At 38.6% G+C, this 48,908-nt stretch carries 39 protein-coding genes; 5 read left to right on the top strand and 34 right to left on the bottom strand.

The features are described 5' to 3' along the window. Positions 1-100 precede the first annotated feature (100 nt). The 7 genes from proS to EUBHAL_RS16895 all read right to left on the bottom strand — a co-directional run bounded on the left by proS (position 101) and on the right by EUBHAL_RS16895 (position 6,824). Complete coding sequence (gene proS, locus EUBHAL_RS10255) at positions 101-1,537, bottom strand: proline--tRNA ligase (protein ID WP_044923006.1); 1,437 nt, start codon at positions 1,535-1,537, stop codon at positions 101-103. 226 nt (positions 1,538-1,763) lie between these two features. Continuing rightward, positions 1,764-2,477 (bottom strand): RluA family pseudouridine synthase, encoded by a 714-nt coding sequence (locus tag EUBHAL_RS10250; RefSeq protein ID WP_005348991.1) that lies wholly within the window; start codon positions 2,475-2,477, stop codon positions 1,764-1,766. Between the two features lie 70 nt (positions 2,478-2,547). Next, on the bottom strand, positions 2,548-3,285 hold the full coding sequence (locus tag EUBHAL_RS10245; RefSeq protein ID WP_005348987.1) for a response regulator transcription factor: 738 nt from the start codon (positions 3,283-3,285) through the stop codon (positions 2,548-2,550). A 784-nt stretch (positions 3,286-4,069) separates the two neighbouring features. Further along, positions 4,070-5,260 carry a bifunctional phosphopantothenoylcysteine decarboxylase/phosphopantothenate--cysteine ligase CoaBC gene (gene coaBC / locus EUBHAL_RS10240; protein ID WP_005348983.1) on the bottom strand — a complete coding sequence of 397 codons (1,191 nt, stop codon included), beginning with the start codon at positions 5,258-5,260 and terminating at the stop codon, positions 4,070-4,072. A gap of 3 nt (positions 5,261-5,263) precedes the next feature. Next, on the bottom strand, positions 5,264-5,665 hold the full coding sequence (gene panD / locus EUBHAL_RS10235; protein ID WP_005348980.1) for an aspartate 1-decarboxylase: 402 nt from the start codon (positions 5,663-5,665) through the stop codon (positions 5,264-5,266). A gap of 162 nt (positions 5,666-5,827) precedes the next feature. Further along, positions 5,828-6,670, bottom strand: coding sequence for a pantoate--beta-alanine ligase (panC, locus tag EUBHAL_RS10230; protein ID WP_005348974.1), 843 nt, complete (start codon positions 6,668-6,670; stop codon positions 5,828-5,830). Positions 6,671-6,677: 7 nt separating this feature from the next. After that, positions 6,678-6,824 (bottom strand): DUF6783 domain-containing protein, encoded by a 147-nt coding sequence (locus EUBHAL_RS16895; RefSeq protein WP_334290894.1) that lies wholly within the window; start codon positions 6,822-6,824, stop codon positions 6,678-6,680. On the opposite strand from EUBHAL_RS16895, the gene EUBHAL_RS16890 reads away from it, so the two are divergent. After that, entirely contained in the window at positions 6,774-6,890 is a 117-nt protein-coding gene (locus tag EUBHAL_RS16890; RefSeq protein ID WP_330068481.1) for a DUF6783 domain-containing protein, read from the top strand. The genes EUBHAL_RS16895 and EUBHAL_RS16890 overlap by 51 nt on opposite strands. Positions 6,891-6,932: 42 nt before the next feature. On the opposite strand, the gene panB is transcribed toward EUBHAL_RS16890, so the two are convergent. The 13 genes from panB to EUBHAL_RS10165 form a co-directional block, all read right to left on the bottom strand. Beyond that, positions 6,933-7,760: a 3-methyl-2-oxobutanoate hydroxymethyltransferase gene (gene panB / locus EUBHAL_RS10225; protein ID WP_005348970.1), complete on the bottom strand. Its 828-nt coding sequence runs from the start codon at positions 7,758-7,760 to the stop codon at positions 6,933-6,935. Positions 7,761-7,877: 117 nt separating this feature from the next. Beyond that, on the bottom strand, positions 7,878-8,726 hold the full coding sequence (locus EUBHAL_RS10220; protein ID WP_005348968.1) for a Rossmann-like and DUF2520 domain-containing protein: 849 nt from the start codon (positions 8,724-8,726) through the stop codon (positions 7,878-7,880). A 630-nt stretch (positions 8,727-9,356) separates the two neighbouring features. Then, positions 9,357-10,544, bottom strand: coding sequence for a methionine adenosyltransferase (gene metK / locus EUBHAL_RS10215; RefSeq protein ID WP_044922995.1), 1,188 nt, complete (start codon positions 10,542-10,544; stop codon positions 9,357-9,359). A gap of 21 nt (positions 10,545-10,565) precedes the next feature. Continuing rightward, positions 10,566-11,879, bottom strand: a complete 1,314-nt coding sequence (locus EUBHAL_RS10210; RefSeq protein ID WP_005348964.1) for a UDP-N-acetylglucosamine 1-carboxyvinyltransferase — start codon at positions 11,877-11,879, stop codon at positions 10,566-10,568. Positions 11,880-12,539: 660 nt separating this feature from the next. After that, positions 12,540-13,124, bottom strand: coding sequence for a flavin reductase family protein (locus EUBHAL_RS10205; RefSeq protein WP_005348963.1), 585 nt, complete (start codon positions 13,122-13,124; stop codon positions 12,540-12,542). A 191-nt stretch (positions 13,125-13,315) separates the two neighbouring features. Further along, positions 13,316-13,732, bottom strand: a complete 417-nt coding sequence (locus EUBHAL_RS10200; RefSeq protein WP_044923003.1) for an HIT family protein — start codon at positions 13,730-13,732, stop codon at positions 13,316-13,318. 155 nt (positions 13,733-13,887) lie between these two features. Further along, on the bottom strand, positions 13,888-15,792 hold the full coding sequence (locus EUBHAL_RS10195; RefSeq protein ID WP_005348959.1) for a GlgB N-terminal domain-containing protein: 1,905 nt from the start codon (positions 15,790-15,792) through the stop codon (positions 13,888-13,890). Between the two features lie 499 nt (positions 15,793-16,291). Further along, the gene (locus EUBHAL_RS10190; protein WP_005348953.1) at positions 16,292-18,238 is read right to left on the bottom strand and encodes a PTS fructose transporter subunit IIABC; all 1,947 of its coding nucleotides are present in this window, start codon (positions 18,236-18,238) and stop codon (positions 16,292-16,294) included. A 163-nt stretch (positions 18,239-18,401) separates the two neighbouring features. Then, positions 18,402-19,310, bottom strand: a complete 909-nt coding sequence (pfkB, locus tag EUBHAL_RS10185; RefSeq protein WP_005348952.1) for a 1-phosphofructokinase — start codon at positions 19,308-19,310, stop codon at positions 18,402-18,404. Between the two features lie 208 nt (positions 19,311-19,518). Next, positions 19,519-20,832 (bottom strand): ABC transporter substrate-binding protein, encoded by a 1,314-nt coding sequence (locus EUBHAL_RS10180; RefSeq protein WP_005348950.1) that lies wholly within the window; start codon positions 20,830-20,832, stop codon positions 19,519-19,521. A gap of 54 nt (positions 20,833-20,886) precedes the next feature. Beyond that, positions 20,887-21,558 carry a response regulator transcription factor gene (locus EUBHAL_RS10175; RefSeq protein ID WP_005348948.1) on the bottom strand — a complete coding sequence of 224 codons (672 nt, stop codon included), beginning with the start codon at positions 21,556-21,558 and terminating at the stop codon, positions 20,887-20,889. A 125-nt stretch (positions 21,559-21,683) separates the two neighbouring features. Then, a complete protein-coding gene (locus EUBHAL_RS10170) occupies positions 21,684-23,060 on the bottom strand; it encodes a sensor histidine kinase (protein WP_005348946.1) in 1,377 nt (458 codons plus the stop codon). A gap of 18 nt (positions 23,061-23,078) precedes the next feature. Further along, the gene (locus tag EUBHAL_RS10165) at positions 23,079-24,047 is read right to left on the bottom strand and encodes a sugar ABC transporter substrate-binding protein (RefSeq protein ID WP_022169845.1); all 969 of its coding nucleotides are present in this window, start codon (positions 24,045-24,047) and stop codon (positions 23,079-23,081) included. 325 nt (positions 24,048-24,372) lie between these two features. On the opposite strand from EUBHAL_RS10165, the gene EUBHAL_RS10160 reads away from it, so the two are divergent. Continuing rightward, positions 24,373-25,206, top strand: coding sequence for a zinc ribbon domain-containing protein (locus EUBHAL_RS10160; protein ID WP_005348942.1), 834 nt, complete (start codon positions 24,373-24,375; stop codon positions 25,204-25,206). A 343-nt stretch (positions 25,207-25,549) separates the two neighbouring features. Here the strand turns inward: EUBHAL_RS10160 and EUBHAL_RS10155 are convergent, their stop codons facing one another. From EUBHAL_RS10155 to rpe, 9 genes are all read right to left on the bottom strand, one after another. Next, positions 25,550-25,813: an HPr family phosphocarrier protein gene (locus tag EUBHAL_RS10155; RefSeq protein ID WP_005348940.1), complete on the bottom strand. Its 264-nt coding sequence runs from the start codon at positions 25,811-25,813 to the stop codon at positions 25,550-25,552. 80 nt (positions 25,814-25,893) lie between these two features. Then, positions 25,894-26,847 (bottom strand): DNA-binding protein WhiA, encoded by a 954-nt coding sequence (whiA, locus tag EUBHAL_RS10150; RefSeq protein ID WP_005348938.1) that lies wholly within the window; start codon positions 26,845-26,847, stop codon positions 25,894-25,896. Positions 26,848-26,875: 28 nt separating this feature from the next. After that, positions 26,876-27,751: an RNase adapter RapZ gene (rapZ, locus tag EUBHAL_RS10145; RefSeq protein WP_005348936.1), complete on the bottom strand. Its 876-nt coding sequence runs from the start codon at positions 27,749-27,751 to the stop codon at positions 26,876-26,878. Beyond that, positions 27,748-28,677, bottom strand: a complete 930-nt coding sequence (gene murB / locus EUBHAL_RS10140; protein ID WP_022169843.1) for a UDP-N-acetylmuramate dehydrogenase — start codon at positions 28,675-28,677, stop codon at positions 27,748-27,750. Before murB ends, rapZ begins: the two co-directional genes overlap by 4 nt. Before the next feature lie 425 nt (positions 28,678-29,102). Continuing rightward, positions 29,103-30,047 carry an HPr(Ser) kinase/phosphatase gene (hprK, locus tag EUBHAL_RS10135; protein ID WP_044922993.1) on the bottom strand — a complete coding sequence of 315 codons (945 nt, stop codon included), beginning with the start codon at positions 30,045-30,047 and terminating at the stop codon, positions 29,103-29,105. 449 nt (positions 30,048-30,496) lie between these two features. Beyond that, entirely contained in the window at positions 30,497-32,386 is a 1,890-nt protein-coding gene (gene uvrC / locus EUBHAL_RS10130) for an excinuclease ABC subunit UvrC (protein WP_005348929.1), read from the bottom strand. Between the two features lie 3 nt (positions 32,387-32,389). Beyond that, positions 32,390-34,423 carry an ATP-dependent zinc metalloprotease FtsH gene (gene ftsH, locus EUBHAL_RS10125; protein ID WP_005348926.1) on the bottom strand — a complete coding sequence of 678 codons (2,034 nt, stop codon included), beginning with the start codon at positions 34,421-34,423 and terminating at the stop codon, positions 32,390-32,392. Between the two features lie 23 nt (positions 34,424-34,446). Continuing rightward, positions 34,447-35,277 (bottom strand): Mrp/NBP35 family ATP-binding protein, encoded by an 831-nt coding sequence (locus tag EUBHAL_RS10120; protein ID WP_005348925.1) that lies wholly within the window; start codon positions 35,275-35,277, stop codon positions 34,447-34,449. 298 nt (positions 35,278-35,575) lie between these two features. Next, positions 35,576-36,232 carry a ribulose-phosphate 3-epimerase gene (gene rpe / locus EUBHAL_RS10115; protein WP_044922992.1) on the bottom strand — a complete coding sequence of 219 codons (657 nt, stop codon included), beginning with the start codon at positions 36,230-36,232 and terminating at the stop codon, positions 35,576-35,578. A gap of 333 nt (positions 36,233-36,565) precedes the next feature. Here rpe and EUBHAL_RS10110 point away from each other — a divergent pair, with 333 nt between their 5' ends. Next, positions 36,566-37,666, top strand: a complete 1,101-nt coding sequence (locus EUBHAL_RS10110; RefSeq protein WP_005348922.1) for an iron-containing alcohol dehydrogenase family protein — start codon at positions 36,566-36,568, stop codon at positions 37,664-37,666. 200 nt (positions 37,667-37,866) lie between these two features. On the opposite strand, the gene pfkA is transcribed toward EUBHAL_RS10110, so the two are convergent. Genes pfkA through EUBHAL_RS10095 form a run of 3 tightly spaced genes read right to left on the bottom strand, consistent with a single transcriptional unit; the run spans position 37,867 to position 43,565 of the window. After that, positions 37,867-38,859: a 6-phosphofructokinase gene (gene pfkA / locus EUBHAL_RS10105; RefSeq protein ID WP_005348921.1), complete on the bottom strand. Its 993-nt coding sequence runs from the start codon at positions 38,857-38,859 to the stop codon at positions 37,867-37,869. Between the two features lie 56 nt (positions 38,860-38,915). Next, a complete protein-coding gene (locus tag EUBHAL_RS10100) occupies positions 38,916-42,398 on the bottom strand; it encodes a DNA polymerase III subunit alpha (protein WP_005348919.1) in 3,483 nt (1,160 codons plus the stop codon). Between the two features lie 18 nt (positions 42,399-42,416). Continuing rightward, the gene (locus tag EUBHAL_RS10095) at positions 42,417-43,565 is read right to left on the bottom strand and encodes a double-cubane-cluster-containing anaerobic reductase (RefSeq protein ID WP_022169836.1); all 1,149 of its coding nucleotides are present in this window, start codon (positions 43,563-43,565) and stop codon (positions 42,417-42,419) included. Positions 43,566-43,894: 329 nt separating this feature from the next. Here EUBHAL_RS10095 and EUBHAL_RS10090 point away from each other — a divergent pair, with 329 nt between their 5' ends. Together EUBHAL_RS10090 and EUBHAL_RS10085 are read left to right on the top strand one after the other, a co-directional pair. Continuing rightward, the gene (locus EUBHAL_RS10090) at positions 43,895-44,644 is read left to right on the top strand and encodes a DeoR/GlpR family DNA-binding transcription regulator (protein ID WP_005348916.1); all 750 of its coding nucleotides are present in this window, start codon (positions 43,895-43,897) and stop codon (positions 44,642-44,644) included. Positions 44,645-44,927: 283 nt separating this feature from the next. Then, the gene (locus EUBHAL_RS10085) at positions 44,928-45,320 is read left to right on the top strand and encodes an alpha/beta hydrolase family protein (RefSeq protein WP_005348915.1); all 393 of its coding nucleotides are present in this window, start codon (positions 44,928-44,930) and stop codon (positions 45,318-45,320) included. Positions 45,321-45,625: 305 nt separating this feature from the next. Here EUBHAL_RS10085 and EUBHAL_RS10080 read toward each other — a convergent pair whose 3' ends face one another. After that, positions 45,626-47,710: an LTA synthase family protein gene (locus EUBHAL_RS10080; RefSeq protein ID WP_005348913.1), complete on the bottom strand. Its 2,085-nt coding sequence runs from the start codon at positions 47,708-47,710 to the stop codon at positions 45,626-45,628. Between the two features lie 300 nt (positions 47,711-48,010). Further along, the gene (locus EUBHAL_RS10075) at positions 48,011-48,532 is read right to left on the bottom strand and encodes a peptidylprolyl isomerase (protein ID WP_005348912.1); all 522 of its coding nucleotides are present in this window, start codon (positions 48,530-48,532) and stop codon (positions 48,011-48,013) included. Positions 48,533-48,908 lie beyond the last annotated feature (376 nt).

Genomic DNA, 48,908 nt, shown 5'->3' with positions numbered 1-48,908 from the left:
CGAGCGGGTGAGCGAACATTCAACCTGCAGCGACTAAAGTCACAAATATAGGGTATCGGCTCTCTTTGGGAGCGTCTCCTTGCCTGCGGCAAATCAGGACTTAATAAGCTTTTCCGAAGTAAACCTCACATTTTGCTGGTTTTCCACAGTGAACACATACATCGGAATGTTTTGCCTGTACAAATGGAATACAACGTGTTGTTGCACCATTCTCATCTTTGATGGCTTCTTCACATTCTTTTTCTCCACACCACATTGCGCGGATGAATCCCTGCTGGTTTTCAAGAATGTCATTGAATTCTTCCCAGTTATGAGCGATATGTGTATTTTTCTCAAGATGTGCTTTTGCTTTATTGTACATATCGTTCTGCATTGTCTCAAGAACTTCTGTTAATGTTTCTGGAATCTTATCAATAGGTGTGACAATCTTTTCTCTTGTGTCACGACGAACGATAACTGCCTGACCTTTTTCGATATCCTTTGGTCCGATTTCGATACGGGTAGGAATTCCCTGAATTTCCTGTTCGCTGAACTTCCATCCTGGGGATTTATCGGAATCATCTACTTTTACAGAGAAGTTGGACTTCAGAGTATCACGAATCTCAAATGCTTTATCTAAAACACCGTCTTTCTTCTGCTGGATTGGGATGATCATTGTCTGTACTGGAGCGATTCTTGGAGGTAATACAAGTCCGCTGTCATCACCGTGTACCATGATGATCGCACCGATGATACGAGTGGACATTCCCCATGAAGTCTCGTATACAGGAGAAAGTTTATTATCTTTATTTGTATACTCAATACCAAAAGCCTTTGCAAATCCGTTACCAAAGTTGTGGCTTGTACCGGACTGTAATGCCTTACAGTCATGCATTAATGCCTCAATTGTGTAAGTAGCTTCTGCACCGGCAAATTTTTCTTTTTCTGTCTTTCTTCCTTTTACTAATGGAATCGCTAAAACCTGCTCACAGAAATCTGCGTATACGTTGAGCATCTGCTCTGTTCTTTCTTTTGCTTCCTCTGCTGTTGCGTGGAAAGTATGTCCTTCCTGCCATAAGAACTCAGAAGAACGAAGGAATGGACGAGTTGTCTTTTCCCAGCGAAGTACGGAGCACCACTGATTGTATACAACTGGAAGGTCACGATAAGAATGTACGATGTCCTTTACATGGTCGCAGAATAAGGTCTCTGATGTAGGACGTACACAAAGTCTTTCTGCAAGTTTCTCTTCTCCACCATGAGTTACCCATGCTACTTCTGGTGCAAAACCTTCTACATGATCTTTTTCTTTCTGTAAAAGACTCTCAGGAATTAACATTGGAAGATATACGTTCTCTACCCCTGTCTCTTTAAATCTTGCATCTAACTGCTTCTGGATATTCTCCCAGATTGCATATCCTCTTGGGCGGATGATCATGCATCCTCTTACGTTAGAATAAGAAATTAACTCTGCCTTTGTTACTACATCTGTATACCACTGGGTAAAATCTTTATCCATTGGAGTGATTGCTTCTACAAGCTTCTTTTCCTTAGCCATAATATTTCCTTTCTTCTTATATAACATGATATCTAACATATTTTTTATGATACAAAGATAAAGGATTGCTGCTTCAATTCCCGCAACAATCCGCACTGTCAGTCTGTTTTTTATTGTAAAATAACTCCCTTGATTTGTCAAGAATATGACTATATAAAGCGAGAAAATATACATAAATATGTATACAAAAATAGCACCACCAATAAATAGCTGGCAGTGCTATTTTTTAAAATGCTTCTACATCCATCTTCTCAAATGCTTCTCCTGATGGTTCTATCTTAAATGTCATTCTCTCCCCAGTTACCGGATGATTAAAGGATATCCTTGTAGAATATAATCCAATCTCTGTATATTTCTTTTTCGTTTTCTGGAACTTTGGATTATATTTTGTATCGCCGTAAAGTCCAAGTCCACGAGAAGCAAACTGTACTCGAATCTGGTGATGACGGCCTGTATGAAGAATGACAAGGATCCATGTAAGCACTCCTTCTTTTGTCTCAATACAGTCAATCAATTCATAATCCAGTTCTGCTTTCCTGGCTCCCGGTGTTCCTGCTTTCACTACTTCTGTTTTATTTGTCTTTCCATTTTTCAGGAGATAATCTTCAAAAGTTCCAAAGTCCTCTCTAAGATTTCCACACACAACTGCCTGGTAGTTTTTTTCAAATTCAAAATTTTGAATCTGTTCGCTAAGATTTGCAGCAGCCTCTTTTGTCTTAGCAAGAACCATCAATCCACCTACTGGTCTGTCCAGACGGTGAACAACGGCAAGATATGGTTCTTCCTCACTATTTTGCTCCTCAAAAATATGATGCTTTAGTATTGTAAGCACATCCATATCTCTTGTATGATCGCTCTGTACCGGCATACCTGCAGGTTTTTCACATACAATTACTGCATCGTCTTCAAATACAATCGGAACTCTCTTTTTCTTTAGCATATATTCTTTACTACTCCTCTATTACTTCAGTCTTTTATCTCCTCTATTATACTTATTCAGATTCTTAAAATCAAATGGCATCTACAATACTTTCTCTTTCTCCACTTACATCACTGTCAATAACTCTAAAACGATAACCTGATCCCCAGACCGTTTCAATATATCCGGACTTTACATTTGCATTCTCTGTTTTCTTTCGTATCTTTTTAATATGAACTGTTACTGTCGCAATCTCACCCATTGAATCCATTCCCCACACCGCACTGAATAATTCATCTTTGGAAAATACATGGTTTGGATGTGTTGCGAGATAAGTAAGAAGATCAAATTCCTTAGTAGTAAAAAATCTTTCTTCTTCATTTACGAAGACTCTACGGGCACTTTTATCAATTTTCAATCCTGGGTATTCTATATATTCATTTACATCAATACGTTTCCTGGTGAGTCTGATATAGCGATTTAAATGTGCTTTTACCCTTGCAACCAGTTCGTTCGGACTAAATGGCTTCGTAATATAATCATCTGCTCCAATGCCCAATCCTCTTATCTTATCAATATCACTTTTCTTTGCGGAAACAATAAGAATTGGTATATCTATTCTATGGCGAAGCTCCCGGCATATCTCAAATCCATCCATATCAGGAAGCATCAAATCCAATATAATAAGATCAATATCTCCTTTCAACGCTCTTTGTAATCCGCCTTCACCCGTTTCTTCAATAGATACTTTAAAAGAATTAATCTCCAAATAATCTCTTTCTAATTCCGCAACAGCTCTTTCATCCTCTATTATCAAAATATGCTTCATAAACACCTCTCCATTCTTTGCTGACTTTCTTGTAACTCTTATGTGAAAGAAAGCCTGCCTGCAACAGGAGTACTTTTCGCCCACACAGTATTTGTGGTCTTCTATAACTTTTGATAATAGAAAATCCCAATTATGCTGCCTTCCCCGACAATACTCTTTTATTTACTTTATTGTAATACGATTATAACATAAATTGGTTTTTAAAACACAACTTTTCAAAAACCAAACAATATTTAACAAATATTTTATAAAATTTTTAGGTTTGGGAGACGAAAACAGGAAAATCATATCCTAGAAAATGTGACTTTCGTCGTGGCGTGTTGAATGTTCGCTTTCACGCTCGCATCCAACACTTGCTCCCAGGCCACATTTTCTAGGATATGATTTTTTTGTTTTCTGACTTTGGCAAACTAAATTTTATAAAATAGGGGGGAGGATTTGGGGATTCTCAGGAGGGGTTTCTATTAAATAGTAAGTTTTTAGTTTTTTAATCTTTTTCTACTCTATAGATAACTTGAATCCAGCCAAACTCTCCAGCTCTCTCCCTCAAATCCTACCAAAAAACTACATTCTTCCCCACTCTCCAGAGCAAGTAGAAAACTACCGATAGGTTTTCTGAATCCCCCCAGAAGACAGAACTCTGAACCCTGTATCAATAGTATCTGTGGCCTGGGAGCAAGTGTTGAACACGAGCGCGTAAGCGAGTATTCAACACGCCGCGACGAAAGTCACAGATACTATTGATACAGGGTTCAGAGTTCGTCTCCATGAAATCAAAATCTATCTATTTAAACTCAAGAATGTAGTTTAAAATCTCATCTGCTACTTCCTCTTTGGACATGAGTTCGAGATTTTTTTCTTCTTTTTCTGAAATGATTGTAACCCTGTTGGTATCTGTTCCAAATCCAGCCCCCTGCTCTTTCAAATTGTTAGCTACAATCATATCAAGATGTTTTTTCTTTAATTTTTTTCGGGAATTTTCAAGCATATTTTGTGTTTCCATGGAAAATCCGCAAATAATCTGTTCTGGCTTCTTATGCTCTCCGACATAGCCAAGTATATCGGTTGTTCTTTCGAGAGCGATCGCCATATCTCCATCTCTCTTTTTTACCTTCTCATCGCTGACATTAGACGGACGATAGTCTGCTACTGCTGCTGCTTTAATGAGGATATCCTGCTCTGGAAAACCGCCGCTGACTGCTTCAAACATATCCTGTGCCGTAGTTACAGGAACCATTTTCACAAATGGAACTGGATCGAGTGCAACGGGACCGGAGACAAGTGTTACGTCCGCTCCGCGGAGCATTGCTCTTTTTGCGATGGCATATCCCATCTTTCCTGTAGAGTGATTTGTGATGTAGCGGACAGGGTCAATAGCTTCCTGCGTCGGACCGGCAGTTACCATAATCTTTTTGCCCTTTAAATCTTTTTCACAGGCAATTTCCTTTATGATATATTCATACAAAACTTCCGGATCTGGCATCTTTCCTGCCCCTGTATCTCCGCATGCAAGATAACCAACTGCAGGCTCTACCACTTCCATATCGTATTTCTTCAATATGTTTAAATTATCCTGTACAATCGGATTTTCAAACATATGCACATTCATTGCAGGAGATACGATTTTCTTTGCACTGCAGGCTAAGGCTGTTGTGCTTAACATATCATCTGCAATTCCATGAGCAAGCTTGGCAATAATATTGGCGGAAGCTGGTGCGATCATCATCACATCTGCTTTCTGTGCCACAGACACATGTGCTACATGAAACTGAAAATTTCTGTCAAATGTATCTACGAGACATTTATTATTTGTCAATGTCTCAAATGCAATCGGATTGATAAAGTTCGTTGCGTTTTTTGTCATAATCACATGCACATCACAGTGCTGTTTTACGAGCATACTTGCAAGATTTGCAATTTTATAAGCGGCAATACTTCCAGTTACTCCTAAAACGACGGTTTTTCCTTTTAACATTTTTTATCCTAACCTCTCCATGTCGAATAAACGCCCATGTCTTTCATAATTTGTAACACGGCTGATTTTATTCTCATCATTTACAAATACAACATTTGGTTTATTTTCTTTGGCTTCTTCTGGAGTCATCTGTGCATAAGCCATGAGGATAATCTTATCATTTACACTGGCACATCTTGCTGCGGCACCATTTAAACACATAACGCCGCTGCCTCTTTCGCCGGCAATTGTGTATGTCTCAAAACGGTTTCCATTATTTACATCTACAATCTGAACCATCTGGTATTCTCTGATACCGGCCGCGTCAAGTAAATCCTCATCTACTGTGATGCTTCCAACATAATCAAGTTCAGCCTGAGTAACAGTTGCTCTGTGAATCTTTCCCTGTAACATTGTAATCTGCATTGTATCTATTCCTCCGAAAAATCTCTATGTCTTCTTAATTACAAAATATTAAATAAATCATTATTCAAAGCTACCTGAATTTTAATTTATATTCATTTTCGATATAAACTACTTAGCTCTGAATAACTCTGCGTGTGCTTGAAATATTCTTTAATCCACTTGTTACTCTACGATAAAGTTATCGATGAGTCTTGTCTTTCCAATATAAACGGCCATAGCTACTAATACTGGGGCCTTGATTTCTTCTACAGGCTGCATGGATAATCCGTCTACTGCCTCCACATAATCAATCTTAGCCATTGGCTCAGACTCAATCTTCTTAATCATTGCTTCTTTTACTGCTGCTGCAGATGTCTCTCCATCTTCTACCATTTTTTTACCGAGGAATACAGCTTTACTTAAAATGAGTGCTGCCTTTCTTTCCTCTTCATTTAAATAAGTATTTCTTGAACTCTTTGCCAGACCATCTTCTTCACGCACGATTGGACATCCAACAATTTCGATATCCATATTTAAGTCTCTTACCATACGACGGATGATAGCAAGCTGCTGTGCATCTTTCTGTCCAAAATAAGCACGGTCCGGTGTTACGATATTAAAGAGTTTACTTACAACGGTACATACTCCTCTGAAATGAATTGGTCTGCTCTTTCCACATAATGTCTTAGAAAGAACATCCATATCCACCCATGTACAAAAATCTGGTGCATACATTTCAGATGGTTCTGGGTGAAATACCATAGCTGCTCCAATAGATTCACAAAGCTTACAGTCTGCCTCGAAATCTCTTGGATAAGCTTCTAAGTCTTCTGTTGGTCCAAACTGTGTAGGATTTAAAAATACACTGACAACAACTTTATCATTCTGCTCTACTGCTTTTTTGATTAAGCTTGCATGTCCTTCGTGAAGATATCCCATTGTAGGGACAAGACCAACGGTAAGGCCCTCTCTTCTCCATGCTTTTACCTGCTCTCTTACTTCTTTTACTGTATATACTTTTTCCATAATCTTATTATCCTTCTTTTATATATTTATAATGCCTGATTCTAGAGCGTGTTTGAAAAATGCTTTCTGCAAGATGTGCATCACAATTTGCGGGAGATTTCGCCTGAATGAGGGCGGCGTAGTGGGCTACGGCAACCGAATGAAGGCAAAATATACCGCAAATTGGGGTGTGCAGATTGCTGGAATGATTTTTCAAACACGCTCTAGCATCCCATACTAAAACGATTTTCAAATCGAAAATATCAGATTTATTAATCCAGCATTAATAAAGCTTATCTAACACTTCGTCAGCAATCTTAAATGTATGTTCCTGTGCCGGGAAGGAGCTGTCCTTTACTGCGGCATCATAATCTTTGAATGCCTGTGACATAATCTCCCCTACATTTGCAAAGCTTCGTACAAACTTCGGTGTAAAATCAGAAAACATAGAGAGCATATCTGCATAGACAAGAATCTGTCCATCGCAGCCCTCTCCTGCTCCGATTCCAATCGTAGGAATATGTAACGCCTCTGTTACCTTGCGGGCAAGTTTGGCTGGAACACATTCTAAAACAACAGCAAATGCTCCTGCTTCTTCTACTGCCTTTGCGTCTTCAATAAGCTGCTGTGCTGCCTCTACAGTTTTACCCTGTACTTTAAATCCACCAAATGCATTGACGGACTGTGGAGTGAGTCCAAGATGTGCCATTACTGGAATAGAAGCATCAGTGATTGCCTTAATCTGTGGACACACACTTTTTCCACCCTCTAACTTCACACAGTCACACTGTGTCTCTTTCATAATCTTTCCGGCATTTACAACTGCATCATAAACAGAAGTCTGATAAGAAAGGAAAGGCATATCTACTACTACTAAAGAATTCTTTGCTCCTCTTGCAACAGCAGCTCCATGATGAATCATATCTTCTACTGTTACTGGGATTGTAGTATCATATCCTAAAACAACATTTCCAAGGGAATCTCCAACTAAGATTCCGTTAATTCCTGCAGCATCTTCTAACTTTGCTGTGGAATAATCGTATGCTGTCAGCATGGAAATCTTTTCACCTTTATCTTTCATTGCCTGAAAAGTTGTTACCGTGTTCTTCATTATATACCTCCTGATTCGCTGTCCCTTATGTTGTTGTCATGCAACCCTCACACAAAATCTTCGCTTCATCAAATCATCATCTGATAAAATCGCGAAATGATTTGTGGTCAGACAGTCTTACTCATTTCCGAGAATGTGTTTTAGCCTTCCATAATCTCTGCCCGGATTTTTCTTTTCTCCTATGGAAATAAGAACTTCTGACAAAAGACGATAAAGCATTTGCTGTTTCTCATCCAGACAGTTCAAATGCTTTTCCACGGTCTTTACATCGGCTCTTTCCACCGGACCAGTGAGACTATTTACAGTTCCACGCTCTGCAATATGCTGCATATTTCCAAGCATAATTGGAGCTAATGCCTTAAGCGCACTCTCTTCATCAAACCCACACTCCTGCATCAGATCAAGACTTTCCTGTATCAGTGCAACCACATGATTACTGCATACGGCGGCAGCACAATGATATTTCACTTTATCCTTTGCTGCTATATAACGCACCTCATTTCCAAGATTATTAAAAATCCCGGCGATTTCTTCCCGATGCTTCTCATCGCCTTCTATTACAAAATACGCATGTGATAGCTCTTTGTAAGAATTGTATTTATCGCTGACTGCAAAGAGCGGATGGACAGAATATCCGAAAGCACCACACTTATCAATTCCGGGAAATGCATCTCCGGCTGATAAAGCACCACTGCAATGACATATAAACTTTCCCTCAAGGGACATATCTTTCATCTGATTCCACACTGTGGTAATCAAATCATCAGGAACAGTAAGAAACAGAGTATCACTTATCTTTACAATTGTCTCCAAATCTTCTATAAAGGTCGTCTCTGTAAAAGTCGCCGCCTCTTTCGCAAGATTCTCATTCACATCGTAATATCCTGTTACTTTCAGATTATTTAATCTGAAATACTTACCAAGGGAACACCCAACTTTCCCTGCACCTATAATTCCTGTTCTCATAATTCATCACCCTGCCTTTCGCACGGTGATACTCCGAGTCTTATTCCTAAAGATATAAGCTCAATATCTGCCAGTTACATGGGGGTATGGTTTCGCTTTGAATACCATCCATAAAATTACTACCACACTATATCATTTTCAAAGACATTCGTAAATAGATTTTTTGAAAAAATTGATTATTTTTTAACATGCAATTTTGGATTTGCGGGTAAACAGACGTCACTGTAGTGGAGAAAGTGTGACCGGCTTGCCAGAAGGATTTAGAAAAGAAGGGGTTATTCTAAGCTTGATTTTGTTCCGTTGTGCTAAACGTTCCATTCTGCCTGATAAAACAACCTTGCTCGAAAACGAGCTCGCAAGGTTACAGTCAGAATTTCACAGCACAAAGTCACAAAATTCAAGCTTAGAACAACCCCTTCTTTTTTTAATTTCTTTGAGCAATCCGGCAAAAGTTTCTTACAGCTAATGTTCCATCTAATCCCTACAATCCGTCGAAAAATAACTCTCCCACTTGCCTTAAAGTAGTGCAGCTAACCATGTATCTCCCAAACTTCTGATTTCCCTCCAGCAGCCAAAGTTAGCCCTCAAAAAGAGCCTATCTCCTTTGCCTTAGCTTAGCAGATTAGCATCTTACAGATACTTCTTAAGAGTCTCTGCTTTATCAAGCTTCTCCCATGGGAGATCAAGATCATTTCTTCCAAAATGACCATAAGCTGCTGTCTGCTTATAGATTGGCCTTCTTAAATCAAGCATCTTAATGATTCCTGCTGGTCTTAAATCAAAGTTCTCGCGAACCATATCTACGAGTTTATCTTCTGCAATCTTCCCTGTTCCGAAAGTATCTACCATGATAGATGTAGGCTGTGCTACACCGATTGCGTAGGATAACTGAATCTCACATTTATCTGCGAGTCCGGCTGCTACGATGTTCTTAGCTACATATCTTGCAGCGTAAGCAGCAGAACGGTCTACCTTTGTGCAGTCCTTGCCTGAGAATGCTCCGCCGCCGTGACGTGCATATCCACCATAAGTATCTACGATAATCTTTCTTCCTGTTAATCCACTGTCTCCGTGTGGTCCACCGATTACGAATCTTCCTGTAGGGTTAATGAAGAACTTTGTATTCTCGTCAACCATATCTTGTGGAAGAATTGCATCAAAAACGTATTTCTTAATATCTTCATGAATCTGTTCCTGTGTGACTTCAGGATCATGCTGTGTAGAAAGAACAACCGCATCAAGACGGTCTGGTTTACCATTCTCGTCATATTCTACAGTAACCTGTGTCTTTCCGTCTGGTCTTAAGTAAGACAGAGTTCCGTCTTTACGAACCTTTGTGAGCTGTCTGGATAACTTGTGAGCTAATGCGATAGGATATGGCATATACTCTTCTGTCTCGTTGCTGGCGTAACCGAACATCATACCCTGGTCTCCAGCTCCGATTGCTTCTAATTCTTCATCGCTCATCTTGTTCTCTCTTGCTTCAAGTGCTTTATCAACACCCATAGCAATATCGGAAGACTGCTCATCTAAAGCAACCATAACACCGCATGTATCTGCGTCAAAACCATATTTACCCCTTGTATATCCAATCTCTTTGATTGTATCACGGACAAGCTTCTGAATGTCCACATATGCACTTGTTGTTACTTCTCCCATAACAAGTACAAGGCCTGTTGTCATTGCTGTCTCGCAGGCAACGCGGCTCATAGGGTCTTTTTCCATTAATGCATCAAGTATAGCATCAGAAACCTGGTCACACATCTTATCCGGATGTCCTTCTGTTACAGATTCTGATGTAAATAATCTTCTTTCCATTATACTTTTCATCTCCAATTCTTAATTTACAGTACCTGTTTTATAAATAAATTTATTGGTTTCTTTCTCGGAATCAACCTTCTCAATCAATCCCCCAAGAGCACGGAGCTTCTCATCGAATCTCTCATATCCTCTCTGAATATAACCAATCTGAGTTACCGTTGTATATCCTTCGGCTGCAAGTCCTGCGATAACAAGAGCTGCTCCTGCACGAAGGTCTGGTGCTGCTACTGATGCACCTGTATACTTCTCAACACCGTGAATAATCGCAGTGTTGCCTTCTACCATCTTAATATTGGCTCCCATACGACGAAGCTCTTCTACATAGCGAAAACGATTCTCAAAAATACTTTCTGTAATCGTACTTGTACCTGTAGAAAGCCCCAGTGTAATTGCCATCTGTGGCTGCATATCTGTAGGAAATCCCGGATATGGAAGTGTCTTGATCTGTGTGTGACGCAGACGCTGCGCTGCCACAACTCTTACTGCATCATCAGACTCTTCAATCTCTGCTCCAATCTCTATTAACTTCGCAGAAATTGTCTCTAAATGTTTAGGAATTACGTTCTTAATCAGAACATCTCCTCTGGTAGCTGCCGCTGCCATCATGAAAGTTCCAGCCTCAATCTGGTCTGGAATTACAGAATATTCTGTATCGTGGAACTTCTCTACACCTTTGATACGGATAACATCAGTTCCAGCACCGCGAATATTGGCTCCCATGCTGTTTAAGAAGTTCGCAACATCCACGATATGCGGCTCTTTTGCAGCATTCTCAATTACAGTATTACCCTGTGCGAGTGATGCTGCCATCATAATATTAATTGTTGCACCAACGGAAACCACATCTAAGTAAATGCGGTTTCCAACAAGCTGTTCTGCCTGTGCGATAATCATGCCATGTTCAATCTTAACTTCCGCACCAAGTGCACGGAATCCCTTAATGTGCTGGTCGATTGGACGGCTTCCGATATCACATCCTCCCGGAAGAACAACCTGTGCTTTTCTATACTTACCAAGTAAAGCTCCAATTAAATAATAGGAAGCTCTGATTTTTCTAATATATTCATTATCTACAATTAAGTCTCCAGTAGAATCGATATTCTTTCCACTGATTACAACTTCATTATCTCCCTTACGGTCAATCGTTGCTCCAATGCCTTCCATTGCCTGTAAAAGAACATTGGTATCTCTAACATTCGGCATATTATCAATTAAACATTCTCCATCAGTCATAATGGCAGCTGCCAGAATTCCTAATGCTGCATTCTTTGCTCCACCAATTACAACTTCACCAACTAACGGATTACCACCTTTAATAATATACTGTTCCATTTCGCACCTCTATAATCTATTCTAAACGTTATTATTCTTAACACTAATTTTCAAACTTAAGTAAAACTAAATAAATTCTAAGTAAAAACTTCTATGTAAAAAAATTCAAGTAATAAATTCCTAACTAAAATATTTTTTATATAAATATAGGAATTTAAACAAATTAAATCCAATTTATAATATTTCTATTAAATTTCCAAATTCAAATAAAAAGCTTCTATTTTGTACAAAATTCCAAATAACAAATTCTATTCAAATTATTTTCATTTTAAACATAAAAATCCAAATAACAGATTTTTAATCAAAATATTTTCATTTCAAAAAATCAGATAATAAAATATCAACCAAAAAAATGGAATTTCTATTCCAAAGATTACTCTCTACACAAAAATGAATTCAAAATAAAAATAAAATTATCGTAACTATTCATAATCCGTTTACAAAGACGTATTCCCGATGCCTTCTCTTATATGGTTATTTTTATCTGAATAGTTATAAACTACCTGTAATCCTGTTTCAAAAATTCCTGTCATGATATTTTATATCTCAAACAAATATGTACTTTTCTTCATAATTCAAATTAAACCTAGAATCATTTTATTATATCATATTCCCCGATTTATTGTAAATCAGAAATTATTACAAAATAAATGTTTTAATTTATCTATTTTTTCTCTTTTTTTTCTTCTTACGAACAGAATATCCAAATGTCCCCAAAGATTCTCCCAGCCCAAAATATGTCCCGTGAGAATATACAATTGGTGCTGCTTTTTCTAAATGAAATGTTCCTCTCTCATCCATATAGGAATCGTCCACTGTCACATGAACAACATCTGCTATAAACATCGTGTGAGAACCAAGTGCCACTTCCTCTCTGACACGGCACTCGATATTTACCGGACTATCCTCAATGACAGGAGCATTAATTTTCTTTGCTTCCCCTTTAATCAGACCAGTCTGTTCAAACTTGTCCATATCCCTTCCGGAACGGACACCACAGAAATCGGTTGCTTTTGCAATCTTTTCCGTAGTGAGGTTTACAACAAATTCCCCTGTTTCATGTAACGCTTTATAGGAATGTCTCTCTGGGCGAACAGAAATGTAGAGCATGGGTGGATTGGTACATACCGTTCCTGTCCAGGCCACTGTTATAATATTATCATTTCCCTCTTTATCTCTCACCGATACCATAACCGCCGGAAGAGGGTATAACATATTACCCGGCTTAAAATCTAATTTACCCATACTCTGTCCTTTCTATTACTGAAATTATTGTAAAAATTACTATAAATATCCCTAATTATTTTTTCATCCAAACTATCTGATATTTATAAAGCAGATACTTTGAATCACCTTTGTAAACAACATTCCGGAAAACCATCAATACTTACAAAATACAAATTTCCAGAATTTTACCATAAGCAATTAATGAATAATTAGATAGATTTCTTAATTGACTGTCTGATTTCTTCTAACTGCTCCGCAGAAATCTCCTGCTGTGGCCAGTTAAGATTCAGTCCATCTCCCTCATAACGAGGAATCAGATGTAAGTGGAAATGATTTACAGTCTGTCCTGCAATCTCTCCATTATTCTGAACAAGGTTCAGCCCGTCACACTTTAACGCATCTCTCATTGCTCTTGCGATACAGGTAGCCAATGCAAATAACTTGCCAGCTGTCTCTCCATCTAAATCATAAATATTGTCAAAATGTTCCTTAGGGATAATGAGACAATGTCCCTTTGTTGCCGGATTCACATCAAGAATTACTGTGAAATGGCTGTCTTCATAAACCGTAGCAGAATGAATCTCTCCTTTTGCAATCTTACAGAATATACAATCTTCTTTCATTATTAAACACACCTTTCTCTTCCTATAGCGTGTTTGAAAAATGCTCTAGTACATATCGAAAAAACAAAAAACAATCTGCACATCTCGCTTTATAAAAAAACACTTTCAAACACATACCACTATTTCATATCTAATATTATAAATATATATAAAACCCTTTAAAACTTAAAAATCAATGTCGCCAGTGGCGGCACAGATATTTTAATGGAGTATGGTCTCAAATCCCAACATTCAGAGACCGCCTGAACTTCCTGATGCTCGTCTCTGCCTTCGCCGCCAAATTCCACAGCATCGCTATTCGAAATCATTGTATACTTTCCAGCTTTCGGAACACCTACCTGGCAGTTCTCTTTCTCTTCTGTGCCAAAGTTACATATAAATAGCAGATTATCTCTGCCTGACGGTGACTTTCTCATAAATCTTAATACAGAGGACTCCGCATCCATCCCGTTAATCCACTCAAAAGAAGCTCTCAGTGGATCATACTCATAAAGGGCAGGATATTCCTGATAAATCCGAATCAGGGACTTCACATATTCCTGCGAAGAAATATTTTCATGTGAATGAAGATCCCATGCCTTTCTTCCGGGCACTCCCATCAGATAGCCATAAGACATCCTGACTCCTGTTAACTTATCATAATCACATGAAGGCTTCTTGTCAATGAGAGATTCATCAAAAAGATTATTTTTCTCTTTATTAAGTAAAAGCAGTGTATTAGAGAAATCTCCCTTCATCAATGGTTGTGAAAGACAGAAATATTTTCCCTGTCTCTTCTCAAAATCTGTTCCGAGATATTCTTCCACTCCTGCTTTTAATTCCATATTCCATTCAAAGTCAAAGAAGTCTCTTGTCTGTTTTCCTTTTATTTCTTCCCCAATGAACAGTACACTGTTGTCTTCTTTTTTTATTACTTCTTTTGCTTTCTCAAGAAAATCAGAAGAATTCTCACTCAATCCCCGAAATACAAATCCATCGATATGATATTCTTTTATCCAGAACAAGATATTAGCAAGAAGATAGTTGACTGCCTGCGGATGTTTTTTCTCAAAAAGATGTACTGCTCTTGTTAAATATTCTGGTGATATTTCTAACATAACTCCAATATTTCTTTTATGTGAACGGTTCACAAAAAATCGCATTGTATCCGGTGTGTTCCCGTAAAATGCCGGCTCAAAAAATCCTCTTTCCACTCCGAGTTTCGCTCTCTCCGGTGTGCCTCGGAGTAAAATATGTGTATGCCCCATATCCTGCACAATTTCCTGTACTTTCTCATCCGGGGAATCTAATTCACTAATCCGTACTTCACACACAGACATCGGTGTCTTAAAAACATTTCCATGATATCGTTTGGAAAGCCATCTCGAATCCTCCCAGCGAAATCGCCCAAGATCAAACATTCTTGACGCGCCGTTTTCCTTTTCCTCATTCATTACGGCATATGGGTCAACCATCTGTATTATGTCACCCTGTACATTTTTTATTTCAAATTTATAAAACTGTCCACAGGAAAGTCCTGGAATAAACAGTTCAAAAATGTCGGAGTTCTCCATTTTGTGCATCGGATATAACATTCCATTCCAATAATTAAAATCACCAACTACGCTGACACGCCTTGCTCCTGGTGCCCATACTGCAAAATACATTCCTTCTGTATTTCCAAGTTTTACTTTATGACAGCCCATCTTATGATAAACTTCTGTCCAGTTTCCTTTTGAGAATAATTTTTCTTCTTCTTCCGTAATCAACCCTTCATAACTGTATGGATCACTACTTATATAAGTATTTCCATCATGAAACGTCATATGTATCTGATAAGAGAATGGTCTTTTATGAGGAAGAAACAGTGAAAATACTGGCTGTCTTTCTACAGTATCCATAGGATAACGCTCGCCATCCTCTGAAATAACTTCCATCTTTACCGCATCTGGATGATAGGCAGAGATAACCTGTCCTTGTAAGATAAAATGTCGTCCCAGTAAATCTTTCGGCTTGCTGCAGTTACCAAAAACCAATTCCATAACCTGGTCTTTTTTTACGACTTCGCTGATTTCATATCTCATGTCATTCCCTCCTCTTTTCAGTTACTTTTTTCGAAAACAAACATTCATATATAGTATATTCAAAAATGCTTTCTGACATTCATAATCAAATATATAAATGTATTGTTATCTGGAATACAAATCATATTTAAAGCGCTTAATTCAAGAATGTCCCGGCATTCTTGCTGGGAAAATATTTTTATATGACTTATACGACTTTTAATAGTTATTTACATTATAATTTTTTTAGATAAGAAAGTCAATAAATGTCAAAAAAGAAGAAATCCCAGAAACAGTAACTTTCCACTGTTTCTGAGATTTCTTCTTCATTTATAGCAACTAAATTAAGAAATTGTTTTTTTAATCTTTGGCCGGTATCTTCATGATAGATATTCTCTAAGGTACCAGTCAATGACTAACGGCAATATGTTTACATGTTATTAGACATTTGCCTGTCACTTATTATACGTTTATTGTTCGTTTGTTTATTATTGTTTTATCATTATTCGAACAATCGTGACTACTTGCTTTCTACTGGCTTTCTTAAAAGACCAAGCATAACTGCTCCAACGATGGAACCGATTGCTAAAGCAATGATATACATTAATGCATTTCCTACTACTGGGAATACGAAGATTCCACCATGAGGTGCCATCAGTGTACATTTGAATGCCATAGATAACGCTCCGGCTACTGCTGAACCGATTACACAAGGAGGAATAACGTGGAGGGGATCTCCTGCTGCGAATGGAATAGCTGCTTCAGAGATGAAGCAAAGTCCCATGATTGCGTTAACTGGTGCTGTTTTTCTATCATTATCTGTGAATTTGTTTTTAAATACCCATGAAGCAATGGCAATAGCGATTGGAGGAACCATTCCACCTACCATAACGGCTGCCATGATCATGTAACCTGCGTCCGTCTGGTATGCTAAAGAAGCTGTACCAAATACATATGCTGCTTTGTTGAATGGACCACCCATGTCAATGGACATCATACCACCAACAATTAATCCAAGTAAAATACTGTTTGTTCCGGATAAGGAGTTTAATGCATCAGCAAGTAACTGGTTTAACCAGGAGAAGAATGGGTTAATTGCAAACATAATCACACTGATTAATAAAAGACCTGCAACTGGATAAATTAACATTGGTCTGAGACCATCCATGGAACTTGGCATTTTCTCAGTAATCTTTTCTAAAGCTAATACCAGATAACCTGCCAGAAAACCTGCAAATAATGCTCCAAGGAAACCACCGGAAATTACCGTGATGTCTGAATTAAAACAAGAAGCAAATGTTGTTCCGGCACTTGCGATTGCACCACCGGCAAAACCAACCATTAAACCAGGGCGATCAGCAATACTCATCGCAATGAATCCTGCAAGAATTGGAAGCATGAAGTTAAATGCTACACCACCGGCTGTCTTAAAGAATGCTGCCATTGGTGTGTTCATACCAAAGTTAGATGGGTCGATAGAATAATCATCTAACAAAAAGGCAATCGCAATAAGGATACCACCACCGATAACGAATGGAAGCATATTAGAAACACCGTTCATCAGATGTTTATAAATCTGACGTCCAAAGCTTTCATCTCCTTCGGAAGCAGTGCTTGCTGCCTTACCGCCTTCATGATGATAAATCGGTCCGTCACCTTTTACTGCTCTCTCGATTAATTCCTGAGATTTATGAATACCATCGGAAACTTTTACTTTGATAACTGGCTTGCCATCGAAACGAGCCATTTCTACATTTTTATCTGCTGCAATGATGATTCCGTCGCAGGCATCAATTTCTTCCTGAGTAAGAACATTTTTCGCTCCACCGGAACCATTAGTTTCTACCTTAATAGAAATTCCTAATTCCTTACCTTTTTCTTCAAGTGCTTCGGCTGCCATATAAGTATGTGCGATACCTGTTGGACATGCAGTTACTGCAAGAACCTGGTATCCGGCTTTCTTTGCAGGAGCTTCAGCTGTCTGCGCTGCCTTGTCTTCTTCTCCGTATTTTTCTGTTTCCTTTTCATCAATTGCTGCTAAAAATGCATCAACTTCTTTGGCAGATAATAACTTTTCACGGAAAGCAGGATCCATTAAAATAGTAGATAATCTGGATAATGCTTCCAAATGAACATCAGAACCTTCTGCAGGAGCTGCAATCATAAAGAAAAGATTGGATGGCTCTCCGTCAAGTGCTTCACAGTCAACTCCAGATGGTACTGTGATTGCTGCAATACCTGGGTTGATAACTGCTTCATTTTTTGAATGTGGAATACAGATTCCCTCTGCAATTGCAGTAGGTCCTTCGGATTCTCTTTTCATGATTCCTGCTTTAAAAGCAGCTTTGTCTTTGATGTTGCCAACTTCTTTATGAAGGTCAACGAGTAAATCAAGCATCTGTTCTTTTGTGCTTACTTCTGCGTTAAGAACAACTGCCTCTTTCTTTAACAAATCGACAATTCTCATAATTTTTTCCTCTCTAAAAAATTTAAAATATTTTTTGTTTTATCTCAAATTCCTGTTTCATTTTAGTTTCTATCACATTCAACTTTTTGAATATAAAATGATAACAGGAACTTTTTAATAAATTCAAAGCACATTCGCTGATTTGATCCAGCATTTTTAAACTTTATTCGGTAATCTGTTTCAGCATCTTTTCATACATTTCCAGAGATGCAAGTCCCTCGGAAAATGCTGTGGCACTACCTGCGGCTGTACCGCTCTTTAATGCTTCTTCATAATTACCACCGCGGATATATCCTGTGATAAATCCTGCCACCATAGAATCTCCGGCACCAACGGAATTTACTACTTTGCCCTTCGGTGTTCCCATCTTAATGTTCTGACCATCTTCTGTGATAAGAATGGCTCCGTCTCCAGCCATGGAAATCAATACATTTACTGCTCCCTTTTCCTGAAGCTTCTTTGCGTAATGTACGATGTCCTCATCTGTTTTACATACTGTTCCGAACATTTCCCCAAGTTCATGGTTATTTGGCTTAATTAAGAACGGATGATATTTTAAAACATTAAGAAGTAAATCTTTTGTCGCATCTACAACTACACGGATTCCTTTGGATTCAAGTCTTGCAAGAATTTTTTCATAAATGTCTTCCGGCAATGTGTTTGGAATACTTCCTGCCAATACAAGAATATCTTCTTTTGTAAGAGTATCAAGCTTTGCAAAAAGTTCATTGATTGCTTCTTCTGTAATTACTGGTCCCTGTCCGTTAATCTCTGTCTCATCGCCATGTTTTACTTTTACATTGATTCTGGAATTGCCCTCTGGCAGATGAATGAAATCGGTGTGGATTCCCTGTGCTGCCAGTCCATCCTCAATTGCCTTTCCTGTAAATCCTGCAACAAAACCAAGAGCTGTTGTTTCAAGGCCGAGAGTATTCAAAATCGTAGATACGTTAATTCCTTTTCCACCGTAAAAAATAGATTCTCTTGTAGAACGATTGACATCTCCTAATTTCAGATTGTCAAGGAATACTACATAATCTAAAGCCGGATTAAAAGTTACCGTATAAATCATTACTTTCGTTCCCTCCTTTAAGTTCCCTTTTTCAATGTACTTACGGAATCTTTTATACCTGATTTCTATAGGAGAGATTCCAGAAATACATTTTGTAGTTTTGACTTGCTTTGTTTGTGATTAAAGTATAACAAAACAATACCTTTTATACATCTAACGAATGTCATTGATATCAATTTGAATTTGTCATATTCTTATATGACATTTGTCACTTTTTTAGAATTTTGTCGATTTGATTCTTCATTTGGAATAAAAATGTGCTGCTGTCACCCTCCTCATCTACATAACTTTTAATAAGACTGTCTGTTTTCTCATAAGCTTCTTCATACTGTTCAAAACGATTTGGAATTACTCCGGCATCAATTGCTGTATCAAGAAGGGACATATCTATTATGCTGTCTCCCGGTGTATCTTTATTCAGCAGATTCATTGTATCCTGTGAAGTATTTACAGATTTTAATACAGAAGCTGCTGAGGTATCTTCGTATACAAGTTTTTGAATATCTGTATCTGTTGTAAGTAATTTCACAAAATCCCATGCACATTGCTTTTTCTCTGTCCTTGAACTCATTCCTGCCATAAGTGCACTCATCTCCGAACGGTTATCCCCAGAAGGCCCTGCTGGCATACGGATACATGTCCATTCAAAGCCAGAATATTTTTTGATTCTCCACGGATATGGCATGTAAGTTCTATAGTCAGAAAATGTAAACGGACGAAATGCCACTTTTCCCAAATCGAAATCATTAGATGTGACCTGATAATTCCGATTTGTTGCTTCAAGGCGCTTTACAAATTCAAGCGACTGCGAAAACTTTTCATCAAGAAAATTTGAGGATGTCCCGCTCTGATTAAATGGTGTTATTCCGTTCGAATATACTGCCTGTAGCCATGTATAGTCATAACATCCAAATTGATCCATCTGTCCATCTCCATCAGAATCTTTCACTATTGTTTTACAGATGTCATAAAAATCATCCCACGTCCAGTCATTATCCGGGACTTTAATTCCCTCTTTTTGTAAAAGCGTCTTATTTACAAACATCAGGGTCGGATTACATTCCATCGGAAGTGCATACTGGCTTCCTTCATATTGTCCGGCTTTATAAACAGAAGAATAAAACACATTGAAATCAAATTCTTTATCGCCGCCAACTAACATATCTAAATTTTTCAGAGCACCAAGCGATGCTAATGTATTAAAATCCTCATCCAATACCAGATACACGTCTGGTTCCGTTCCCTTTAAAATCTGTTCTGAAAGCCACTCTGAATAATCATTTGAAAGAATGCCCTTTTCATATTCTACCTTTACATTTGGATATTTCGATTCAAACTTCTTAATCGCCTGATCAAGAATCTCATAATGCACTGTCCCGGGGACCTCCCAATTGCTTCCATAAAAAATTCCTACCCGGAGCGTATTCTGGTCTCCATAATGTAGATAGATCAGGCTGCTAATAAAAAGAACTGCCATTACAAAAAGGATTCCTGTCCCTTTTTTTAACTTTATATCTCCCATTATTGTCTCCTCCGATATTCAAATTCATTTATTTATCCGACTATATCAATTACCTTATTCTCCAATATATCTATTTACCGCTCCTGTTTGCACCGCCCAGATTGCAAGCTGCGTTCTATCCCTGAGTTCTAACTTACTGAGAACGGAACTTAAGTAGTTACGGACAGTTCCTTCAGAAAGTGCAAGTTCCGATGCAATCTCTTTATTTGACATTCCACATCCTATTTTCTGAATGACTCTCCATTCTGTTTTTGTCAATTCCTCTGTAAGTTCATTATCCACCTGAATCGCATAGCTGCTCTGTGCCATATGATTAAATAATTTTACAATCTTATCCGTAATTTCTGGATTAATCATTGCCTTTCCACTCACAACTGTCCGAATTGCCTCCGCAAGATTCTTCATGGAAATTCCTTTTAAGAGATAGCCACTTGCTCCATACTTTAACGCTCCAAAAATATATTCATCATCATCAAAAGTTGTGAGAACGATAATATAAATATCTGGATATTTTTCCTTGACCAGACGAGTACATTCTACACCGTCAATACCTGGCATACGAATGTCCATCAATATAACATTCGGCTTTTTCTTTTTTATTTCGGAAAGTACCTGCTCTCCGTTTTCCGCTATTCCTGTTACTTCCATATCTTCATTTGCCCCAAGAACAATTTTCAGACTTTCCCGAATCAATTCCTGGTCATCTGCTATTAATACTTTGATCATTGTCTATTCCTCTTATTTTTATTATATTGATTATTTTCGATATATTTAATAATATCTCATTTTAGTTCTATTTTTATCTTGCCGACATTTTCTTGATATATTTCAAAATACCCTCTTTCCTATTTTCACTGACTGTCCTTCGCTTTGTCATTATTGTCTGCGAGATTATTTAACTCATCTCTATCCTTTTTTCCAGTCAGCTTATTTCGAATCGGTATCTTCGCAATAATCGTAAACCCAATCATTCCTTGATAGTTAACCTTACCATTTAGAAGCTCTACCCTTTCTCTTATATGTTTTAAACCAAAGCCTTCTTTTATTGACTCACAACCGCAGCCATTATCACTGATGATAATCATCAGCTCCTCATCTTTTTCGCTAATACGAATCCAGATTTCTGTTGCCTTTCCGTGGCGAATAGCGTTGGTCGTGCTCTCCTGTATAATACGGTAAATGACTTCCTCCTCATCTGCCTCAAATTCAAGTTCTTCCATATAAGAAACAAAGTAAATTTTCGTGTTCGTGACCTTTGACATATCCTCTATCATCTGATGAATCGCATTGTTCAGTGACATTCGCTCTAATGCATCCGGCTTTAACTTTCTTACCGAACGGCGGACATCCTGAAGCCCACGTCTTGCAGTATCGCCGATTCCTTCCAGCTGTTCTTTCGCTTTATCTGGTGCAATATCCATAAGTACCAGTACCGCATCAATCCCAACTGATATTCCTGTTAAAATATGTCCCAGCGTATCATGGATTTCTCTTGCCAGGCGATTTCTCTCTTTCGTCTCTCCCATTAATTCTTTTTCCTGAGCGAACTCATGAAGCTGTTCATTTGCTTTTTGCAACTGTTCATTTAAAAGCTTGATTCGTTCTCTCTCTCTTCGGTCCTTCATCATAAGAATAACAATGTATATTAGAAACAAGACCATATTTGTAATCTCACAAATCGTCTTTACACTGAGAAAAATCCTTTCTGTATTCCAGTCATAAAATGCAGCCCACGTCTCAAAAGAATTTAATGGAATAAACATCGTGACAAGATTGTAACTGCATACCATGTAACATAAAAATGCAATAAATAAAAATATCAATTTATTTTTCCTGTCCTCGACATAGATGAGCATATCCGCTACTACAAGAAAAATCACTCCATTATAAGACATATCTAACTCTTTCAATACAAAAATAAGAAAGATAATCTCGAACACATTCCACAGTAAAACCTTCTCTTTGCCCTCGGCCTCATTTTTTCTCTTGTAATAAATAATCCCACATAAAAAAAAGAGAGAAAATACTACCATAATGATTCTTTGTTCCGGTCTTTCCGGCATCACCTTAAGCGTTCCAATAAATTTTTGTGCTTCCTGGGCCGCCGCCACCCTGTACTGTGTCAATACGATGGTAAAAGTAAGAAAGAGAACAATAATCACATTAAGCAATACCATCATCGTAAAACACTGGTGCTGATATCCTGCTGCGTCCTTTCTTTTTTCCATTGATATTCCTCCTTCCTCTTACTGCCATCCTGACAGGCTATAATCATTTATATTGTCTTTTGTAATAAGGGAAACAGGAACAATGCACTGCTTTTCAGTTTTCTTTCCATCAAGAATTTTGTAAAGCATTTCCACAGTTTTCTTTCCGGTAGTTCTTGGTGACTGTGCTGAAGTTGCCGCCATCTTATTTTCATAGATCATCGTTTTAGCCTCCGGCGAACCATCCGCCCCATATACAAGAACATCTGATAACATATGCTCCGCATCTAACGCAGCCATCGCCCCCATTGCACTTGGATCATTTAATGCCATTACCACATCAATATCTTTCGTTTTATTTAAAACTTTTTCCACCAGCGGCTGAGAAAGTTCAAGCTGCCCCTGACATTCAAGTTCTCCTACATTCTCATACTTCCATCCAGCCTTCTCAAGTGTTTCCTTAAATCCTTTAATTCGGTCGATTGCCGATTTATTTTCCGACTGAACTAAAAAAAGAATCTTCCCTTTTTTTCTCCGTTTCATTAAATCTTTCGCACACTGTTCTCCTGCCTGATAATTATTTGAAACAACCGTACCATCTACAAAACTCCGGTTATAAATCAACGCATCCACAGCAATCACCGGAATCCCTGCTTTTTTTGCTTTTTCTAATGAAGAGCCTATTTTTTTCCAGTCCACAGCGTTAATCAGAATACAGTCCACTTTTTCTTCAATAAATTTCTCCACCTGCTTTGCCTGCACTTTCGCATCCATGCCCGAATCCCTTGTTTCAAGCACATCGCCCTTACTTTCCACAACCGCTTTAATCTCCTCATTAATCACTTCAAAATACGGGTTATTCATTGTCATATACAAAGCACCGATTGTTCTTTTCGATTTTTCACTCTCATTCTTATTCCTGCTGAAAAATAAAAGCGCAATACTTACAATGCAAATCGTTGCCACAATAATATAGCCTATACATAAAATTGCTTTCTTCCCTCTCACATCTGTCCCTCCTATATTCAATAATCTGCTCTCGGAATCTTTTTGTACTTGATTTTGATAATCATCACTTGCTATTATTGTAACTTTTTCGGCAATTTTTGTCTATCCATACAGGGAAAAATCGAAAAACCTCTTATCTTGACACACACAAAAAAAGCCCCTATACTTTTAAATATAAAAGAAGGCATACTAACTATGTTTTTCAGATTATTTTATAAAAAAAGAAGAAAAAATAATTTCTATAATAACTAATCAAAACAAAAATCAACTAAATTTGCATGTTTCTGAACGATTCAAAATTTTATTATAAAAAGGAGGACTGCTCATGAATTGTCCAAACTGTGGCACATATTATGATGAGAACGAAAAGATATGTAAAAAATGTCACACCCCTTTAAGCAATGCAGTTTACAATCAGGTATCATCAGGTAATGACATAAATCAACCTGCCCCTAAGAGAAAAAGCTTTGTACCGATCGTTGCAGCTATTCTTATCTGCTGCCTTATCGCAGGCGGAATCGGAGGATACTTTTATTACATTTCCCGCGTAAAACAAGGTTGCCGGGAAGCAACCAGGCAGATTTTCACTTACGCCAAAAATATGGACTTCTCCGACGTGGCTCCTTCCGATTTACCGGAACCACTGAAGTCCGAACCAAACGTAAGAGAACTCGTAAAACAACAATTAAAAACATACATCGGTGATAGCGAACTCGGCTCACTCGTAGATGTTGACAGTATTGACGTAACTACTCTATGTGATGAGATGGTCGATCAGGCATCTTACAAAATTACCGATGTCTCCGCAACCTATAACTCCTGCACTGTAACCGTCACTACAAAAAATATCGACTTCTACAGCCTGCCAGGAACCATCTATGATGAAATCAAATCCCAGATTACCGATGGAAACTCCTCTTTATGGACTTCCATAAAGAACTCTATCTCCTCCCTCTTAGGAGGAAGCAGCCAGACATCCATCGAAAAAATTGACATATCTGAGAACTTGAAAAACTGGTACAAAGAAACAAAGAAAAACGGCCCAACGAGAAAAACTACGGGAAAAATCGTATTCGGAATTAAGGATGGAAAATGGGCTCTGATTTCATTTGATGAAAGGCTAATCTACGGGTATTACGGCCTGCGGCCTCTGCAATAGTGAGGTTGGTGGCTAAACAGACGAACCCCCGAAGCCTGGCATATGTAAAAATGCACTCTATCACTGCACTCTTAATGCTCAACCGCATTAAGAGTTTGCTCTAAGGCGCATTTTTACATATGCCAGGCTTCGGGGGTTCTGTTTGTTTCGAATTCTTTACCTTCCACTTAAAATCTCAAATCTCCCGACAAAAATGATTTTCTCTTTTCGGTCTGGCAAAGTCAGAATCCTTGCAAAGAAATATCCCCAGATGTGGCTTCGGAGCAAGATTTGGATGCGAGCATTCAAACCACCGCGACTAAAGTCACATCTGGGGATATTTCTTTACAAGGATTCGTCTCTTCTAATGAGCCAAATCATTATTCAAATACTTACCTATATGTTCAATTGCTTTTGTTTCATCATCGCCTTTTGCAATTACATTAATCTTTCCACCTGCTGGAACACCTAAAGTCATCATTCCCATAATGCTCTTGGCATTCACCTTTTTGTTTTTCACCTCCACATATACACTGCTGTCATACTGGCTTGCAATCTGAATGAATAACGCAATGGTGCTTGGGTCTAATCCTGAAGGGATTTTAATCTCCATCTCTTTTGAAATCATGTTAACCTCCTATTTTGCTATAAATGAAATAAATTTATCTTAGTATTTTCAGCTTTGCCAAAGCAAATACTGAAAAAATATTACAGATGCCCTTTTTCTCTAATATCCTGAGCAATTTGACTCAGTTTTCTTAATCTGTGATTCACACCGGACTTTCCTACTGGAGAACTAAGTTTTTCGCCAAGTTCCTTTAATGTTGCATCCGGTTCCTCTAACCTGGCATAGGCAATGTCCCGAAGGTTCTCGGATAATCGCTCTAAACCAACTGTATTTTTTATATATTCAATATCTTCAATTTGTTTTCTCGCTGCAGATACGGTCTTATTTATGTTCGCTGCTTCGCAGTTTACTCTCCTGTTTACTGAGTTACGCACATCTTTTAAAATGCGTACATTCTCAAACTTCATGAGAGCAATATGTGCTTCCATTATATTCAATGTGTCCGAAATCATAGCACCTTCTTTTAAGTAAACTACATAATATTTCTTTCGCAGTACAATCTTCGCCTCTAATCCAAAAAATTCAAACAATTCTTTTATCTGCGCTGCTTTCTCACTTGATATGCAGGCAATTTCAAAATGATAATTCTTCTCCGGGTCTGTGATAGAACCGGCAGAAAGAAATGCTCCGCGCAAAAATGCTCTGCGGCAGCAGGTACGCTGCAATACCGGATTATCTTTCACAGAAAATTCTTCGTCCATCTGTCCAAGATTATTTATAAGCTGTGCTGTCTTTAAAATCTTTAACGTCTGTCCAGATTCCTCTATGGAAATCATATAAAAGCGATTCTTTTTTAAAAATTCATGCTGTGTTGTAGAAACTTGCGGCTGAAAATGAAAAACGTCTTTAATCAGAGAATAAAATCTTCTGGCTACTGATACATTTTCCGTGTGAAGAATGAGAGAATATCTTCCATCTTCACATTTGATTTTTCCACAAAGTCCAATAATTGCGGCAAGTTCCGCAATCATGCAGTGATTTTCGTGACCGTCCACATGAGAAAGTTCTTCTTTTACTTCAGAAGAAAATGACATATTCTATCTCCTTACATCAATTACTCGATTACTTTCCTTTTGTCCGGGCGTCTTTCTCAATATCCCGGTGTTCCATACGAACGGTATACGGAAACTTTTTCAGCCTTGCATAAAGCCCGTTCGTTATCGTAACAGAACGATGCTTGCCACCGGTACAGCCGATGCCAATAACAAGGCTGTTCTTTCCCTCGTCTAAATAACGTGGGATAAGAAACTGCATTAAATCTTCCAGTTTATCAAGAAACTTTCGGCCGTCTCCATTCTTCATGACATATTCCTGAATGGAACGGTCATTACCTGTGAGCGGACGCAATGCCTGCTCATAATAAGGATTCGGAAGAAAACGCACATCAAATACCAAATCAGCATCTGAAGGGATTCCATATTTGAATCCGAAGGAGAGTACTGTGATAATAAAATTACCATATTCCTCATTCCCGACAAAAATTTTCTCCACTTCCTGTCGTAATTCTCTGGTAAGAAGAGTCGTTGTATCAATAATATAATCTGCCCTGTCCCGGATAAAAGAAATCATCTCACGCTCTCTGGAAATCCCCGTTTCTATGCGGTCCTCCTTTGCGAGCGGATGGGTTCTTCTTGTCTCTTTATATCGCTTGACAAGAGTCTCATCTTCTGCATCTAAAAACAGAATCTCATATTCTATTCCAAGTTCACACAAGACTTCTAACTGACTGTTTAATCTGGTGAGCTGTTCTCCGTTACGGATATCAACTCCTACCGCCACTTTGTCTACTTCAGTCTGTCTGTCAGAAGCAATCTCTCCGAAATTCGGAAGCAATGCAACTGGCAGATTGTCCACACAAAAGAAACCAAAGTCCTCAAGAACCTTTAATGCGGTACTCTTTCCTGCACCAGACATGCCGGAAACTATTACAAATCTCACTCTCTCACCTCTGTATCCGCAAATCCGACAAAGCGGACTTCCGGCTGCATCATAACATTAAACTGTTTCATTACTTTTTTCTGTACCTGTTTTATTAAAAAAGCTACCTCTTCTGCTGTCGCCCCGCCACGGTTAACCACAAATCCGCTATGCTTCTCGGATACCTGTGCACCGCCTACGGTATAGCCTTTTAATCCGGCATCCTGAATTAACTTTCCTGCGAAATAACCTTCCGGTCTCTTAAAAGTACTTCCCGCACTTGGAAACTCTAAAGGCTGTTTCTCTCTTCTGGCTTTGGCCAGCTCATCCATTCGTGCCTTAATCTTATCAGACTCACCTTTTTCAAATGAAAAACGCGCAGACAAAACAACGTAGTTTTTCTCAAAAATACAGCTATGACGGTAAGACAAATCTAATTCCTCTCCCGTTAATGTAAGAAATTCTCCCTCCTGCGTCAATACTTCCGCATCAAGAAGGACATCTTTCACTTCACCGCCATATGCTCCTGCATTCATGGCAACTGCTCCACCTACGGAGCCAGGGATTCCTGCCGCAAACTCAAAACCGGTGAGTCCGGCATTCCATGCAGCTCTGGCTGTTCTGCTAAGCAAAGCACCCGCCTGCACTTCAATTACTGTATCCTTCACAGAAATTGCCTGGAAGTTCTTACCTATCTGGATAATCATTCCTCGAAAACCTTCGTCCGATACCAGCAGGTTACTTCCATTACCCATAACAAAAAAAGGAATCCCCGCTTCTTTTGCACAATAAACCGCACTTCTGATTTCTTCCCTTGTTGCCGGCTGAACAAAAACATCTGCCGGGCCTCCAATGGCAAAACTTGTGTGCTTATTCATCGGTTCCTGCTCTGTTACTGTTCCTGCTTTAATCTGCTCTCTCAAATTCTGAAGGAATTCCTTATTCATAATATCTCCTATATATCTCCTATCTAAAACACTTAAAACAACTATATAGTTGCATCCTATATTTAGATACATACTATATGATACTCTAAAACGTGGGGAAGTACAATGTGGAAAAAACACAAAATAAAAGGGAGCTTTCTCGCTCCCTTTAGATAAAGTGCCAAAAAAAGCTAATATTTTTGTTATCTCCCAGAACATTTGTTGTGCAAAAAAGTTTCATATATGATTCTTGTTAAAAATTCCTAAACAAAAAATTACCTGTTCATAATCAGCATGTATCCGAAAAATACTTTCTGCAAATTCAAGATTACCCCGGCATTCTTGCTGCGATATGGGAGTCATCTCACATCTGATATACCATAAATCAGAGGATTAGATTGCTTTCAGATTTTCCAAACACACTTTAGCTCTTTTGCAAATCTTAATTACTGTTCTTTCTGTTCTTCTTTATTCGTAGAAAGACTTCCCGTTACACGGTTATAAAGTTCCTGTGCTGCATTATATCCCATTTTTTTCGCACGATAGTTAATCGCTGCGGACTCTACGATAACCGCAAGGTTACGACCCGGACGAATTGGAATAGAGTAGCAGACAACCTTATTGCCGAGGAACTCAATATATTCTTCATCAAGGCCAAGTCTGTCGTAGTTTGCTTCTCTGTTCCAGTCTTCTAAACGGATAACCATGTCAATTGTCTGGTTATACATTACACTTTCCACACCGAACAATGTCTTTACATCAACAATACCGATACCACGAAGTTCGATAAAATGTCTTGTAATATCTGGAGATGTTCCCAGAAGGGTGTCGTCACTGATTTTACGTATTTCAACAACATCATCGGATACAAGACGGTGTCCACGGTGAATCAGTTCAAGAGCCGCCTCACTCTTTCCGATTCCACTCTCACCCATAATCAAAACACCTTCGCCGTATACGTCAACCAAAACACCATGAATGGAAATACGTGGAGCAAGTTCCTCGCTCAGCCAGCGTACAGAGTTCGCAATAAAATCTGAAGTTGTCATCTCTGTTGTAAAGATTGGAACACCGTTCTTTTCTGCTGTATCAAGCATCTCTTGTGACGGCTCTAATCCACGGCAAAATACAAGGCATGGAATATTAAAGCTGAAAATCTTCTCACAAAGAGGCGGGATAGATTCCGGTGCAAGCTGCTTCATATATGCTGCCTCAACATTACCGATTACCTGAATTCTTTCTGAATCAAAATGTTCAAAAAATCCGGCAAGCTGCAATGCAAGACGGTTTACCGCAGACTGCTCAATCATAATGCTGTCTGTATCAATATCTGGTAACAGGCTTTTTAAATTCATCTTGTTTACAAATTCTGTAAGTTTTACCTTGTACATAATTCCCTCCGTAATTATCCGATGTACTCTCGGAATCTTTTTGTGCTTGATTTTGTGAGAAGATTTTTTGTCAGTTGTGTCCAAATTTTTGAGGCGTACGCGGTGCGTATGTTGATGAAATTCGGGTACGACTGGCGGAAAATCAGCCACAAAAGCAAGTGCAAGAAAGACTCCGAGAGTACATATCCATTTTTCATTAAGTTTATTTCTCTTGCAAACTACACAGTAAGATTCACCCACAGTATCTGCCAGCCAAAATTACTTCTTTACTCTTCTTCATCGTAAAACCCATATTCTTTGGTTTGTATTGAATCACTCAGCAGCAGTACTATTCTCCCTGTGTATAATTTTGCAGAGCTACGTTAGTATTATACCAGTATCCACACCATTCAAGAATGCCCCGGCATTCTTGCTGCGAGGTGGGAATCATCTCACATCTGATATATTTATCATACCACATCCCCATTTTTTTTAGAAGTATCCTCATGAAAAAAGCGGTAAATTTCTTCAGCTACATTTTCTGTAATTCCATCTGCTTCACAAAGTTCTGTCACGGAAGCTTCTTTTACTTTTCCGATATCCTTAAAATGCTTCATCAGGCTTTTTCTTCGTGCGGGACCGATACCTTTAATATCATCAAGTACCGAATGTACCTGCTCTTTTCCACGGAGTGCTTTATGATATGTGATTGCAAAACGATGCGCCTCATCCTGCAGACGGGTTATCATCCGAAATGCTTCCGAATTTTTAGGAAATTCAATGATTTCATTGTTATAATATAAGGCTCTTGTACGATGGAAATCATCTTTTACCATACCGCAGACCGGAATAGTTAATCCCAGCTTTTCGAGAACCTGTAATGCAATGTTTACCTGGCCTTTTCCTCCATCCATCATAAGAATATCCGGAAAACGGGTAAAACTTCCAAGTTCCATATCCTGTCCCTTTTCTTCCCGCTCCTTCTGCTCCCTGATACCGTGGGAAAATCTTCTCTCTAACGCCTCTTCCATACAATGGTAATCATCCGGTCCGGCTACGGTTTTTATCTTAAATTTACGATAATCGCTTCGTTTAGCCTTACCTTTTTCAAAAACAACCATTGAAGCAACATTTTCATATCCATTTGTATTGGAAATGTCAAATGCCTCCATACGGTTTAAGTTCCCAATTCCTAATGCCTGCTCTAATTCATGTACCGCACCAATTGTTCTGCGTTCTTCTCTCTTTAATTTCTCACTGTCCTGTGCGAGAACATTCTGTGCATTCTTTCTTGCAAGCTCCATCATCTGATGTTTACTTCCACGCTTCGGCATAGCAAAAATCACTTTACTTCCACGCTTATCTGAAAGCCATTTTTCAAGAATTTCCTGATCAAGAACTTCTTCCTGCGTTAAAATTTCTTTTGGAATAAATGGAGTCCCTACATAGAACTGCTTAATAAAGTCCGTGATAATCTCTTGCTTTTCACTGTCTCCGATTCCTGTCATATGAAAATGATCTCTGCCGAGAAGCTTGCCGCTTCGGATAAAGAAAATAGCCACAACTGCCTCATCGCCGGCCTTTGCCATAGCAATAATATCCCTGTCATCTCCACCAGTATCATTGATTTTCTGCTTCTCACCGATTCGTTTTACATTTTCAATTAAATCACGATACTCGGCAGCCTGCTCAAACTCAAGTTCTGCGGCCGCTTTTTTCATTTTTTCTTCCAGACTGTTTATGATTTCTTTCTCATCGCCATTTAAAAACTTCAACGCCTTATCCACATGGGCGCGGTACTCTTCTTTAGAAATATAATTCTGACACGGTGCATCACACTGATTTATCTGATAATAAAGACAGGGCCGGTCCTTCCCTATCTCTTTAGGCAATGACCGGCTACAACTCCGTATTTTGTATACTTTTCTCATTAGTTCAATTGTATCCTTCACCGCCCCCGCACTCGTATACGGACCGAAATATTTCGATTTATCCCTTTTCACCTGACGGCAAAATAAAATTCTCGGATAATCTTCCTGCACTGTGACACGAATATATGGATAACTCTTGTCATCTTTCAGCATCGTATTGTAATGTGGACGGTGTTCTTTAATCAGATTACATTCCAAAACCAGAGCCTCAAGCTCCGAGTCTGTGATGATATATTCAAAATAAGCGATGTGAGAAACCATGTGCTGGATTTTTACACTCTTATTATAACTACTCTGAAAATACTGACGCACACGGTTCTTAAGGATTCTTGCCTTACCGACATAGATAATCTCATCCTGTGCATTATGCATCAGATATACCCCCGGCTTTGCCGGGAGTTTTTTCAGTTCTTCCTGAATATCAAACATAATTTACTCTTCCTGTTTTGTTTGCTCACTGTCTTTCTTTTCGGTAACTTTCTGTGCATCCTGACTTTCCGCATCTTTTAATGAAGATTCTTCTGATACCGTTTCTGCCTCGGATAATTCTGTTTTCTCCTTATCCTCTTCAACATTCGCTTCAACACTTTCCAGTTCATCTTTCTTTAAAGATTTATTGTAAATTTCCATGAATTCTTTACCGGTAATTGTCTCTTTTTCAATCAGGAATTCTGCAATCTCGTCCATAACTTCTCTGTGGTCTTCAATAATCTTTTTCGCCTTATCGTAAGCCACTTTGAGCATTTCTTTTACTTCTTCATCGATGAGTGCACCTGTTGCATCGGAACAGTTCATCACTGCACGTCCATCAAGATAACGGTTCTGTACAGACTCCAGTCCCATAAGTCCAAATCTTTCAGACATACCGTACTGTGTTACCATCGCTCTTGCAATCTGGGTCGCACGCTCGATATCATTAGAAGCTCCTGTTGTAACAGAATTAAATACAACTTCCTCGGCCGCACGTCCACCAAAAAGTGTAACTAATTCGCTGAGCATCTGCTCTTTACTCATCAGATATTTTTCTTCTTCAGGAACCTGCATGGTGTAACCCAGTGCACCCATTGTTCTTGGAACAATCGTAATCTTCTGTACTGGTTCTGTATTCTTCTGCACAGCAATTGCCATGGCATGACCAACTTCGTGATAAGAAACGACTTTCTTTTCTTCCTCACCAAGAATACGGTCTTTCTTTTCTTTTCCGGCAATAACAACTTCTACTGCCTCTAACAGGTCTTTCTGAGATACTGCTTCTCTTCCAGCTTTAACTGCTGCAAGGGCGGCCTCGTTAATCATATTTGCAAGATCAGAACCTACGGCACCGGAAGTTGCCAGGGCAATTTCGTCAAAATTAACTGTCTCGTCCATCTTGACATTCTTTGCATGTACTTTTAATGTCTCCACACGGCCCTTTAAGTCAGGGCGTTCTACGATAACTCGTCTGTCAAAACGGCCCGGTCTGAGAAGTGCCTTATCTAATACTTCCGGACGGTTTGTCGCTGCTAAAATAACAAGGCCTTTCGAAGAATCGAATCCATCCATCTCTGCAAGCAGGGCATTCAATGTCTGCTCACGCTCGTCATTTCCACCACCATAACGGCTGTCACGGCTCTTACCGATAGCATCAATCTCATCAATGAAAATGATACAAGGTGCCATAGACTGTGCCTGCTTAAACAGATCACGAACTCTTGATGCACCGACCCCGACAAACATTTCTACAAAGTCGGAACCACTCAGAGAGAAAAACGGTACATTTGCCTCACCCGCAACTGCTTTTGCAAGTAAAGTTTTACCAGTTCCCGGAGGGCCTACTAACAGCGCACCCTTTGGAAGTCTGGCACCAATTTCAATATATTTACCAGGGTTATGAAGGAAATCAACCATCTCAGTAAGACTTTCCTTTGCCTCATCCTGACCGGCTACATCTGCAAAAGTAACTCCTGTCTTTTTCTCAACATATACCTTTGCATTACTCTTTCCTACACTTCCCATCATACCGCCGCCCTTGCCGATTCCACGCATAACAAAATACATCATTGCATAGATCAGCACAAACGGAAGTACATAACTAACCATAACAGAAAGAATCGCATTCGATCCACTGCTGTCCTGCTGTTCATAAGAACTAATCTTATTATTGTCCTCCGCTTCTTTTAAACGGTTAACCAGCAGTGCATCATTCATAGAAACCGTATAATATGTTGTTTTCATTAACGGATTCTGCTGTGTCTTCGGTTCGATATAAATCTTTCGGTCTGCTACCTGTACCTTTTTAATCTCTCCTTTATCCAACATCGTAAGAAACTTACTATACGAAATCTTCTTCTGTGAACCATTCTTATAACGGCTCATCACAGAAGTAAAGAGAGCGGTAATTCCAAGACAAACGACCAGAAGAATAATGGCAGACTTTATATTCTTCTTTTTGTTTGGATTATCATTCTGATTATTTTTTTTGTCCATTTACGCCTCCATGACGTTTCATATTATAATTTCTTCAATACCTCAATGGCATCTTTCATATAATTATTTTCAACGTACTCAATCTTTCCTGCATCACAGGCTGCGGCAAGTGCTGGGTCCATTGGAAGCTTAGCCAGAACAGGTACATCATACTCTGCCGCGATCTCATCAATGTGGCTTTCTCCAAATACCTTAATCTGCTTTCCACAGTCAGGACACTCTACATAACTCATATTCTCTACTAAACCAAGAATTGGAACATTCATCATTCTTGCCATGTTCACCGCTTTTTCTACGATCATTCCAACTAATTCCTGTGGAGAAGATACGATAACAATACCATCTAACGGAACAGACTGGAAAATAGTCAGCGGTACATCACCAGTTCCTGGAGGCATATCAATGAACATATAGTCAATGTTCTGCCATAATGTCTCTCCCCAGAACTGTTTGATTACTCCGCCAAGAACAGGCCCTCTCCAGATAACAGGATCTGTCTCATTCGCAAGCATCAGGTTAACAGAAACAATGTCGATTCCGCAAGTTGTTGTTGCTGGCAGAATCAGTCCTTCTGCGTTACCTACAAGATTCATGGAAAGACCAAATGCCTTTGGAATAGATGGTCCTGTGATATCTCCATCTAAAATAGCTGTCTTAAATCCTTCTCTCATAGAAGCTGCTGCAAGAAGTGAAGTTACCATAGACTTACCTACTCCACCTTTACCGGATACAACACCAATAACCTTCTTAACAGAACTTCCTTTACTTAACTTTACAAGAAAATCTTCTGGTTTGGACTCTCTCTGTGCGCAGCTTTCGCCACAACTGCTACAATCATGTGTACAATCGCTCATAATATTTACCTCTCGTTTAACTAAATTTTTTATAAAATTTCTATTAAAATTTTATCAATTTCTTTAGAAATTATTTGCTCAGTTTTCACTGAAATTACCCCTTAATTATTTGTAACTTTTTAACTTCAGAACAAATTTAATGTGACTGGTTATTCAAATTCAAGGATATATTCTGAATTTATATGCTCTGTTTGCCACCATGCCACTTCCTTTTCCTCGAAAACCCACCTGCGATACTTGAACACAAGGGCAAGATGATAGTATAGTAAGTATACTAAATGTGCGTTATTATCTCAAATTATTTATTCATCTGCTCTAAAATCTCTTTAACATTTTTCTCAATATTCCCTTCAAATACAGCAGAACCACATACAAATATATTAGCCCCACATTCTGCAATCTCTGCTATATTCAAGGCCTTCACTCCACCGTCAACCTGAATATCCACATCAAGATTCTTCTCTGTGATCATCTTACGAAGCTCCCGAACCTTCTCGCCACAGTAAGGAATGTACTTCTGTCCTCCAAAACCTGGATTTACAGTCATAACTAATACCATATCCAATTCTGGTAAAACATACTCAATCGCAGAAAGTGGTGTCGCAGGATTAATCGCAACGGCTGCCTTCTTACCGCAATCCTTAATCTGATGTACTACTCGGTCAAGATGTGTGCAGGCTTCTGCATGTACTGTAATAATATCTGCTCCTGCCTTTGCAAAATCTTCGATATATCTACCTGGGTCTTCTATCATTAAATGTGCATCAAAAATCACATCTGTGAGCGGACGAAGTGCCTTAATTACAGGATTTCCAAAAGAAATCTGTGGAACGAACATTCCATCCATAACATCAATATGCACATACTCTGCTCCGGCATCAATCGCAGTCAAAACATCTCTGCCCAGATTTGCAAAATCAGCAGACAAAATAGACGGTGCTAGTATCTTCTTCATCGGTACCTCCTTAATTTCTAAAAATATCATCTGTATATTTCTAACTCCAATATTACTATACTCCGATATTTTGTTTTTTATATGATGAGATAAAGTCTCACAGTATATCTTAACATAAACGTGGGATACTGCAAGCCGAAAATCAGAAAACCCTTGAAAAAAGCGAAAAAAAAGCTTTGCAATTTGCAATTTTTCTTTCTGCTATGCTACACTATAGCAGAAAATAACCAGTGTACTGTTTTATTGATTTCCAGCCAAATGACAATGATGCAGTATACTATTTCACCGTTAAAATCGCATTTGCGATTAGTCTAACCATGAAAGGAGTTTATCATGCATTTTTTTGACCCTACAAATACTTATGCAGAAAAAAACTGTGTAAAGAATCACAAAAAAGAACTTCTTGCTTTAGGAACACGAGCATTCGTTATCACTGGACATAGTTCTTCCAAAAAAAATGGTTCGCTTGACGATGTTATCGCTGTTTTAGAGGAAGCTTCCGTTCCTTATCAGATTTTCAATGAAATCGAAGAAAATCCATCTGTTGAGACAGTCGTAAGAGCCGCTGAAATCGGTAAGGAATTCAAAGCGGACTTCGTTATCGGCATCGGCGGAGGTTCTCCATTAGATGCATCGAAAGCAATCGCTTTATTAATTGCCAACCCAGAAGAAACCGGAGACTGCTTCTATGTAGCAAAAGACTTAAAAACACTTCCAATCGCTGCCGTTCCAACAACCTGCGGTACTGGTTCAGAAGTTACTCCTGTCTCCGTTCTGACCCGTCACGACACACAGACAAAGAAAAGTATTTCCTACAAGATTTTCCCAGACATCGCCCTCATTGACGGTAAATATTTACTGTCCGCAAGTAAAAATCTTTTAATCAACACTTGCATCGATGCCCTTGCACACGCAGCCGAAAGCCGCGTAAGCATCCAGACAAACATCTATAACCAGATGTTCGCAAACTACGCATTGAAACTGTGGGGAGACATCGTTCCATTCCTTCGTTCCGATGAAGAATTAAGCGAAGAACTCGCAGAAAAACTCATGCTGACTTCTACAATCGCAGGAATGGCAATCGCCCAGACCGGAACTTCCATTCCACATGCATTAAGTTATGATGTAACTTACCATAATGGAGTAGCACACGGAAAAGCCTGCGGAATCTTCCTTGCTGCTTACCTCCGCGTTTACGCAGAACAGAAACCAGAAGATGTCGAAGAAATCCTTACCCTCTTAGGTTTCAAAACCCTCGATGACTTCGCCTCTTACTTAACTGAAATCCTTGGCACAGTCAGCTTAACACAAAAAGAAGTCACATTCTACATCGACAGGATGATGGAGAATACTTCGAAATTAGCTACATGTCCTTTTGAATTAACAAGGGAGGATATCGAGAAGATTTATCGAGAATCTATCGTGGTTGAATAAGCAAAAGCCATAAGACTGAATCCCCCTTCGCCTCCACAAATCTTTCAATTTTTTTACCCGACGGCCCACATAAAGCCAGTTTAAAGCTTGCCAACAAGCAGAAGAACCCCGTATATCCAAGATTTAACGCAACAGAATAAAATTCCTTCTTGGATATACGGGGTTCTTCGTCTGTCTACCAAGTTCTACTCGGCTTTATATTATCGTCCTAAAATCTGAGCGATTTCAAACTCATACTGGTCTACGTCTTTAGCCATTCCGAGTGCGTCTTCGATATCGTAGTCAATATACTGACCATTACGGTATCCTACTACTCTGTTTGTAGCGCCGCTGCAAAGCAGGTCTACTGCTAAAGCTCCCATGTAAGAAGCATATACTCTGTCTTTTGCTGTTGGGTTTCCACCTCTCTGCATATGACCTAAGATACTTGCTCTTGTCTCTACACCAGTTGCCTGTTCGATTCTCTTAGCCATTCCATAAGAATGTCCAACACCTTCTGCGTTGATGATAAGGTGATGTTTCTTACCAAGTGCTTTTTTCTCAAGAATGCTTTCAATTAATTCATTTTCAAGTTTTGGTCTGTTACCATCGAAACGCTCTGGAATTAAGATATCCTCAGCTCCTGAAGCAATACCACACCATAATGCGATATAACCAGCATTTCTTCCCATTACCTCGATGATAGAACATCTTTCATGAGATGTGGATGAGTCACGAATCTTATCAATTGCCTGCATAGCTGTATTTACTGCAGTATCAAAACCGATTGTATATTCTGTACATGCAATATCTAAGTCAATTGTTCCAGGAAGAGCTACTGTGTTAATTCCCTGTGCAGATAACTTCTGTGCTCCACGAAAAGATCCGTCACCACCGATAACAACAAGTCCGTCGATGTTATGACTTCTTAAAATCTCTGCTGCCTTTTCCTGATACTCTAACTGTTTAAATTCTTCACATCTTGCGGTAAATAAAGCTGTACCACCACGAGAAATGATGTCACATGTGAATTCCTTCTCCATATCAAAGATCTCATCGTTTAACAGTCCGCTGTAACCACGATAAATTCCTTTTACATCAATACCTCTTGCCCATGCTGTTCTTGCTACTGCTCTTAATGCAGCATTCATGCCTGGAGCATCTCCACCACTTGTTAAAATTCCAATTGTCTGAACTGCGCTAGTCTTATTCATCTAACGTTACCTCCATTTCATAATTCCCTAAGTATACTCCCTAACGATTACATATATTATCTCTTTTTTTGGGATTTTTCAATACTCTTCTCGCGAACCTTTACATTTTTTTCACCAAAAAGTGATTTTAACTCGCTAAATACGTCATTTTTCGCAGAAATATTTTCGTATGTTGGAAGTCTTTTTATTGCTTTTTCTTTTTTGGAAAAAATAACAATTTCATCTTTGCCGGGATATTTTCTGATAATTTTATACAAATCCTGTTGTTTATCTGTAAATTCTCCAATGTTCTCTGTCTGAATCCATACTTCCTTTGGAATCTGGTCAATCGGCACAATATATTCTGCAATCAGTTTACCACTTTCTTCAGAAACGGATGCCCGGCCTTTCACATAAAGTCCATTATCTTCGATGAGATACGGCTTTACATTTTGATATATCGTCGGGAATACAATGATTTCTACAGTACCATACAAGTCTTCCAACGTAACAAATGCCATATTCTGATTATTTTTTGTAAGTTTGGCTGTGATATTACTAATAAGACCACCGACAACATAATGCTGCCCGTCTCTTACGATTGCACGTCCGCTTTCCTCATCCGGTTCGAAATCTGTCGATCTGGCAGTTGTCTGCTTCTCAATGGAATCCATATATTTTTCCAGTGGATGACCGCTGACATAAATACCAAGCACATCTTTTTCAAGTGCAAGTTTCTGCGCATCGTCATACTCCCCAACATCAGGATACTGCATCTCATATTCTTTTTTCTCTTCTTCGGAAAAGAAATCAAACAATGACATCTGACCACTCATAGACTCTTTTTTCTCCCGGTTTACTTGTTCAAGTACAACCGGATAGACAAGCATCTGCTGTTTTCTCGTCTTACCAAAACTGTCCAATGCTCCGGATTTGATAAGGTTTTCTATCGTTCTCTTATTGATTTCTTTCGATGTGAGACGCCCCATAAAATCTTTTAAATCTTTGTACTTTCCGTTTGCTTCTCTTTCCTGTGTCATTACATCAATCACACTTTTTCCGAGACTCTTAATCGCTGCAAGTCCATATCGAATAGAATCACCTGCAACAGAGAATCCGACTTCCCCCTCATTGATGTCCGGCGGCAGGATGGAAATTCCCATCACACGGCAGGTATTGATATACTCTGTAATCTTTTTCGGGTTAGTAATTACTGAAGTAAGAAGCGCAGCCATAAATTCTACCGGATAATAGCAGCGCAGCCATGCTGTCTGATACGAAACAACCGCATAGGCAGCCGCATGAGATTTATTAAATGCATACTTGGCAAAATCAATCATTTCATCGAAAATCTTATTGGCGGTTTCTTCTGGAATTCCCCGTTTGATACAGCCTTCTACACCTTCTTCTTCATTACCATAAACGAAGTTCTGACGCTCCCTCGCCATGACATCTCCCTTTTTCTTGGACATCGCACGACGCACTAAGTCACTTCGGCCAAGTGTGTAACCGGCAAGACGCATTACAATCTGCATAACCTGTTCCTGATAAACGATACATCCGTAAGTCGGTGCCAGTATTTCTTCCAGTTCCGGACAGGTATACTGAATTGAATCCTGATTTTGCTTTCCCTTGATATACTTTGGAATAAAATCCATTGGTCCCGGACGGTACAGAGAAATTCCGGCAATAACATCCTCAAGATTCGTTGGCTTTAATTCCTTCATGAAAGACTTCATTCCAGCACTTTCTAACTGGAACACACCCTCCGTCTTTCCCTGCCCAATCATCTCATATACTTTGGCATCATCATAATCAATTGTATCAATACTAAAATCATGGCCAAGTTTCTTTCCAATCATTCGTGCGGCATCCTGAATTACGGTCAGTGTACGAAGACCTAAAAAGTCCATTTTCAGAAGTCCCAATTCTTCGATGGTTGTCATCGTAAACTGTGTTGTGATGACATTATCTGCACCTCTTGAAAGTGGGACAAATTCATCCAGCGGTTTTGAACCAATTACGACACCAGCGGCATGAATTGATGTATGTCTCGGTAATCCCTCCAGACGCATCGACATATCAATAAGATTCTTTACAACATCATCACTCTCATATGCCTGCTTTAATTCCGGATTTGATTTTAATGCCTTTTCAATCGTGATACCAAGCTCCATTGGAATCATTTTTGCAACATTATCAACCTGTACATAAGGGATATCAAGGACACGTCCAACATCACGAACTGCCATACGCGCCGCCATCGTACCGAAAGTTACAATCTGCACTACCTTATCTTTGCCGTATTTTTCATAAACATAATCAATAACTTCCTGCCGTCTCTCATAACAGAAGTCAATATCAATATCTGGCATGGATACACGCTCTGGATTTAAGAAACGCTCAAAAATAAGCTGATATCTGATTGGGTCGATATTCGTAATCTCAAGACAATAGGAAACAATACTTCCTGCCGCACTTCCTCGTCCCGGGCCAACAGCGATTCCCTGACTCTTTGCAAAACGGATAAAATCCCACACAATGAGAAAATAATCAACATAGCCCATATTTTTAATAGTGCTAAGCTCATAAGAAAGTCTTTCCTGCAATTCCTGTGGCGGCGGGTCCCCGTATCTTTTCACAAGACCAGTCTCACAAAGCTCTTTTAAGTAAGAAAATGCATCGTAACCTTCCGGCACATCAAACTTTGGCACTTTCTGCTCACCAAAAACAATCTCCACATTACATCGCTCGGCAATTTTATGGGTATTATCCATCGCCTCTCTCGCATAGGGAAATACCTTCTGCATCTCTTCTTCCGACTTCAGATAATACTGCCCGCCTTCATAGCGCATTCTATCCTGGTCTGAAACTTTTTTTCCAGTCTGTATACAAAGAAGCAGGTCATGTGGAACCGCATCTTCCTCTCTGATATAATGCACATCATTTGTGACAACCATCGGAATCCCAAGTTCCCTGGAAAGACGAATCAGGCTGGTATTTACCTGGGTCTGCTGACGAATTCCATGATCTTGCAACTCTAAGAAAAAGTTATTCTCTCCAAAAATATCACGCATTTTGTTTGCGGCAGCTCTTGCTCCATCAAAATCCTCTTTTAAAATCTTATTCGGAATCTCTCCGGCAAGACAGGCACTAAGTGCGATAATTCCCTCATGATATTTTTCAAGCACTTCATAGTCTACCCTTGGTTTGTAATAATATCCTTCTGTAAACCCTCTTGTCACAATCTTCATCAGGTTTTTATAGCCCTGATTATTTTCCGCAAGCAGTACAAGATGATAATATCTATCCTCTCCTCGTCCCTGCTCCCTGTCAAACCTTGACCCTGGTGCAACATAAATCTCACAGCCAAGAATTGGTTTAATTCCTACTTCTTTTGCCTTTTTATAAAAGTCAATCACGCCATACATAACCCCGTGGTCTGTGATGGCCAGACTATCCATTCCAAGCTCTTTTGCCCTCGGCAGAAGTTCTTTAATCTTACTAGAACCATCCAGCAGACTGTACTCCGTATGCACATGTAAATGTGTAAATGCCATAGGTGTCTTTTCCTCCTCTTACAACATCTCGACGAATGCTGTCATTCTCGTGTTAAGCTGTCCGATATCCTCCTGTGAATAGTCGGTCTCCACATGAATATACGGAACACCTTTTCCTTTTACAAACTTTTCAATACTCTTTGCCTCCACATTGTAAGTATGGCAGGCCTGCAGTGTCATTTCCACAACACCATCTACTTTATATTCCTCTATTAATCTTCCAAGAAGTTCATAACGATTCTTATTTGGTGTCATAACAGAACAGCCAATCTGAAGATATCTTTCCGCGATCGCCTCATAAATATCCTCTGCAGATTCATCTATTAAACGGTCAGCCGACTTTGTACCGCCACAGTTTTCATAGGCAACAACAACCGCTCCATTTTCTTCCAATGCTTTCACAACTTTCATTGGCGCACCGCTGCTTGGACATCCTGTTAAAAGAATTCTCTTCTTTTTCGGCTGTTTCTCGCCCTCCCCATACTCCTTCATAATCTTTTCACGAAGCGCATGAATTTCTTCCGGAACCTTTTCTTTGTCAAAACGGAACTGGCTTCCATATAATACATTAAACAATTCCTGTCCATTCATCGGTGCCGGATCATTTTTCATAACTTCATAAAGATTTTTAAGCGCAATTCTATTTTCATTCATCATATGAACTGCCTTACGAACGTTCTCCTCTGTAATCTCCACTTTGAAAGTCTGCTCCAGATAAGATTTGAACTTAAGAATCTCTTCTTTCCAAAGCTTTAATGCAGTTTCACTCTGACTGTTTGGAAGCTCCATAACATAAACATTTTTAAACTCTCCCATCAGTTCATACATCTTTTTCTTCCCATCACAGGTTGTCTCTCCAACTACTACGTCGGAAAAATAAAAGAACGGACATTTATCCGATACTGCAAAACCATAACTTGCCTTTACCATAGGGCACAGATTTCTTGGCAAATCCTTCTCTGCCACTGGTATTGTCTCGTCTGAAGTAGAACAAAGACCTACTGTAACTGCTCCCATCGCCATTGCGATTTCCTGTGGAAAATATGTACAGTAAGCTCCAACAACCGGAACATCCCTATCCTTCAATTCCTTCATCGTCAGAAAGGACTTCTTTCTCTGCTCCGCAAAATCTTCAAAAATCTCTGGTAACGCTTTGATCAACTCCATAATTAATACCTCTTTCATAACGTATTTGTAATTAGTTTTTACCTTATTAAAATGTCTTATAAAAAATGATACTATCTGGAGTTGTTTGCTGTCAAATTATAAATAAAAAGTATTTCCAAACGATATTTTACCACAGTAGCGGATCACAATCCAGATTGAAGTTAAATAGGAATTTGCCGCAGGCAGAGAGACGGCCCGGCAAATTCCCATTTAAGAACGATATTTTTATAACAATTTCTCTATAATTTATTTCTTTTTTTCCTATTCCTTCCTTGATATTTTGCCAAACAATATGTTATACTTTTTTTAGAAAGAAAGAGGTGTTTCAAATGACAGAACGTCAGTCCAAACTCATTAAATTGGTAAATCTTTATCAAAAAATCGAAGTGAGTCGTTTAGCTGAACTTTTAGATGTGTCTCAGGTAACCATCCGTAAAGACCTTGACCATCTTGAAGAAGAGGGACTTTTATCAAGAGAGCATGGCTACGCTTTAATTAAGAATGCCAATGATATTAACACACGTTTAACAATAAATTATGATAAGAAGCTTGAAATCGCCACAAAGGCTGCTGAGATGGTTTCTAATGGCGAAACAGTTATGCTTGAATCTGGCTCTACTTGTGCTTTACTTGCAGAACAGCTTGCAAAGTTAAAAAAAGATGTCACCATCATAACAAACTCTGCTTACATAGCGATTCGTATACGCGAGCTTCCGATTCGTAAAGTTATCCTTCTTGGTGGCGAATATCAAAAGGAATATCAGGGTATGGTGGGACCATTAGTTCGCAAATGTGCGAAGGAATTCTATGTAGATAAGTTCTTTGTAGGCACAGATGGATTTATTCCAGATGCAGGTTTTACTTGTGATGACCTGATGCGTGTGGAAACTATGAAGTATATGGAAGACTCCGCAAATCGTATGATCATTCTTGCTGACTCCAGTAAGTTCAGCCAGAAGGGGGTTGTAATTCAGACTACTTTTTCTGAGATTGATACGGTATGTACCGATGCGGAGATTCCAGAAGATGCATTAGAGAACTTAAAGAGACATAATATTAACGTAGAGATTGTGGAATAACTACTAATTTGTAGATTTCGTATAGACGAAAAAAGAAATAGTGTCCTAAATCTACAATTTTATTAAAGAAAATTTAAAAACCCCGAAAGACACATCCGCTATACCTGTGACTTTCGGGGTTCTATTTTTGTCTATCTTATTTTGAATTAATAACAAAAATTAATAACAATTAGTATGCAATTGTTTTCTTTTCATTATATACATCTCTGTCTAATTCACCCAGTTTATTTGCTGCTAACATACCAACCATAACATCTACATCTACATTTTAAGAAGGTTTCCAATGTTAAAATCATATGATAAGGTATTAGACAATGCCGCCTGGATAAAACAGGCAACAATATACAAAGAAACTACCGTTACAACAAAAGCAAAAATATTTTATTTCCATGGCGGAGGTCTTCTTTACGGTTTCAGAAAAGACTTACCAGAAAAACATATTTCCGTTATTACTCAGGCAGGTTATGAAATTATTTCCTTTGATTATCCCCTTGCTCCAGCAGCAGATCTTGAACAAATTGTTCCAGATATATGTGATTCAGCATGGCGGTCTGTTCCCTCAGTAACCTGCCTGATTCCAAAAAGATTCTCACTGACTTTTCCTCTATTGGTCATTCTTCTGGAACGGATACTTTATGCGGTATCGCATATATTTTTCAAAATCTTCATTATCTGATTTAAATATAAATAATAATAATAAAACGGATACAGAAATAATATAACTTTCTGTATCCGTCTTTTTATTGTGCATACTTTGTCAACGTAAGCGGCAGCTGAATTTGAAAACAATTAGAAACATCTAAAAGATCCATTTATAAATATCTACTGTTTCTCTTGATTGTCACAGTATAACACCATCATATATAATATGTATCGTTCCTAACTGCCAAAAATTATTCTTTTATTTATTCATAAAGGACAAATATAGGGGAAAGGCTCTCTTTGCAGGCGTACGTTTCGCTCTGCAAAGTACAATTTTTTCTACTCTTTCAGGTAAAAGAATTCTTTCTGCTGATTGTCTTTTCCAAAAAGATTATTGTATTCGAGCAAATTATACTCATGTATCAAATCATAATACGGAGATTTTTTATCATCAATCTCGTAAAATTTACCATTTTTATCCCAATATCCAATCGCATTGATTGCAGGAATTTCTTCTCTGAGTTTTGTTAAATATTCAAGATAACCTGTCTTTTTAATTCCTGCAACTTCTGCAAGATAGGTAGACAGATAATTGTTACTGGTTTTTTCTACATTTTCCTCTTTTATATCATAGTTTGCCCAGATTAAAAATGGTACTTTGTAGAGCTGCTCTAAGTCCTCTCCCTCTAATTTCTGAATATCTGTATGAAGCAGACGGTTGTAAAATGTCTCTTCTAAATCTGGCTGATGATCTCCGAAAAATACAATGACGGTCGGTTCATCTACTTTTTCAAAATAGTGAACAATTTCCTTTAATGCTTTATCGGACATTTTTATCATATTCAGATACTGCTCTGCTTTCGAATAAGACTGTAAATCCCCCTCTATCTGCACTTCATCTCCCGTTTCCAATGTACTTCCATCGTAACTTCCATGATTCTGCATTGTTACATTGAATAAATAAAATGGTTTATCTTTGTCGGTACGATTCTCATAAAGGCTGATAAGCTTTTTATAATCTTCTGAGTCTGTGATATGATAATTCACCGTATCTGTAAATACGGAAAAATTATCCGATGTATAAAATTTATCAAATCCCATCAGCGGGTATACTTTATATCTACCATAACCTGTCTTATAAAATGGATGCAATGCATAACACGGACTATATCCCTGGTCTTTTAAAGTATAAGTCAGACCCGCTGTTTTACTTCGCAGGAAAAGCTGATATGGAACAGAATTATCCGGCAAGAATGCAAGTGTATTTCCCGTCATAAATTCAAATTCTGAGTTTGCCGTATTTCCACCAAATACGGAAGAATATGTGTAGCCCTTAATCGCATTTTCTTTTAATTTACGGAAAAATGGCATATAGTCTTTGGATGTCTGCAAATCTCCTACTGCTTTTAAATCTGCAAAAGATTCATTCATAATTGCAATGACATTTGGCTTCTTTGTTGTTTTATTCTGCGTAGACGTATTTTTTTCCTGCGTTTCTGTAGATTCATTCTCTGTATACTGCTTTGTAATTTTTTTGACTGCATTAACAGAATACTCTTCTGGCTGTGTTACATGAAGATAGCCAAAAGTCCTCATCGTCGTAAGCAATGTTCCATAATATCTGTACTTATACTGCGGTCGATACACACGGAAATCAACACCGATATCTTCCAGATAATCGCTATATACATACACCTGTGTAAATCCGGCAAATATCATGCATGATACGATCGCGTACACAATTCTTCCCTTCCATTTAAACAGCTTCACCTTATCAAGCTTTAAAAGAAGCGCAACAAGCACAAGTGCCATCATAAAAAATTCAGCCGTATCCACATCAATCTGCACCTGGTAGGTATTTGCCACCGAAACGGCCGTCACAAAGGAATAAATATCTGATGCAATAAATGACATACTTCTAAATAATGTCAATTCATAGTTGAAAATTCCAAATACGGCTGTCACAACAACCATACAGATTGATGCTGCGCGTATGCTATTAAAAATCAGCAAAAACAGCACATAAATAACATAATAAACAATAATATCCAGCACCAGATATAAAAATGGAATGCTGAAAATCGGAACCCAAAACTGTGCATCATTATAAAATTCTAACCACAAAAAAGCGATAAATGGAGTAGCAATTCCTGCGATATACGTCAGTATTCTGTTTACCTCTGCCGAAAAATGAATTTTTTTCACTGTGAGGAAAACAAGTACCGCCCACAACCCGCCACAGATTATTAGGGAATCTGCATAAAAGCGATCAAAAAAATCTGGAGCTTGTGGATTATAATACAAATCTGGCTGTGCAAAAAAGGCAATTGCTAACAGGACATCTAATGCCAGCAAAAAATTTCTTCCGTGTTTCCCCTTAAAGAAATCCTTGATTCCTGCCTTTTTCTTTTTTAATTTATTCATCTCAATTCAATCCAACCTTTCATTTTTTCTTCCCCTCATTTTGAAGAAAAAATCTTTTTCACCTGCCCTTTTAACGACAATCCAAATAATAACACAAAATAGTTGAAAACGAAATAGGAATTTGCCGCAGGCAAAATAGATGCCACCGAAGAGAGCCTATCCCCTATATTTGTGACTTTAGGCGCAGCGGTTTGAATGCTCGCTTTATGCGCTCGCATCCAAACCTTGCTCCGAAGCCACAAATATAAGGGATAGGCTCTCTTCGGTGGCTATGCTTTGGCTGGGCCGGGAAATGGAATTCTATTTCTCAATCTTCTCTGGTTCTGGATATTCCTCTCCCTGTGTATCTACAGTTACAGAAGCCATTACCTGTTTTTCATATGGAGAATCCATGAAAGTTTTTACAGATGCGATCTTATCTACTACATCCATTCCTTCAATTACTTTACCAAATGCTGCGTACTCACCGTCAAGATGTGGAGCTGCTTTGTGCATGATAAAAAACTGGGATCCTGCAGAATTTGGCATCATGGAACGAGCCATAGAAAGTACTCCTGCTTCATGTTTTAACTGGTTTGTGAATCCGTTGTTGGAGAACTCACCTTTGATGCTGTATCCAGGGTTCCCTGTTCCATTTCCAAGAGGGCATCCTCCCTGAATCATGAAGCCTTTGATAACACGATGGAAAATAAGTCCATCATAGAATCCTTTTTTAACTAAGGAAATAAAGTTATTTACTGTGTTTGGTGCAATCTGTGGATATAATTCTGCTTTGATTACATCTCCATTTTCCATTGTAATTGTAACGATTGGGTTTGCCATTATAGTTCATCCTTTCTTTTTTGAAAAATGAAGCAAAATATTTAGGCTTTTGCTCCATTCTTTCTCATATTTCTATTTTCAATTCAAGAATGCCCCGGCATTCTTGCTGCGAGATGGGAGACATCTCACATCTGATACACTTTAATATCATAACATATTTTTTGATGATAGTCGATTCTTTACATTTTTCTCTTGTATAAATTTTAAAGATGTTATATAATAACAGTAAATTTATGGAATCTAAGAGATGTTAATTACAAAAAGGACGAATTACACTGTTTATTATCAGCTCTTTTATCCTCTTACAGCAAGAAGACTCCAACCTCTAAGGTGGGAGATGAATTGCGTCTGCTACCTACTTGATAGAGCATCCTGG

Origin of the sequence: Anaerobutyricum hallii DSM 3353 (assembly GCF_000173975.1) — a bacterium.
In the GTDB taxonomy this organism is placed as follows: domain Bacteria; phylum Bacillota; class Clostridia; order Lachnospirales; family Lachnospiraceae; genus Anaerobutyricum; species Anaerobutyricum hallii.
Note: the sequence above shows the minus strand (reverse complement) of the source record. Positions and strands in the feature narration are given on the sequence as shown.

Coding starts and splice junctions, on each gene's coding strand:
- EUBHAL_RS10190 (WP_005348953.1), bottom strand. CDS start 18,238: ATGAGAATTGTCGATTTGTTAAAGAAAGAGGCAGTTGTTCTTAACGCA.
- EUBHAL_RS10090 (WP_005348916.1), top strand. CDS start 43,895: ATGACAGAACGTCAGTCCAAACTCATTAAATTGGTAAATCTTTATCAA.
- EUBHAL_RS10075 (WP_005348912.1), bottom strand. CDS start 48,532: ATGGCAAACCCAATCGTTACAATTACAATGGAAAATGGAGATGTAATC.
- EUBHAL_RS10095 (WP_022169836.1), bottom strand. CDS start 43,565: ATGGAGTTGATCAAAGCGTTACCAGAGATTTTTGAAGATTTTGCGGAG.
- EUBHAL_RS10080 (WP_005348913.1), bottom strand. CDS start 47,710: ATGAATAAATTAAAAAAGAAAAAGGCAGGAATCAAGGATTTCTTTAAG.
- whiA (WP_005348938.1), bottom strand. CDS start 26,847: ATGTCATTTTCTTCTGAAGTAAAAGAAGAACTTTCTCATGTGGACGGT.
- pfkA (WP_005348921.1), bottom strand. CDS start 38,859: ATGAATAAGACTAGCGCAGTTCAGACAATTGGAATTTTAACAAGTGGT.
- panC (WP_005348974.1), bottom strand. CDS start 6,670: ATGGAAAAAGTATATACAGTAAAAGAAGTAAGAGAGCAGGTAAAAGCA.
- metK (WP_044922995.1), bottom strand. CDS start 10,544: ATGGAAAGAAGATTATTTACATCAGAATCTGTAACAGAAGGACATCCG.
- ftsH (WP_005348926.1), bottom strand. CDS start 34,423: ATGGACAAAAAAAATAATCAGAATGATAATCCAAACAAAAAGAAGAAT.
- EUBHAL_RS10220 (WP_005348968.1), bottom strand. CDS start 8,726: ATGAGAACAGGAATTATAGGTGCAGGGAAAGTTGGGTGTTCCCTTGGT.
- EUBHAL_RS10205 (WP_005348963.1), bottom strand. CDS start 13,124: ATGGGTAAATTAGATTTTAAGCCGGGTAATATGTTATACCCTCTTCCG.
- EUBHAL_RS10170 (WP_005348946.1), bottom strand. CDS start 23,060: ATGGAAAAAAGAAAGGACGCAGCAGGATATCAGCACCAGTGTTTTACG.
- EUBHAL_RS10210 (WP_005348964.1), bottom strand. CDS start 11,879: ATGGAACAGTATATTATTAAAGGTGGTAATCCGTTAGTTGGTGAAGTT.
- EUBHAL_RS10195 (WP_005348959.1), bottom strand. CDS start 15,792: ATGAGATATGAAATCAGCGAAGTCGTAAAAAAAGACCAGGTTATGGAA.
- EUBHAL_RS10250 (WP_005348991.1), bottom strand. CDS start 2,477: ATGCTAAAGAAAAAGAGAGTTCCGATTGTATTTGAAGACGATGCAGTA.
- EUBHAL_RS10180 (WP_005348950.1), bottom strand. CDS start 20,832: ATGGGAGATATAAAGTTAAAAAAAGGGACAGGAATCCTTTTTGTAATG.
- rpe (WP_044922992.1), bottom strand. CDS start 36,232: ATGAAGAAGATACTAGCACCGTCTATTTTGTCTGCTGATTTTGCAAAT.
- panD (WP_005348980.1), bottom strand. CDS start 5,665: ATGCAGATTACAATGTTACAGGGAAAGATTCACAGAGCAACTGTTACT.
- uvrC (WP_005348929.1), bottom strand. CDS start 32,386: ATGTTTGATATTCAGGAAGAACTGAAAAAACTCCCGGCAAAGCCGGGG.
- EUBHAL_RS10120 (WP_005348925.1), bottom strand. CDS start 35,277: ATGAGCGATTGTACACATGATTGTAGCAGTTGTGGCGAAAGCTGCGCA.
- EUBHAL_RS10110 (WP_005348922.1), top strand. CDS start 36,566: ATGCATTTTTTTGACCCTACAAATACTTATGCAGAAAAAAACTGTGTA.
- EUBHAL_RS10085 (WP_005348915.1), top strand. CDS start 44,928: ATGTTAAAATCATATGATAAGGTATTAGACAATGCCGCCTGGATAAAA.
- EUBHAL_RS10100 (WP_005348919.1), bottom strand. CDS start 42,398: ATGGCATTTACACATTTACATGTGCATACGGAGTACAGTCTGCTGGAT.
- coaBC (WP_005348983.1), bottom strand. CDS start 5,260: ATGTTAAAAGGAAAAACCGTCGTTTTAGGAGTAACTGGAAGTATTGCC.
- panB (WP_005348970.1), bottom strand. CDS start 7,760: ATGAAGAACACGGTAACAACTTTTCAGGCAATGAAAGATAAAGGTGAA.
- proS (WP_044923006.1), bottom strand. CDS start 1,537: ATGGCTAAGGAAAAGAAGCTTGTAGAAGCAATCACTCCAATGGATAAA.
- pfkB (WP_005348952.1), bottom strand. CDS start 19,310: ATGATTTATACGGTAACTTTTAATCCGGCTTTAGATTATGTAGTATTC.
- EUBHAL_RS10160 (WP_005348942.1), top strand. CDS start 24,373: ATGAATTGTCCAAACTGTGGCACATATTATGATGAGAACGAAAAGATA.
- hprK (WP_044922993.1), bottom strand. CDS start 30,047: ATGTACAAGGTAAAACTTACAGAATTTGTAAACAAGATGAATTTAAAA.
- murB (WP_022169843.1), bottom strand. CDS start 28,677: ATGAATAAGGAATTCCTTCAGAATTTGAGAGAGCAGATTAAAGCAGGA.
- EUBHAL_RS10245 (WP_005348987.1), bottom strand. CDS start 3,285: ATGAAGCATATTTTGATAATAGAGGATGAAAGAGCTGTTGCGGAATTA.
- EUBHAL_RS10155 (WP_005348940.1), bottom strand. CDS start 25,813: ATGATTTCAAAAGAGATGGAGATTAAAATCCCTTCAGGATTAGACCCA.
- EUBHAL_RS10175 (WP_005348948.1), bottom strand. CDS start 21,558: ATGATCAAAGTATTAATAGCAGATGACCAGGAATTGATTCGGGAAAGT.